Source organism: Thermaerobacter composti, assembly GCF_033582035.1.
GTDB classification, from domain to species: domain Bacteria; phylum Bacillota; class Sulfobacillia; order Thermaerobacterales; family Thermaerobacteraceae; genus Thermaerobacter; species Thermaerobacter composti.
In genome coordinates this window covers 2,939,573-2,997,243 of the sequence record NZ_CP132508.1, presented here as the reverse complement: position 1 = coordinate 2,997,243, position 57,671 = coordinate 2,939,573, and the positions used below count along the sequence as shown (strand labels likewise).

Sequence of the window (57,671 nt, the reverse complement as noted above, 5' to 3'; positions counted from 1 at the left end):
CGTGGAAGTGGTCAAGGAGCGCCCGACCCCGGAGGCCTATCCGCGGCGCCCGGGCGTGCCGGCGCGGCGGCCCCTGGGTGGAGGGCCGGCGGCGGGCGGGAGGTTCGGCATGACCGCGTCGCGCCCAGGGGGAGAGGGGCTTGGCCGCGCCGGGGGAGGGGCGGCGGGCGGCGGCGTCCGGGCCCCGGGATGGGCCGGCCGGGCCGCCGGCGCCGGGCGCGGGACCCGGTAAGGGCCAGGGCGAGGGTGCGACCGGGGGCGGGCGAGAGACGGAGGTCCCGGGAGGGGCCCGGGTCGGCAGCGGCGGGCTGGGGATTCCAGAGGAGGACGCGTATGCGAGCGGGGCGATGGCTTGCCTGGGTGGGTGGACGTCGCGAGGGGGAGGGGGCGGCATCGCCGGAGGCGGGGGCGGCCGGCGGCGGGGGCGCCCAGGACCTGCGCCGGCTTCCCGTGGCGGCGATCCGGCCCAACCCCTTCCAGCCGCGCACCCAACTGGACGATGCCTCGCTGGAGGAGCTGGCGGAATCCATCCGGCGGGTGGGGCTTCTGCAGCCGCTGCTGGTTCGTCCCGGCCCGGCGGGCGGCTACGAGCTGGTGGCGGGCGAACGGCGGTGGCGGGCCGCGCTCCGGGCCGGCCTGGAGGAGGTGCCGGCCGTCGTCCGCCCGTTGTCGGATCGCGATGCGGCGGTGTTGGCGCTGGTCGAGAACCTGCAGCGGGAGGAGCTGGGCTTCTTCGAGGAGGCCCTGGCCTATCAGGACGTGATCCAGCGGTTCGGCCTCACCCAGGAGGAACTGGCGAGCCTGCTGGGACGGCAGCAGTCCACCATCGCCAACAAGCTGCGGCTGTTGCGCTTGCCGCCCGCCGTGCGGGACCGGATCGTGGCCGCAGGGCTGAGCGAGCGGCATGCGCGGGCGCTGCTGCGGCTGCCCTCGGCGGCGCTGCAGGTGGCGGTGTTGGAGGAGGCCGTGGCGGGCGGGTGGAGTGTGCGGCAGCTGGAGGAGCGGATCGCGGCGATCCTGAAGGAGGAACGGAGTCACGAGCCGCCGGCCGGGGGCTCGGAGCGCGGTGGGGCGCGGCGGCGGCGCCGGCTGGAGGGGTTGCGGGCCATCAAGGACGTGCGCATCCTGCTCAACACCGTCCGCGCAGGGGTGGAGACCCTGCGGCGCGCCGGGCTGGACGCCAGGGTGGAGGAGCGCGAGGACGAGGGGTTCGTCGAGGTCCGGATTCGCATCCCCAAGGCGGGGCGCGGCACGGCGGCGCGAGGGCGAGACGAGCCGGGCCACCGCGGCGGGGGGGCCGGGGCCGAGGGCGGGGCGGATGGGAGCCGCCAGGTGGCGGCGCCATCGCCGTGAGGGGGAGCCGCCGGCCGCCCGCGGGCTGGCCCCGCGGCACGGGGTGGGGTCGGGCGGCAGGAGCCGCGGGTGTTCCACGTGGAACATTAGCGCGCCCGGGGCCCCGGGCCGGGAGGAGGCCGCATCGGCCATGGGACGGGTCATCGCCATCGCCAACCAGAAGGGTGGCGTCGGCAAGACCACGACGACGGTGAACCTGGGAGCCTGTCTGGCCGCGCTGGGTCGGCGGGTGCTGGTGGTCGACATCGATCCCCAGGCGAACACCACCAGCGGCTTCGGCCTGGACAAGGGGCGCGTGGGCCGCAGCATCTACGACGTGCTGATCGACGAGCGCAGCCTGCGGGAGGTCATCCGGTCCACCGCCATCCAGGGCCTGTGGTTGGTCCCGGCCAACATCGAACTGGCCGGGGCGGAGCTGGAGCTCGTCGGCATGATCGGGCGGGAGACCCGGTTGCGCCGGGCGCTGGAGGGGGTGCGCGAGACGTTCGACTTCGTCCTCATCGACTGCCCGCCCTCCCTCGGGCTGCTCACCCTCAACGCCATGGCGGCGGCCGACGGGCTCTTGGTGCCGATCCAGTGCGAGTACTACGCCCTCGAGGGCCTGAGCCAGCTCCTCAACACGCTCCGGGCGGTCCAGGCCCACCTGAATCCGGACCTGGTCCTCGACGGCGTGGTCCTGACCATGTTCGACGGGCGCACGAACCTCTCCATCCAGGTCGCCGAGGAGGTCAAGCGCTTCTTCCGCGACAAGGTGTTCCGCACCATCATCCCGCGCAACGTGCGCCTGTCGGAGGCGCCCAGCCATGGTCAGCCGGTGATCGTCTACGACGCCCGCTCCCGCGGGGCCGAGGTGTACATGGAGCTGGCCAAGGAAGTGGTGGAGTATGTCGAGGAGCAAGCGCGGGCTGGCTAGGGGGATCGACGTCAAGGGCCTGGAGGCGCTGTTGCCCGGCGTGCGCCCCGATCCGGCGGCAGGCGAGCAGGTGGAGCAGATCCCCGTCGAGCGCATCCGGCCCAATCCCTACCAGCCGCGCCGCCAGTTCGACCCCGACGCCCTGGCCGAGCTGGTGGAGTCGGTCCGGCAGCACGGCATCGTCCAACCGCTGCTGGTCCGGCCGGAGGGCGACGGGTACCGCCTGGTGGCCGGGGAGCGCCGGTGGCGCGCCGCCCAGGCCGCGGGCCTCGCCACGGTCCCGGCGGTGGTCCGCGAGTTCTCGGACGTCGAGATGATGGAGATCGCCCTGGTCGAAAACCTGCAACGGGAGGACCTGAACCCCATCGAGGAGGCCCAGGGCTACCGCACGCTGAGCGAGGAGCTCGGCCTCACCCAGGAGCAGATCAGCCAGCGGGTGGGCAAGAGCCGGTCCCACATCGCCAATCTCATGCGCCTGCTCTCCCTCCCGGACGATCTCCGCCGCCTGGTCGCCGAGGGCAAGCTCAGCACGGGCCACGCCAAGGTCCTGCTCGGCGTGGGCTCGGCGGCGGAGATGCGGCGCCTGGCCGCCCAGGTCCTCGCCGAGGGCTTGACGGTGCGCCAGCTGGAGGACCGCATCGCCCAGCGGCCGGCGCGGCCCCGTCGCTCCCGGCGGGTGACCGGGCCGCCGGCCCCGGAGGTCGAGGATCTGGTCAACCGTCTGCAGCGGGCCCTCAACACGCGGGTTGCCATCCGGGGTCGCGGGGCGCGGGGGCAGATCGTCATCGAGTACTACAGCTGGGATGACCTGGAGCGCATCCTGGCCCGGCTCGAGGCCTCGGCCGCCCCGCTGTGACGGCGAGGCCGCGGCGCCATCGGGCCTTGCTCGCCGGCCCGTCGCGCGATGCGGGCCTCTGAACCGGCTCCGAACCGGGCCCGCCGCCGGCAGGGGCGAGGCGCCGTTGGCGACGCAGCCGCGGGCGAAGGGCGGGGGGAGACCCATGGACTCGTTCTGGTCGGCGATACCCTGGGATCAGGCATGGGAGATGGTGGGGCGGGCCGGGACGGCCGTCGTGGCCCACTCCGCCGCGATGGCCGTCATCTCGCTGGGGGTGGCGATGCTCGCCGTCTGGCAGGCGGTGGCGGCGCATCGCCGTCTGCGACGGCTGGAACGGTGGTTGCGGGCACCGGGGTGGGACAGCGCGGCGGCATCGCGACAGCCCGACGACGCGGAGACGGGGGCGATCCTCGGTCGCCTGCACCGGCTCGAGATGGCCCAGGACGAGGTGGCCCGCCGGGTGACCCAGCTGGCCGAGGAACTGGCCCGGTGCGTCCGGCATGTGGCCGTGGTCCGCTTCAACGCCTTCCCCCACACGGGGGGCGAGCAGAGCTTCGCCCTGGCGCTGTTGGACGCCCAGGGCAACGGGGCGGTGATCACCACCCTCGCCGGCCGGGAGGAGTGCCGGACCTACGCCAAGCCGATCACCGCGGGGAGTTCACCGTATCTGCTGAGCGACGAGGAGCGGGAGGCCATCCGCAGGGCGATGGGGGGCGGGGCGCCCGAACCGGCCGTGGGCGCCACCGCATCCGGGCCGGCGCGTCCGCGGGAGCCGGCCGCCCGGCCTTGAGGGGGCGGGTCCGGGACCGTGATCGGGCAGGGGGAAGGGGCGGGCGCGGTGTCGACCGATGGCGCGGCGCACCCCCATCGGCCCCTTCCCCGACCGCGGCCGGCGCGGCCGGCGGCGCGTCCCCAGAGAGGAGACGGTGGCATTGCCAGGCATCGTGGCCATAGTCAACCCCGTGGCCGGCCGCGGGCGGGCGGGTCGGGCCTGGCCGGCCTTCGAAGCCGCCTTGCGGGACCGCGGCTTCGAGCTGGAGGTCTGGTTCACCTCGGGTCCCGGCGACGCCCGGGACATGGCGCGCCGAGCCCGCGACCGCAAGGTCGATCTCTTGCTGGTCACCGGGGGCGACGGCACGGTCCACGAGGCGGTCAACGGCACGGGACCGGACGGCCCCCCGCTGGCCGTGGTGCCGCTCGGGACCGGCAACGACCTGGCCCGCGGGCTCGAGATCGTGGCCAGCCCGGGGGCGGTGGCCGACCTCCTCGCCCGGGGGCGGCGGCGTCGTCTGGACCTCGGCTACCTCGAGACCGGTGCGGGCGGCCGCTACTTCGTGAACGTCAGCGGGGTCGGCTTCGACGCGGAGGTGGCGCGGCGCGTGGCGCAGTCCGGCGGCCCCGGGCGGGGCGCCGTCCCCTACGTGCTGGCGATGTTGCAAACGCTGCGGGCATACCGGAACGTGCCGATGGAGATCGACATCGACGGACGCACCCATCGTCACGTCGCCCTGATGACCGTCGTGGGGAACTCGCCCTATTACGGCGGCGGGATGCACATCCTGCCCGGCGCCTGCCCCGACGACGGGCGCTTCGACGTCCTCCTCATCGGCGACCTGGGCAAGCTGGAGACGCTCCTGGTGTTTCCACGGGTGTTCCGCGGCACCCACGTCCGCCACCCCAGGGTGAGGAGCCTGCGCGGCCGCACCGTGGCGATCCGCAGCCCGGAGCCCGTGGCGGTGCACGCCGACGGCGAACCGGTGGGCCACCTCCCCGTCCGCTACTGCAACTTCCCCGGCGGCATGGTGGTCCTGGTACCGGCGAGGGACGGGCGGCAGCGCTCCCTCTGCCCAGGCGAGGCGGAGGAACCGGCGCGGCCGGCCATGCCGGGCGAGGCCGTGCCGTGCCCCGCCCGGCTGGCCGTCGAGCCGGACGACGGCCCGGACCAGGGCCGCGTCGGCGCGGGACCGTCGATGCGGCCGGGCGCCCCCGAGGCCACCCCGGCGCCGACGCCGGGCGACCGCGAAGGGTGGTGAGGCGCCTCACCGCCACAGCCGGCCCAGGCGCAACCGGCAGGATTCCGGCAGCCACGGCGCTCCCCGTCCCGCCGGATCGTCGTCCACGGCGTAGCCCGTGCGGCTGCCCAGGGCAGGCGGCGCCCCCGGCGCGGTCGGCGCCGACCCGGTGCGGCGAGCCCCGATGCCGCCTGGATCGTCCTCCTCGCCGGATCCCCGGTGCCAGCGGCCGGCTTCGGTCCTGCTGGGCGAGGCCGCAGCCACGGTGGCCGCCGCCGCGCCGGCCAGGGCACGCGGCCGCGGCCCGGCCGGCAGAGCGTCCATCCCCCGAGCACCCGCGGGGCGACGACCCTCCCGCGCCGCCCACTCCTTGAGGGGGCCCCGATCACCCTCATCACCCACGGCCGGCGCTCCGTCGGGCGGGAGACCCCCGGGATGGCCGGCCGTCCCGCGATCGCCGTCGCTCTCGGGGCTCTGCCCGAGGTACAGCCGCAGCCCCCAGGCGACGCCGGCGGCGATGGCCTCGGCCATGCGCAGGACCAGGCCGAGGCGGGTGTTCTGCAGGACGAAGTACTCCATGAAGCCGCCCACGTTGACCGTGCCCGTGACGAAGAGGTGGCCCACCGCGGGCAGACTCTTGTTGACCCCGGCGCCCGGTTGCAATGCCCCGCGCCCCGCGCTGATGGTCCCCACGTTCTCGCTCCGGCCGAGGCAGGCGTCGATGGCCAAGACCGTCGTTCCGGGACCGAGGGCGGCCAACCGGGCCAGTGCCTGGTCGAGGTTGCCGGCGTGGACCGGTTCGTCCAGGGTCCCGAGCAGCTCCACCGCCTCCCGCGGCAGTGGGCGATGCCTGTCCAGGAGGGTGCCCACCAGGGGTCCCAGGGCATCGCCGGTGGAACGGTCGGTGCCGATGCAGACCACGGCTACGCGTCGACCACCCCGCTGGGCAAGCCAGCGGGCCAGGGTGTCGCCAAGGCGACGCCACCCGTCCGGGTCGTCGGCTCGCACCCGCAGCTCCGCCCGGAACGGGGGCGGCGCCGGCCCCGGGCGAGCCGGCCGGGCATCAGGTCGGGACACGCCGGCTTCCCTCCCGCCAGCCGCCGGCATCCCCCGAGGGGAAGACCGGGACGACGCCGATCCCGCGGGTCCGCCTTCCCGGTGAGGGACGCCGCTGAAGTATATGGCTGCGGGCGCGAAAGGTATTCAGCGACGCCCGTCGACGGAATTCAGCAGCATCCAGCCGGTCCCCTGCGAATAACCCCGCGCATCGGGAGGAGTCGTCCCCTTTCCGTTGAATCACCCGTTTAAACTCCATCGCAGGGGGGATTGTTGGGTGGGTGCACGGCACGTGCCATGGGCCCGCCGGACGGCGCTGGCCGCGCTGACCGCGGCATCGCTGGTTCTGGCGGCATGCGGCGGGGGCGGGGGAACCCCCAGCTCCGGCGACGGCGGGGGCGCCGGGGGCGGTGGCGGCGGGACCATCAAGGTCGGGCTGCTGATGCCGCTTACGGGGCAGATCAGCCAGTTCGGCGAACAGACCCGCAACGGCGCCATGCTCGCCTTCAAGCAGAAGAACAACCAGGTGGGGAACTACACCATCGACGTGGTCACCGAGGACGACAAGAACGACGAGGCCGAGGCGGTCGCCCGGGTCCAGAAGCTGGTGACGGAGGACCAGGTGGTGGTCGTGATCGGTTCCGTCTCCTCCCGCATCTCCATCCCGGTGTCCGAGGTGCTGGAGGAGCAGGGCGTGGTCATGATCTCCCCCACCTCCACGGCGGACCAGCTCACGCCCGGCAAGCAATGGATCTTCCGGGCCTGCTTCTACGACTCGTTCCAGGGCGAGGTCATGGCCAAGTTCGCCCGCGAGCAGCTCCAGGCGGACACGGCCGCCATCCTCTACGACCTCGCGAACCCGTACAGCGAGGGGCTGTACAAGTCGTTCGAGGCCGCCTTCAAGGAGTTGGGCGGCAACGTGGTCAAGGTCGAGAGCTACAAGACCGGCGACCAGGACTTCCGGGCGCAGCTGACCAGCATCGCCTCGGCCAATCCGGACGTGCTCTTCCTGCCCGACTACTACAACCCGGTGGGCCTCATCGCCCAGCAGGCGCGGGAGGTCGGGGTGAAGGCGACCCTGCTGGGCCCCGACGGCTGGGATGACAGCCAGCTGTACGAACTGGGCGGCGACGCGATCCTCGGCGGCTACTTCTCGAACCACTACTCCATCGAGCAGGAGAACCCGGAGTCGAAGGCCTTCGTCGAGGCCTATCGCCAGGAGTACGGCAGCGATCCCAGCGCCCTGGCGGCCCTCGGCTACGACGCCGCGAATCTCCTGCTGGACGCGATCCAGCGGGTGATCGACAGCGGCGGCGATCCCACGGATCCGCAGCAGATCCGCGACGCCCTCGAGCAGACCCAGGGCTTCAAGGGGGTCACGGGGACCATCACCTTCGACGAGAACCACAACCCCGTGAAGGACGCGGTGGTGCTGCAGACCACGGAGGACGGCCACAAGTACGTCACCACCGTGTCCCCCCAGTGAGGGGGCGCGGCTTCACCCGGCCCGCGCCAGCGCGGGCCGCGTCGGCCGAGGCAACGCGAGACCGCCCAGGGAGGTGGGCGCCGCCCGGGTTCGGGCGGCGCCCACCTTCCGGGGGTCGGGAGGGTTGGCGACGGTGGAGATCGCGATCCAACAGCTGATCAACGGCATCCAGCTCGGGGCCGTCTACGCCCTCATCGCCGTCGGCTACACGATGGTCTACGGCGTGGTGAAGATGATCAACTTCGCCCACGGCGACGTCTACATGGTGGGCGCCTACCTGGCCTTCGCGGTCACCGCCGCGGTGGCCGGCGGGCGGCTCGGCACGGGTCAGGGGCTGCTCCTCTTCGTCGTCGGGCTCCTGGCCGCGATGGTCGGGTGCGCCTTGTTGGGGGGGCTCATCGAGCGGGTCGCCTACCGGCCGCTGCGGAACCAGCCACGGCTGGTGGCCCTGACCACCGCCATCGGCGTCTCGCTGCTCCTGGAGAACCTGATGCAGATCATCGCGGGGCCCAACCCACGCCCCTTCCCGGCCCTGATCCCCGCGTACCAGGTCGACCTGGGCGGCGTCTTCCTGAACGTCCGCTTCCTGGTGGCGCTGGCCGTGGCCCTGGGGATGATGGCCTTCCTCCACTACCTGGTGATGCGCACCCGCATCGGCAAGGCGATGCGGGCGGTGGCCTTCGACCTGGACGCCGCGCGGCTGATGGGGATCGATGTGAACCGCGTCATCGCCGCCACGTTCATGCTCGGATCCGCCCTGGCCGCCGCCGCCGGCGTGCTGGTCGGCGTCACCTACTCCCGCATCGATCCCTTCATGGGCATCTTGCCGGGCCTCAAGGCCTTCGTGGCGGCGGTGCTCGGCGGCATCGGCAACATCCCCGGGGCCATGGTGGGCGGCCTGATCATGGGCCTGGCCGAGGTCGCCGTCGCCTCGGTCCGGTCGGAGCTGACGCACGCCGTGGCCTTCCTCATCCTGATCGCGGTGCTGCTGTTCAAGCCCACGGGGCTCCTGGGGGAGCGGGTCTACGACAAGGTCTGACGCCGTGTGCCCACCGTGGCGGGCGGCGCTGCAAGGGGGCTCCGGGATGGGCCCCGGCCGCCGGTCCGGAGGTGGACCGCGGCGCCGCCGACGATGTCGTGGTGGCGTCGGGATCGCGGCGGTGGCTTCCGGACCTCGGATCGGCACGGCCCGTTGGCGTCAAGGCCGGGCGCCCGTCCGACCCCGCGACGGTGCGGTCCGTCGGCCCGTCGCGTCGCCGCCGGCGGACGTCCGACCCGGGAGGGGCGCTGCGGACCGCGCGCGGCGGACCGTCGGGTCGCGGCCCCGGGGGGCGGGACCTGCGAGCCGGGGTGCGGCGCCGGGGAGCGTCGGGCCCGCGCCACGGCGGCGCGGAGCGGCCCATCCCGTACGGCGTCGCGGCGGGCGCGAGGGACACGGACCCAAAGGAGGTCAAGCGGTGAGCGAGTTGGCACCGGCAACCGCGGCGGCAACCCTGCGGACGACGCCCTGGCCCGTGGTCGTCGGCCGGTGGCTGCTGCAGCTGGTGGTCATCGTCGGCCTGTACCAGCTGTTGCTCACCTGGGCGGCGGGGAACCGTTACCTGCAGGTGGTCCTGATCCAGGCGGGCATCTACGTGATCATGGCCGTGGGACTCAACCTCATCCTCGGCTACACCGGCCAGCTGTCCATCGGCCACGCGGGGTTCATGGCGGTGGGGGGCTACGCCGCGGCGATCCTGACCAAGTTCTTCGACATCCCCTTCCCCGTGGCGCTGGCGGCCGGCGGCTTGGCCGGGGGCATCGCCGGCTTGCTGGTCGGCATCCCGAGCCTGCGCCTGCGGGGCGACTACCTGGCCATCGCCACCCTCGGCTTCGGGGAGATCATCAGCGTGCTGCTGTCCCTGATCGACGAGGTGCCCGTCGGCTCCCGCGTGATCGAAGTCGGCGGCGCCCAGGGCCTGATCGGCATCCCGCGCCACACCACCTTTGCCTGGACCTACGCGCTGGCCGTGCTGGCGATCAAGGTGGTGTGGCACTTCGTCCACTCCACCCACGGCCGCGCCTGCATCGCCATCCGGGACGACGAGGTGGCCGCCGAGGCGATGGGCATCCCGACCACCCGCTACAAGGTCTTGGCCTTCACCATCGGCGCCGCCTTGGCGGGGATCGCCGGCGGCCTGCACGCCCACCAGTACCTGTACCTCAACCCGGCCCTGGCGGGCTTCATGAACTCGGTGTTCATCCTGGTGATCGTCGTCATCGGGGGCATGGGGAGCACCACCGGGGCGGTGGCCGCCGCCCTGTTCTTCACCTACGTCAACCAGGCCCTGCCCAACTGGATGCAGGCCCTGCACCTGCCCGCCACCATCGACCCGCCGGCGGTGCGCATGGTGCTGTTCTCGCTGCTCCTCATCCTCACCATGCTGGTGCGCCCCCGGGGACTGTTCGGCGGCGTCGAGCTGACGTGGGAGCAGATCGGCCGCGTGGGGCGGGCGCTCTATGGCGCCGCCCGCCGCCCCGGCGTCCCGAGGGGGGGAGCGGCCTGATGGAGAGGCCGGCCATCGGCGCCACGAACCAGGGTTCGACCAGCGCGGCCGCCGAGGCCCTGCCCGTGGTCCTGGAGTGTGCGGGGCTCACCATCCGCTTCGGCGGCCTGGTGGCGCTGGCGGACTTCAACCTCACCCTCCGGCAGGGGGAGCTGGTGGGGCTGATCGGTCCGAATGGCGCGGGGAAGACCACGGTCTTCAACCTGATCACCGGGATCTATCGGCCCACGGCGGGGGATGTCCGCCTGTTCCACCGCTCCATCGTCGGCATGCGTCCCCACCGCATCACCCAGCTGGGGATCGCGCGCACGTTCCAGAACATCCGTCTATTTGCCAACATGACCGTGCTGGACAACGTGCGCACCGCCTTCCACGCGCGAACCCGCACGGGGGTGCTGTCCGCGATCCTGCGCACCCGCGGGTTCCACGCGGAGGAGCAAGCGGTGACCCGCCGCGCCCTGGAGCTGCTGGAGACCCTCCGGCTCAGCCACCGGGCGGGGGAGCTGGCTCGCAATCTGCCGTACGGCGAGCAGCGCCGCCTGGAGATCGCCCGGGCCCTGGCCACGGGGCCCCGCGTCCTGCTGCTGGACGAACCGGCGGCCGGCATGAACCCCAGCGAGTCCCGCGAGCTCCGGGACCTGATCGAGGACGTGCACCGGCGGTTCGGCCTGACCACCCTGCTCATCGAGCACCACATGGACGTGGTGATGACCGTCTGCGAACGGGTCGTCGTCCTCGACCACGGGCGGACCATCGCCGAGGGCACGCCCGACGAGGTCCGCCGCAACCCGGCCGTCATCGCCGCATACCTGGGCGAGGAGGCGGTCTGATGCTGCTGCACGTCGAACGGCTCAGCGTCGCCTACGGGGCCATCAAGGCCGTCCAGGACCTGTCCCTCGAGGTGGCCGAGGGGGAGATCGTCGCCCTGCTGGGCGCCAACGGCGCCGGGAAGACCACCACCCTGCGCACCATCAGCGGCCTGATTCGGCCGCGCGCGGGCAAGGTGGTCTACGACGGACGCGCCATCACCCAGTGGCCCGCCCACCGCATCGTCGAGGCGGGGCTGGTCCACGTGCCCGAGGGGCGACGCGTGTTCGCCCCCCTGACGGTCCGCGAGAACCTGGAGCTCGGGGCCTACACGGTGCGGGCGGCCGCCGACGTGGAGGCGCGGATGAAGGAGGTCTTCGCCAAGTTCCCGCGCCTGGAGGAACGCCAGCACCAGTTGGCGGGCACCCTCTCCGGGGGCGAGCAGCAGATGCTGGCCATCGGCCGGGCGCTGATGGCGAGGCCCCGGCTGCTCTTGCTGGACGAACCGTCGCTGGGCCTGGCGCCTTTGTTGGTCCGCGAGATCTTCGCTACGATCAAGGAGATCAACCAGCGCGACGGGGTCACGATCCTGCTGGTCGAACAGAATGCCCACCAGGCGCTGCAGATCGCCAGCCGCGCCTACGTGCTGGAGAGCGGACGCCTGGTGCTCTCCGGACCCGCCGCCCGTCTGATCGACGACCCGAAGGTGCGCGAGGCCTACCTGGGTGCCTGATGCCGCGGGGACGCGTCCGCCGTGGCGGGGCGGAAGGGAAGGGCGACGGCATGGAGGGTCGATCCCCTGTCGCCACGCCACCGGGATCCTGGGTGGTCGATGGCGCGCTGGTCGCGGTCCTGCTCGCCTCTGCATGGCGCGGTGCGCGCCGCGGCGGCCTGGCGACGCTGGCCGGCTTGGCGGCCATGGTCGCCTCCGCCGCGTGGCTGGCCGGTCGCGCGGACGACGTCATCGCCTGGGCAGCGGCCCGCGGCCTGGTGACGGGACTCGCCCGGCTCGTCGAGCCGTGGCTCGCCGCGTGGCTACCGGCCGACCTGCTGCGGGCGCCGGTGCAGCCGGCCACCCTGCTAAGGGCGCTGGACCTCCTCGCCCGCGGCGCCGGAGCCCCGTCGGTCGAGGACGGATGGGGGCGGCTGGTCCGGGAGGCGGCGCGCACCATCCCCCCGGGGGCCACGGTGGGAGAGCTCCTGGCGACGGCGCTGGCGGGCGCGGTGATCGCCGACCTCTGCCTCTACGCCGTCCCGCTGGCCCTCGGCCTCGTCCTGGGCGCCGTGGCGCGACGCATTGTAGCTTCGCTCCCCGCCCTCCGGCGGACGCCGTGGGAGCGATGGCTGGGCCTCCTGCTCGGCGGCTGCGAGGGCGCCATCGTGGCGGGCGGGGTGCTGGTGCTGGTGCACCAGCTGCGAGGGCACGTACCGACCCCGTTCGGCGCCTCCGGGTGGGACGCGCTGGAGCAGGCGCGGCTCGCAACCTGGTTGGTCGCGGGCTGGCAAGCGCTGTGGTCACGCCTGACCGCGGCCGCCGGCTCGTCATGGGAGGGGGCGGGGTGACGCCGTGAGCGGTCCCAAGAAGTTCTACCTGGGCGACATCGTCCGCATGCGCAAGACCCACCCGTGTGGATCCGACCGCTGGGAGGTCCTGCGGGTGGGCATAGACTTTCGCATCCGCTGCCTGGGATGCGGCCACCTGGTCCTCATGCCGCGACGCAAGTTCGAGCGTGCGGTGCGCCAGGTGTTGGGCGGCCCGAACCGTCCGCCGGCCGGTACCGACGGCACGGGGTCCGACGCGCCATCCCAGCCGTGACGGCCGACATCCGAACCAGCCCGGCCATCGCCGGGTCAACACCGGTCCATTGCCCGGGAAATAGGGGGGCGTCGTCGGCCCTTGCGTTGACACCCGCCACCCCCGGCGTTAAGGTAGGGCGTGTGGCCCGGCGAACGGCCGGGTCGTCCCGTCTCGTTGCCTTCCTGCTCCCGCCGGCGCCCGCCCGGGCGCCCTGGCGGGGGCCGCACGCCCAGAGGAAGGAGGTGCCGCCGTGCGCGCCTACGAGATGATGTACATCACCCGCCCGGATCTGGACGACGACGCCCAGAAGGCGATCCTCGACCGACTGCAGAAGGTCGTCGCCGACGGCGGCGGGGCCGTGGAGCAGGTCGACGTGTGGGGGCGCCGCCGCCTGGCCTACGAGATCGCCGGCTACCAGGAGGGGCACTACACCGTGGTGCGCTTCCAGGCCCCGCCCGGCGTCACCCAGGAGCTGGAGCGGGTGATCCGCCTGACCGACGGCATCATCCGCCACATGATCATCCTGCGGGAGAAGGTGGCCTGACGGGCGCCCGAGCAGGCTGGTCCGGCTTGCAGCCGTGGGGCGGGGCGCGGCCGACCCGCCGGGCGGTCCACCCGCGGGCTGCGACCCGGGAGGGGGTCCCACCGGTGTTGAACGTGGTCGTGTTGATCGGCCGGCTGGTGCGCGATCCGGAGCTGCGCTACACGCCCAGCGGCGTGGCCGTCGGCGGCTTCACCCTGGCCGTGGATCGCCCCTTCACCAACCAGCAGGGTGAGCGGGAGGCCGACTTCATCGACGTCGTCGTCTGGCGGAAGCTGGCGGAGACGTGCGCCAACCACCTCAGCAAGGGGCGGCTGGTGGCGGTGCGGGGCCGCCTCCAGGTGCGCTCCTATGAGACCCAAGACGGGCAGCGCCGCCGCGTCGCGGAGGTGGTGGCCGACGACGTCCGGTTCCTGGACCGGGCGCCCGGGGCCGACCGCGGGACGACAGCCGACACCCAGGCGGGGGAAGAGCTGGCCGACTTCGGGGACGTGACCGGCTTGCCCGACGACGACATCCCCTTCTGAGCCGAGGAGGTTGCGACGCGACATGGGGCGCCGTGATCGGCGCAAGCGCCGCAAGGTCTGCGAGTTCTGCGTCAACCGCATCGCGGTGGTGGACTACAAGGACAGCGGCCGCCTGCGCAAGTTCCTGACGGAGCGGGGCAAGATCCTCCCGCGCCGCATCACCGGCAACTGCGCGCGTCACCAGCGCCAGCTGACCCGTGCCATCAAGCGGGCGCGGATCATGGCCCTGCTGCCGTTCACCATCGACTGAGACCGGGACGGGGAAGCCTACCCCGTTCGTGGACGGCGCGACGCATCCGCCGGGGCGGCGCGAGGACGACCGCGCTTCCGGTGGCTGCTGAAGGCCCGCCGCTGCGGCGGGCCTTGCGCGTCCCCGGCGCGGCCCTGGCGAGGTGGGCCGTGCCGGAGGGAAGGCCGCCCGTCCTGGAGAACGTCTGGCCGTGGGGCCGCGCCGTGCCCCCCTCGCGGGCGGGTCCGCACCGGCCGCTGGAGGGGCGGCGCGCAAGGAAGGAGCCGGCGCCGTGGACGATCCCGTACCGGGCCTGGACATCACGGAGAGCCTTCAGGTCCTGGACTGGCTCAAGGCCGAGCTGGTCAGCGGAGCCGGCGCGGTCTTGCGGGCGGGACTCCAGCGGGATCCGGCCCGGCTGCTGGAGGCGCTGGCCGCGCTCCAGATCACCGTCTACGCCCTGGCCCGGCGTTCCGGCATCCCCGTGGAGCGCCTGGAGGCCGAGGTGGTGCGTCGTCTGGCGGCCGAGGCGCTCTCCGGCCACTACCTGGAAGAGCGCTTCGGCGATCTGAGCGCCATCCGCCAGCACCTGGAGCGGCGCACCCGACCGGCGGCGGGGGCATAGGCGCCGCGGCGGGAGGAGGAGATGGGCCGTGAAGGTCGTGCTCTTGCAGGACGTCAAGGGCCTGGGCCGCAAGGGGGAGGTCAAGGAGGTCGCCGACGGATACGCCCGCAACTTCCTGCTTCCCCGCGGCCTGGCCCGGGAGGCCACGCCCGCGGTGCTCCGCCAGCTCCAGCAACAGGAGGCGGCCCGCCAGCGCCGCGCTCAGCAGGAGCTGGCGCAGGCCCGCGCCGTGGCGCAGCGCCTCGAGGGCCAGACCGTCGAGGTGCGGGCGCGGGCCGGCGAGAACGGCCGCCTGTTCGGCTCCGTCACCAGCCAGGACGTGGCCGAGGCGCTGCAGCGCGCCTTCGGGGTCAAGGTCGACCGGAAACGGGTCGAGCTGCCCGAGCCCTTGCGCCAGGTGGGCTCCTATGGGGTGGCGCTGCGCCTGCACCCCGAGGTGACGTGCCACATCACGGTGACGGTGCGCCCGGAGGCGTGAAGCCGTGACCAGCCTGCCACCGGCCGAGCGGGTTCCTCCCCAGAGCGTCGAGGCCGAGCAGTCCGTCCTCGGCGCCATCCTGATCGACCGCGAGGCGTTGGCTCGGGTCGTCGAGATCCTCGAGCCCTCCCACTTCTACCGTGAGGCGCATCAGCGCATCTTCGAGGTGGCGGCCGAGCTGTTCGAGCGGGGCGAGGCCGTCGACACCATCACGCTGAGCGAGGCCCTGCGCCAGCGGGGCCTGTTGGAACGGGTCGGCGGCCTGGCCTATCTGACCTCGCTGGCCAACGCGGTGCCGACGGCCGCCAATGCGGAGCACTATGCGCGGATCGTCGAGGAGAAGGCGCTGCTGCGGCGCCTGGTGGCCGCGGCGACGGACATCGCGCGGCGGGCGTACGAGGGGCAGGACCCGGCCGAGGTCCAGATCGACCAGGCCGAGCAGGCGATCTTCGCCATCGCCCAGGACCGCCGGCGGCAGAGCTACGCCTCCATCCGCGACGTCCTGGTGGACACCTTCGAACACATCGAGCGCCTGTACCTACACCAGGGCGAGACCATCGGCGTGCCCACGGGCTTTCGCGACCTGGACAGCATGCTGGCGGGCCTGCACCCCTCGGAGTTGATCATTCTGGCGGCCCGGCCGTCCCAGGGCAAGACCACCCTGGCGATGAACATCGTCGTCCACGCCGCCGCCCATGGCTACCCGGTGGGCGTCTTCAGCCTGGAGATGTCCCGGGACCAGCTGGCCATGCGGCTGCTGGCCGCCGAGGCACGCCTCAACCAGCAGCGCCTGCGGACCGGCATGCTGGCGGAGGACGACTGGCCTCGCCTCACCGACGCCATCGGCCGCCTCAGCGAGCTGCCGGTGTTCATCGACGACACCCCCAATCTGTCCATCATGGAGGTGCGGGCGCGGGCGCGGCGCATGAAGGCGGAGCACGACATCGGCCTGCTGGTGCTGGACTACCTGCAGCTCATGCACACGCGCGGCCGAGTGGAGAGCCGCCAGCAGGAGATCTCGGAGATCTCGCGCTCGCTGAAGGCGCTGGCCCGCGAGCTGAAGATCCCGGTACTCGCCCTCTCCCAGCTGAGCCGGGCGGTCGAGCAGCGACAGGACCGGCGGCCACAACTCTCCGACCTGCGCGAGTCGGGCGCCATCGAGCAGGACGCCGATGTGGTGCTCTTCATCTATCACAACCCCGAGGAGGCGGCCGAGAACGTGGTGGAGATCATCGTGGCCAAGCAGCGCAACGGCCCCACGGGCTCGGTGAAGCTATACTTCCTGAAGGAGTTCGGCCGCTTCGGCAACCTGGACACCCGGCACGCCCTCGCGTGACCGCGGGCGCGGGGCCGCGCGCCCGTGCCCGGCGAGGCCGCGGAGGGGCTCATGTCGTCGGGAAAGGGGACCCAGCATGTCCACGGTGGTCATCGTCGGCGCCCAGTGGGGCGACGAGGGCAAGGGCAAGATCACCGACTACCTGGCGGAACGAGCCGATGTGGTCGTGCGCTACCAGGGGGGGGCCAACGCGGGCCACACCGTGGTGGTGGGCGACACCGAGTACCGGCTCCACCTGATCCCCTCCGGCATCCTCCACGGCAAGCGCTGCGTGATCGGCAACGGCGTGGTGCTGGATCCGGCCGTGTTCCTCCGCGAGGTCGAGTATCTGGAAGAACGCGGCCACGCCGTGGACGCCATCGCGGTCAGCGGCGCGGCGCACGTCATCATGCCCTACCACAAGCGCCTGGACGAGCTGGAGGAAGCGGGTCGGGGCGAGGATCGCATCGGCACCACCCGCCAGGGCATCGGCCCGGCCTACCGGGACAAGGCCGCGCGCACGGGGATCCGGGTGGAGGACCTGCTGGACGAGGCCCAGTTCCGTCGCCTGCTGCGCCGTAACCTCGATCAGGTGAACCGCGTGCTCGAGCGCGTCTACGGCGTCGAGGGCTACGACTACGAGCAGGTGTTGGAGGAGTACCTCGGCTACGCCGAGCGCCTGCGGCCCTTCGTGACGGACACCTGGAAGCTGATCAACGACGCCATCGACGCCGGGCAGCGGGTGCTGTTCGAGGGCGCGCAGGGCACGATGCTGGACCTGGACCACGGGACCTACCCGTACGTCACCTCCTCGTACCCGACGGCCGCCGGCGCGTGCATCGGCTCCGGCGTCGGTCCCACGCGCATCGACCAGGTGATCGGCGTCGCCAAGGCGTACACCTCCCGGGTGGGCGATGGCCCCTTTCCCACCGAGCTGCTGGACGAGACGGGCGAGTGGATCCGCCGGCGCGGCCACGAATACGGCACCACCACCGGACGGCCCCGCCGCTGCGGGTGGCTGGACGCCGTCGTGTTGCGGTACGCCGCCCGGGTCTCGGGGATGACGGGCCTCGCCATCACGCGGCTGGATACCCTGGGCGGCCTGGAGAGGGTACGGATCTGCGTCGCGTACGAGCTGGACGGCCGGCGCGTGGAGGACATGCCCACCGGCGCCCTGAAGCTCGCCCGGTGTCGTCCGGTCTACGAGGAGTTGCCCGGATGGCCCGCCGACCTCTCCGGCCTGACCCGGTGGGAGGACCTGCCGGCCGAGGCGCGCCGGTACCTGGAACGCATCGCGGAGCTGGTGGGCGTGCCGGTGGTGCTGGTCTCCGTCGGGCGCGAGCGGGCTCAGACCATGGGCCTGCGCGAGGTCTTCGTACCGCGGCCCCGTTGACACCCGCGTCGGCCGGGTGCTAGAATGACCAGCGCGTCCGGCCCCGCCGGAACGCGACGGTTGGAGGCGTGGTGTAGTGGTTAACACACCGGCCTGTCACGCCGGAGATCGCGGGTTCGATCCCCGTCGCCTCCGCCACGACAGCTGAATTGGCCGTGGTGCGCTGGTTTCGGTCACGATGCGACCGCCTTCGAGCCCGGGTGGCGGGAACCCGGGCTCACTGCTTTTCCGGGCGGCGCGCCGTGGCGGCCCCGGCGGGATCAACCGGGAGCGCCCAAATCGAGCGCCCCCAGCCCCCGGGGCAGGGGACCGTCGGCGGCGGGGGGCAGGAACCGCGACCGCCGGCGGCGAAGGCCCGCCAACGCGGCGGGGCCACGGGGCCTGTGGCCGGAACCGGCGAAGCGAGGGCGACGGCTGGCCCCACAGCCGGGGATCGCGCCAGGCCGGGCCGGGCGACCGACGGGAGGTCGGTGTCACCCGCAACGCGGCAGTGCATGGGGATCGCCCGGAGGCGCGCGCGGCCGGTTCCGCGCCGGCGCGGGAGCGGCCAGGGCGGGGGCGGGCCGTGGACCACCAGGGCGGCGGTGTCCGCTGGCGTACCGGGTCGCACCGGCCGGATCGCCGGAGCCTGGGGCCGCCACGCTGGGCGACGACGACCCGGTGGTCCGCCGCCGGAGGGCGGACGGGAGAGGGACGGTCCGTGGCGAGGGTCGTGGTGGTGCTCTGCCTGGTCGCTGCCGGCGTCCTCTGGCCGACACCGGCGGCCGCCCAGGGACTTCCACGGGCGATGGCGGCCATCCCGGTCGGCGGCGTGATCCCCGCGCCCACCGCCGGCTCGGGCCACGCCCCAGTGTCCGTGCAGCGGCTGGTGGTGGCGGTCGAGGTGCACGCCGAGCGCCCCCGCCTCGCCCTCATGCCGGCGCGCGTGACGGCGGTGCTGGACGCGCGGTACACGCTGCGCCTCCCCGAGGGGCAGGCGCGGCCGCAGCACCTGACGCTGCGGGTCCTCGCCACCCCGGACGTCGCGGTGCGGTGGGACGGGCGGCCCGTCGACCTCTACGCAGCACCCGACCGCCCAGGGGACGCCGTGGCCACCCCGGAGGGGGCGGGCGGCGAACCCGCCCAGCGTCCCAGCCCAGCCGCGGGCGCCGCCGCCGGGGGCGTGCCGGACGAGCCCAGCGCCGAGAGCCAGGACATGGTGCACTGGCTGGATCCGCTGACCGGGCGCTTCTATCCGGTTCCCCAGGCGATGGCGTCGTCGGGCGCACCCCAGGCCCTCGCCCTCGACGTGGCATTGCGACCCGAGCGGGATCACCACCTGCAGCTCCACTACCCGCGGGTGCCGTTGGGCTGGGACGGTGGCCGCTACATCGCGCCGGTGCACCAGCTGATCGTGCCCCTCCACCCGGAGGCGTGGGCCGGCTTCGGTCCGGTGGACGTCCACGTGGCGGTCCCGAGGGGGTATGTGGCCGATCTGGCGGGCGCACCCCCGGCCGCCGAACCCTCCCCGCCGCTGGGCGACGACGGAGCCGAGTCCGAGCGCGCTGCCCTCGGCCCGGCCGGTGAACGCCGTTGGGCGCGGGCGCCGGCCCAGATCCACGTCGCCGCCGTCGACACCGCCGGGATGTGGGGCCGCTGGGTGACCCGCCGCCGCGACGTGCTGTGGCTGCTGGCCACCACGTGGCTCGTCTTCGTGGGCCTGCGCGCGGGGCTCTGGCGCCTGGGGCGGCGACGGGATGCGTGGGCATGGACCGCGCTGCTCCCGCTGCTGGCCCTTCCCGTGGTGGCGGGATGGGTGTCCTGGCGCAGCTTGCGCGTGCCGCTGTGGGGCTATCCCCTATCCCTGTTGCAGTACGCCCTCTGGGGCGCTCTCGCCCTCTACGTGGCCGGTCGCCTGCTGGGTGACCTGGTGGGCTTCCTCACGTTGCGCTGGCGATACCGTCGGGCGGCGCGCCCCCCGCGCGGACCGGGAGTCGCCACCGACGCCGAGGGGCTGGGGGAGGGCTCCCATCCCGCCATGGCTGCGGACACCGACGCCGGTGGCTTGACGGCGCCTTCGGGCGGGGCCTAGAATGGGCTTGGTCTGCGCGCCAGCGCAGGCAGTGTCGCCGCGGCGCGGCCTGCCGACCGTCGGGCCACGGGGCCGGTGGCGCGGCGCTCGGCGGCGCAGGCCGGGTCCGTCGCAGCAGCGGGCTGGTGTAGCTCAGCAGGCAGAGCAGCGCACTCGTAATGCGCAGGCCGGGGGTTCGAATCCCCCCACCAGCTCAAGGTCTCTCGCCTTTGGTCCGCCATCCGTTATCCTCTGACGCATTCCCGCGAAGTCGCCGCCCTCCGCTCCGCCCGCCCTGCGGAGGGCGGCTTGCTCTTCCGGCGCAACCCGCCGGCGCCCCGAGGTCCCATCCGATCCGATGCCTCGTCGCGCAGCCTCGCCAGCACGTGGTCGTAGGGCCGCGTCCGCCCCGGTGGGGCGCGGGAGATGACCATCGGCCTCGTCGCCCGCGCCTGCCCGGGCTGTAGGAGCTCACGAACCCGCCGGCGGCATGGCCCCGCACCGCTGCGGCGACGCGCGGTCCGTGCCGGCAGCCACCGGCAGCGTGGCGGCGGGGCGCCGATCGTCGAAGCGCACGCCCGGCCGCCCTGTCGCCGCGCGCCGTCGGCGGGAGGCCGGAGGCCGGTTCGTCCCGGCGGGCGATGGCGGCAGGAAAACGCCCCGCCGGTGCGAATTCCCTCTGTCGGGTTCCGCATTCTCCGGGGAGGGAGCATCCGTCGGTGTACAAGCGAGTCCTCGCGTGGATCGGCTCCCATGCGCCTCCGGGGAGCCGGCGATGGTGGGCTGCGCTCGTCCCTGCCGCCATCGTTGTCTACCTATTTGGGACCACCGTCTACGTCCAGTCCCAATCCACCTACTATCGGGTGGTCATGGACGGCAGGCCGCTGGGCTACGTGGCCGGCCAGGAGACGGTCGGCGACGCCGTCGCGCTCGCCGAGCGGAACGCCAGCCGCGAGTACGGCTTCCCGGTACGCCTCGCCAACCCACCCGCGGTCGAACAGATCATCACCCATGAACGATACGAGACCTTGTCGCTCCAGGCGCTCGCGGAACGGCTGCAGGCAGCGGGCGACTTCCTGACGCGCGCCACCGTGCTGGTGGTCGACGGCCAGGAAGTGGCGGCGCTGCCGTCCAAGGAGGCCGCCCAATCGGTCCTCGACGAGCTGAAGGCGCGGTACGCACGGAGGCTGGAGGCCAGCGTCGAGGGCGGGAGGCTTGATGTCCGCCGCGTCACCATCCAGCAGTCGATCCGCCTGGAGGAGCGGGACGACGTGCCCGCCGACCGGGTGCGCGACGCGGTGGACGTCCTCGCCCAGTTGATGGGCGGCAAGCAGGCGCAGCGGGTCCACGTGGTCCGCGCCGGCGAGTCGCCCTGGACCATCGCGTCCGCCCACGGGATGACGGTCGCGGAGCTCCTCGGCGCCAACCCCGGCGTGGATCCCCAGCGGCTCCAACCGGGGGAGGAGCTGCGGTTGAACGTGCCCGAGCCCTGGATCAGCTTCGAGTCGGAAGAGGTGCTCACGGTCACGGAGCGGATTCCCTTCGCGACAAGGCGCGAGTACGACGCGAACCTCGATGCGGGGAAGCAACGGGTCAAGCAGGAGGGCGAGTACGGCGAGAAGCAGATCACCTACGCCCTGCGACGCCGGGACGGTCGGATCGTCGAGCAGCGCAAGGTCGAGGAACAGGTGACGCGCCAGCCGGTGGACCGCATCCTGGTCATCGGGACGAAGCCGGTGGCGGGTGTCAGCACCGGCCGGCTGATCTGGCCGCTGCGGGGACGCATCACCTCCGGCTACGGTCCCCGGTGGGGGGCGATGCACACCGGCATCGACATCGACGGCGCCACAGGCCAGGCGGTCCGCGCCGCCGACGGCGGGACGGTGGTCAGTGCGGGCTGGGACGGCGGGTACGGCTACGCCGTCCAGATCCGGCACGACAGCGGTCTGTACACCTTCTACGCCCACATGAGCCGCATCGCGGTGGACGTGGGGGACGCCGTCGCCCAGGGGCAGGTGATCGGCTACGTGGGGAGCACCGGCCGCAGCACCGGTTCCCACCTGCACTTCGAGGTCCGGCGCTGCACCAGTCCCGGCTGCGCCGTCCCGCCCCTGGGCTTCCTCCCCTAAGGCGGCCATCCGCGCCGGCGCGGGCGGCACCATGGCGGCCTCTGCCACCGAGCATCCCCTGCGCATCCTCGATGGGACGAACGGCCCGGTGCTGCCGGGCCGTTCTGCATGCCGTTGAACCAGGCCACGCGGATCGCCCCAGGGGCACGGCGCGGCGTCCGGCCGCTCCTCCTCCCCCACCGGGCTTCGTCCCACCCCCGAAGAAACGCCACTGCCGAGGGGACGTCGCGCCCGGCAAGCTCTGGCGAGAGCTTGGCATTTCCTTCGTGGTGCCCGCTTCGGTCCCGCTGTACAAAGGAAGCCGGGAGCAACCGGAGGAGGAGCCACGATGATTCCTCGCCATGCCACGTCGGGGCCCGTGTTGCCGACGGTGCCACGGTGGCCTTCCTGGCGCCGCCTGGCGGCGCTCGGGTGCCTGGCGCTCCTGCTGACTGCGCTCGGGGTGGCGCCTGGTGGGGCCTCGCCCGTGGTGCGGGCTGGGCAGCTGGCCTGGGTCGGGCGGCTCACCGCGGCCCGGGTGGTCGCCCAGTGGCCGCGGCCGGGTTGGGAGCGCCTCGACGCCGGGCGCGTCCGCGTCGTCTACCGGACCGGGCACCGCCAGGGTGCGGAGTGGGTGCGCGACTACGCGCTGGAGTCCCTGCCGCGGGTGGCCCGCATGACGGGCTTGCCCATCCCGGCCCAGCCCGTCGTGTTCGTCGTCCACGCATCGCCGGAAGAACTGGCGCGTACCTTCGGATGGGACCCCCGGGACCCGCCCCTCGGGTTGTACGCGGCGGGCGTGATCCACGTGGCCGACCCCCGGACGTGGGCGTCCAACCGGGACACCTTCGCACGCTTGGGCCCGGTGCCCCATGAGTTGGCGCACTGGCTGTTGGATTGGAACACGTTGGGCAACTACCCCGCTTGGTTCACGGAAGGGTTGGCCCAGGCGGTCGACCGCGCGGTGACCGGCTTCACCTTTGGGTGGGCCGGGACCTGCCCGCGGGTGGCGTGGTCCGACCTGAACGGGGCCTTCGCCTCCTTGCCGACCGACCAGGCCTACGGGGCCGCCCTCTGCCTCTACGATCGCCTGACGGAGCGGGGCGGCGGCGGTGCGCTGCCGCGCCTGGCCGAGGCGCTGGCCGCGGGGGAGCCCTTCGCCGTGGCCGCCGCCCGCATCTACGGGGTCGATCCGGCCCGCCTGCTGCCCGGGGGATCCGGGCGCTGAGCGAGGAGGCAGGTCCGTGAACGGCTTCGAGGACGCCCTGCGCGGCGCCGCCCGCCGGCTGGCCCGCGGATGGGTACTGGCCGTGGCGGCCGGCGCCGTGGGCGGGTTGGTCGGTGCAGCGCTGGTGCTCGGGTTGAAGCCCGACCTCCCCGGGCCTTGGTCCTGGCGGCTGGCCGCGTCGCCGACCCCGTCACCCGCGGAGATCGTCCACCGCATCGCCGGCCCCTCCGTGGTGGGCGTGATCAGCACCTACCTGCGGCCGGACCCGATCACGGGCAAGCCGGTGGTCGCGGCCCGCGCCACGGGATCGGGGGTGGTGTTCGACGCCCGCGGCTTCATCGTGACCAACCACCACGTGGTCGCCATGCCCCGCGTCGCGGAGCCGGGCGTCGCCGGCGCCGGCCGCCAGCGAGGGCACCCGACGCCCCCCCGCGGGACCGGCCCGTCGGGGGACGAAGGGGGACGGCGCGCGGACCACCGGCACCCCGACCGCATCGAGGTGCTGTTGCCCGACGGCCGCCGCGTCCCGGCCCGACTGGTGGCGGAAGACTACCCGTTCTCGGACCTGGCGGTGCTCTGGGTGGACCCCGGCACGACCGGCCCGCTGAAGCCCGCGACCTTCGCCGACTCCGACCAGGTGCGCGTGGGCCAGTGGGTGGCCGCCATCGGTAGTCCGGCCGGGCTCTTCCGCTCCGTCAGCCTCGGGATCGTCAGCGGGGTGCGGGAAGAGCTGTTCCAGCCGGTGCCGCCCCCCACGGCGGTGCCCGTGGTCGGGGAGCGCATCTTCCGCCTGATCCAGACCGATGCCGCCATCAACCCCGGCAACAGCGGCGGTGCGCTGGTGGATGCCCACGGCCGGGTGGTCGGCCTCAACACGGTCAAGATCGCCGGGGCCGGAGGGCGCCAGGACCGTTTCGAGGGCCTCGGCTTCGCCATCCCGGCCAACGACGTCCGCCGCATCGCCAGCGATCTGATCCGCCACGGCCGCGTGCGTCGGGCGGCCCTGGGCGTGCACGTGGTCGACGTGGTCCAGGTCGCCGCGCTGGCCCGGTCCGAACCGGACCGGGCGATCGAGTTCGCCACGGCCCTGGCCCAGGGACGCGGTGCCGTGATCTGGCGGGTGGAACCCGGCTCCCCGGCCGCCCGGGCCGGCCTGCGCCGGGGGCAGGTGGTGATCGCCTGCGACGGTGAGTCGGTGCATGACACGGTGGACCTCTTGCGCATCGTCGACGGCAAGGCTGCGGGTCAGCGGGTGGTCCTCGAGGTGGCGGGGGACGGGGCCACCCGCCGGGTCACCGTGCAGCTGGCAGAGCTGGGCCGCTGAAGCGTAGGCCGTGTTCGGGATCCGGCGGGGGCCAGCCCGCGGCCATCCACACGTAGGGCCCCATTCAGGTCATCCCTGTGACCCAGCCGGTGCCAGGGGTGTGGTACGATGGGGACGACCGGCTCGGCGTCAAGGAGGTGGGGGGGTTGGTGCGGGTCTGCTCCTTCTGCGGCAAGACCGCGGATCAAGTGGAGCACATCGTCGCCGGCGAAACCGCGGCCATCTGCAACGAGTGCGTGGCGCTGTGCCAGCAGATCATCCACGCCGAGCGGGAGCGCTCGGTACACCCCGGCGAGGCGCTCCCACCGCACGGCTCGGCGCCGCGTGGGACTCCCTGGTGGCGGCGCCTGTTCCGTCTCTGGCGGTCCGTTCCCGCGGCCGCAACGCCGGGCTGGGGAGGCGAGGCGGGCGTCGGCGCGAGGTGATGGGTGGGTCGGCTTGGCTGCTCCGGCCTGTGGGGCATGATGGGGCCGGGGGTGAAGGGCGTTGCCGTTGCACATCGAACTGCTGGCCGTCGGCGAGCTGGACCAGCCTGCATTGCGGCGGGCGGCGGACGAATATGCCCGCCGCCTCGGGCGCTATGCGCGGGTCAGCCAGCGGCGGGTTCCCGGCGAACCCCTGCCGTCCCGCCTCACCCCGGCAGAGGTGAGCCGTGTGCTGGAGGTCGAGGCGCAGCGGTTGCTGAACGCGCTGGCGCCCGGCGCCTACGTGGTCGCCCTCGACCGGCGCGGTCGAACCCTGAGCTCGGAGGACGTGGCCGAATGGCTCAACCAGCGCATGGTGGGCGGTGACAGCCGGTTGGTCTTCGTGATCGGCGGTCCCCTGGGGTTGGCACAGGCGGTGCTCGACCGCGCGCGGGAGCGCTGGTCGCTCTCCCATCTCACCTTTCCCCACCAGATGGTGCCGGTGATCCTCCTCGAGCAGCTGTACCGCGCCTTCCGTATCCTGCGGGGGGAGCCCTACCACTACTGAATGAGGCGACCCACTCCTTGAACCGCTGGACCGTGGCGAGCCCCGCGCCGGACGGAGCCGCGGGGATCGCGCACCCCTGCTAGGGAACGTGGCCGCCGCGGTCCGGGACGGGCGGCTCGCCGGGCCTTCCACCGTCCGCGGGGGCTTCTGCGCCCCGATCGCTGCCGGGGCCCGCCCCGTCCTGGCCACCGGGATCGGGATGGGCTCCCGTGGGATCGCCGCCCTCCGGCGGCACCCCGGAGTCCGGGGGTCGGCGCGCACCATGGCCCGCCGCGGGAGGTTGGCCCGGGGTGGGGTCGGGCTCCGCTTCGGTCGCCCGGGGGCCGCCCTCTTCCCCGCCGGTGCCGCGGTCGTCCCGTCCGGGCTCGGGGCCGGGTCGTTCCTCGGGGGGGACGGCCCCTCCTGCCCGGTCGCCGCCGGTGGCGCCGCCTCCCTGGGCGGGACCACCGCGCGGCAGGTTGCCCTCTGGCAGCAGGCCGGGGCCGTCGGGGAGGGAGGGCAGCGGCAGCGGAACCAGGCCCCGGGGTGCCTGCCCGGCGGCCGCCAGATCCTCGCGCACGTGGGGGTCCTGGAGGAGGGCGAGGCAGTTGGGGGCCGGGACGTGACCCGCCAGGAACCACTCCTCCCGCCACTGGAAGCGAGGGGCGTCCAGGGATCCCGTCAAGGTGCAGGCGCTGGCCCGCACCACGCCTTCGGGGCGGGGCCAGTCGCGGGCGGGCAGCCCGTCCAGCGCCGCTCGCATGAACGCCTGCCAGATGCGGCCGGCGGTGCTGGACCCGGTGGCGCCCGCCCCGCCGGGCAGCAGGACGCGCTGCGCGAAGTCGTCGCTGCCGATCCAGACGGCGGCCACCAGGTCCGGGGTGTAGCCGACGAACCAGACGTCGCGGGAGGCGTCGGTGGTGCCCGTCTTGCCCGCCGCCGGGCGCCCGATGCCCAGGGCCCGCGCGGTGCCGTCGTAGGCGGGATCGAAGACGCTCTTGAGCACGTCGGTCACGAGCCAGGCGACCTCGGGGGCGATCACCCGCTCCGCCCGCGGCTCCCGGCGGAAGAGCACGTGCCCGTCGCGGTCCTCGATCCGGAGGATGGCGAAGGGCTCCACCCGCAGGCCCAGGTTGGCCAGGGTCGCGTAGGCCCGCGCCAGTTCCAGGGGCGTGACCGCGGACTCGCCCAGGGCCAGGGTCAGGTGCTGGGTGGTCAAGGGGGAGGTGATCCCCATCCGCCGGGCCAGGGCCGCCACGCGGCGCGGCTTCACCCGGTCCATCCACTCCACCGCCACCACGTTGTCGGAGACGGCCACCGCCCTGCGGATGTCGAGAAAGGCGTCGTGGTACCCCGGGTCCCCGTAGTCGCGGGGGGTGTAGGGCTCGCCGCCCGCGCCGCCCGGGTACTGGCGCACCCGGCAGGCCACCGGCGTCGTGATCGGCTCCCCCGACGCCAGGACGGCCGTGTAGAGGAACGGCTTGAAGGCGGAGCCCGGCTGCCGTCGGGCGTGCACCGCCCGGTTCAGGGGCGTGGTCGCGAAGTCGCGTCCCCCGACCATGGCCCGGATCCCGCCCGAGGCCGGGTCCAAGGCCACCAGGGCGACCTGCGGCTGGGGAACCCCCTGGTGCTCTCCCAGCGGCGCCACCACCTGGTCCAGCCGGGCCACGGCCGCCTCGGCCGCCGTCTGCATGTCCAGGTCCAACGTGGTGTAGATGCGAAAGCCGCCCGTGTACAGCCGCGCGGCCACCTCGGGTGCGGTGGCCGCGAGGCGGTCCCGCACGTAGTCCACGAAGTAGGGCGCGCGGACCTCGCCCTCGTCGGGCGGTCGCAGCACCAGCGGCTCCGCCTGCGCCCGGCGCGCCTCGGCGGGCGAGATCATGCCCAGCTCCGCCATGCGGGAAAGGACCCAGTCGCGCCGCGCCTTGGCCCGATCCGGCTGGCGCCAGTAGAGCTCCGGTCCCCGGATGAACGCGGCCAGCGTCGCCGACTCCGCCAGGGTGAGGCGCGGCAGCGGCTTGCCGAAGTACTCCTGGGCCGCCACCTTGGCCCCGTAGGCCCCTCGCCCGAAGTAGACCTGGTTGAGGTACATCGTCAGGATCTCGTCCTTGCTGTACCGCATCTCCAGCTTGACGGTCAGCAGCGCCTCGCGAAACTTGCGGTCGAAGGTGCGCTCGAGGGACAGGTCGTAGAGGGTCCGGGCCAGCTGCTGGGTGATGGACGAACCGCCCTCCACGATGCGGCCGGCCTGGAGGTTGCGGAGGGCGGCCCGGCCGATGGCCACCAGGTCGAAGCCGTGGTGCCGGTAGAAGCGGGCGTCCTCCGCCGCCACCACCGCCTGGCGCAGGGAGGCGGGGATCTCGTCGGGGCGGGCCAGCTGGCGGTTCTGCCGGTACAGGCTGGCCACGACGCGGCCGTCCACGTCGTAGATGAGCGTGGCCTGCGGGACCTCCGGCTTCGGCAGGGGCGTCACGGCAGCGAAGGCGACGACGCCCGCGCCCATCAGGGCGAGGGCGATGACCGCCAGGGCCGCCCAGCGAGCCACGCGGCGGGCGAGGGAAGGCCGGCCCATCCCCCGCGGGCCGCCGCGCCGGCGACGGGGACGCCAATCCCCCTGGGGGGCGCCGGACGCCTCGGCGCCGCGGGGTGCTGCCCACGGCCCGTCGTCCCCGGGGCGCCCCGCCGGAGCGCCGCCCGGGGCCGCGTGGGCGCCGTCGGGCCGGTTCGTCCCGTCGTGCCGGCTGCCGCCCCGGCGGACCATGGGCAACCCCCCGCCGGTAGTATGGCCGCCCAGGTCGTCCTTGCATGGCCGGGAGGGTTTCGATACATTACACCATGGTTTTCGGCCGGGTGGAGGCGCGGGCGGGTGGCGTGCCAAGGCGTCCACGGCGCGGCGGCCGCCGGTCAAGGAGGCGACGGGGTTGCTTCCCACACCGAAGAAGGTCACGGTCGTGGCGGGCAGCGGCGAGGGCGACCACAAGCTGACCGCGTTCGACAACGCCTTGTTGGCCGCCGGCATCGGCAACCTCAACCTGATCAAGGTCTCCAGCATCCTGCCACCGGAGTGCGAGCTGGTCGAGCGGCTGGACATCCCGCCGGGGTCCCTGACCCCCACGGCCTACGGCAGCCTGGTCAGCGACGTCAAGGGCGACCGCATCGCCGCGGCGGTGGCGGTGGGCTTCTCCGATCGCGACTACGGGACGATCATGGAGTATTCCGGGCACTGCTCGCGCGAAGAGGCGGAGCGTGCGGTTCGCGCCATGGTGGAAGAGGCCTTCCGGCGGCGGGGCATGGCCCTGCGGGACGTGCGGGTGGCGGCGACGGAGATGGTGGTCGGCGACCGCCCGGGCGCGGTGGTGGCCGCCGCCGTCCTGTGGTACTGAGAGCGGGTCCACCGGCGGGCCGACGAGGGCGCGGGGGAACCCGACGACGGCGCGGCGGAGCGGGGTGGCCGGTGTGCAGGTCTGGTTCACGGAGGATCAAACGGCGAATCTGCGCATCTCGGTGCGCGTGCGGCAGGTCCTGCACTGCGAGCGCAGCCCGTTCCAGGAGGTCATGGTCCTGGACACGGTGGAGTTCGGCCGCATGCTGGTCCTGGACGACGTGATCCAGACCTCGCAGCGGGACGAGTTCGCCTACCACGAGATGATGGCCCACGTGCCGCTCTTCGCCCACCCCGACCCGCGCCGGGTGCTGGTGATCGGCGGAGGCGACGGGGGCGTCCTGCGGGAGGTCCTGCGCCACCCGACGGTGGAGGAGGCCCACCTGGCCGAGATCGACCGGCGGGTGGTGGAGGTGGCCCGGCGGTACCTGCCCGAGCTCAACGCCTTCGACGATCCCCGGGCGCGCGTCTTCTTCGCCGACGGCATCCGCCACGTGGAGGAGCGCCCCGACACCTACGACGTGATCATCGTGGACTCCACCGATCCCGTGGGGCCCGCGGTGGCCCTCTTCGGCACCGACTTCCATCGGGCGGTGTTCCGCGCCCTGCGGCCGGGCGGCATCTTCGTCCAGCAGTCGGAGTCGCCCTTCTTCAACCGCGACCTGATCCGCCGCGTCCAGGCATCGCTCCGGACGGTGTTCCCCGTCACGGCCCTCTACTGGGGCGTGGTCCCCACGTATCCCGGGGGTCTGTGGACCTACAGCGTGGCCACCCGCGGTCCCGACCCGCGGGCGCCTCGGGCTGGCGCCTGGGAGGCCCTGCGACTGGCGACGCGGTACTACACGCCGGAGGTCCATCGCGCTGCCTTCGTGCTGCCTCCCTTCGTGGCCGACCTGCTGCCGTCCGGCGCGCCGGCGGACGAGGCGGCGGACCGCCTCCCCGACCGGCCGGGGCGGGTGGGCCAGGCGGGCGCGACGGGTGCCGAGGGATCCCCGGTCGCGCCGCCCGGGCGCCCCGCCGCCGAGGGGCGTTGAGGGGTGCAGGTCGGCCAGCCTGCGCCTCCGTCGCGGTGGAGGCGCCCATCGCCGCGCGGGGGCATCCCGCTGCCGAGGTGAGGAGCATGGACGATGAGCCGGCCACCGGCCCCTGGGAGCGGCCAGGGCGCTTCGTGGCGGCGGAGGCCGACTACGACGCTGCCACCTGGGTGATCGCCGGGGCTCCCCTGGAGCTGACCGTCAGCTACCGGCCCGGGACCCGGTGGGGTCCGACCCGCATCCGCGAGGCGTCGCACAGCCTGGAGACCTACAGCCCGGAGCTGGACCGCGACCTGGAGGACCTGGCCATCCACGACGCGGGCGACGTGGTCCTGCCCCTGGGCAACCTGGGGCAGAGCCTGGCCCGCATCGAGGCGGCGCTGCGCCGACCCGTCGCCGACGGGAAGAGGGTGCTCCTGCTGGGCGGCGAGCACCTGGTGACCCTGGCGGCGGTGAACGCGGTCCTGGATCGCTACCCGGACCTGGTGGTGGTCCAGTTCGACGCCCACGCCGACCTGCGTAACCGGTACCTGGGCGAGCCCTACTCCCACGCGACCGTGATGCGGCGGGTCCTGGACCTGGTGGGGACGGGCCGCCTTTGGCAGCTGGGGCCGCGGTCGGGCCTGCGCGAGGAGTTCCAGCTGGCGCGGCAGGAGGGGCGGCTCTTCCACGACGTCGGCGAGGGGGCGGAGGCGCTGGCGCGGGAGCTGGCCGGCCCGCTGCGGGGGGTGCCGGTCTACCTGACGGTGGACATCGACGTGCTGGACCCGGCGGTGGCGCCCGGCACGGGCACGCCGGAGCCTGGGGGGCCGGACTTCGGCGTGCTGCAGCGGGCCCTCTACCGGCTGGCGCACGCCGGGGCGTGGGTGGTGGCAGCCGATCTGGTCGAAGCGGCGCCGCCCCTGGATCCCAGCGGGCGCACGGAGGTCGTCGCGGCGAAGCTGGCCCGGGAGCTCCTGTTGGCGTTCTCGCGGGAGGTGGCGCGGTGATGGCGGTCGATCCCGTAGCCTCGGCACGGCAGCAGGTGCGCCAGGCGCTGGAGGCGGCGGCTGCCGCGGCGGTGGCCGCAGGGGAGCTGCCCCAGGAGGTGGCCCCGGGGAGCCCGAGCTGGCGCGGCGTCCAGGTGGAGGTGCCGCGGGATCCGCGCCATGGCGACTTCGCCAGCAACGCCGCGCTGGTCCTGGCAAGCCGTGCCGGGCGCCCGCCCCGGGAGGTGGCGGAGGTCGTGCGGCGCCACCTCCCGGGCGGCGCCTGGTTGCGCGAGGTCGCGGTGGCCGGCCCGGGCTTCTTGAACTTCCGGCTGGCCGAGGACTGGTGGCGAGAGGGGCTGCGGGCGATCCTCCAGGCCGGCGACGCCTTCGGCACCACCGGCGTCGGCGGTGGCCAGCGGGTCCAGGTGGAGTTCGTCAGCGCCAACCCGACGGGACCGCTGGGTGTGGTCAACGCGCGGGCGGCGGCGCTGGGCGACGCCCTGGCGCGGGTGCTGGAGGCGGCGGGGTACCGGGTCGAGAGGGAGTTCTACCTCAACGACGCCGGCAACCAGATCCGCAAGCTGGCCCAGTCGGTAGAGGCGCGCATGCGCCAGGAGCTGGGCCAGGACGCGGCAATCCCGGAGGGCGGCTATCCCGGCGAGTACGTGATCGACATCGCCCGCGACCTGCTGGCCGCCGAGGGACCCGGGCTGCTGGATCGCCCGGAGGAGGAGCGCTGGGCGCGCATGGCCCGCTTCGCCGTGGAGGCGATCGTGGCCCAGATGCGGGTGCAGCTGGCGCGCTTCGGCGTGGAGTTCGACGTCTGGTATCCCGAGACGCGGGTGCGGGCCGAGGGCTACCCCGAGCGGGTCCTGGAGCGGTTGCGGCAGCGGGACATGGTCTACGAGCGGGACGGCGCCGTCTGGCTGCGTTCGACCGCCGTGGGCGACGACAAGGACCGGGTGCTGGTCCGCCGGGACGGCGAGTACACCTACACCCTGGTGGACATCGCCTACCACCTGACCAAGTGGGAGCGGGGGTTCGACCGCGCCATCGACATCTGGGGGCAGGACCACCACGGCCATGTGGTGCCGATGCAGGCGGCCCTGCGCGCCCTGGGCCTGCCCGACGGCTGGTTCGAGGTGCTGCTGACCCAGATGGTCCACCTGGTGCGCGGGGGCCAGGCGGTGCGCATGTCCAAGCGCCGCGGCGAGCTGGTGACCATGGCGGAGTTCCTGGACGAGGTGGACGTCGACGCGGCCCGGTACTTCTTCCTGATGCGCTCGCCCGACACGCACCTGGACTTCGACCTGGACCTGGCCAACCTCCGCTCCAACGAGAACCCGGTGTACTACGTCCAGTACGCCCATGCCCGGGCCTGCGGCATCCTGCGCCAGGCCGCGGCCGAGGCGGGCCTGCGGCCCGACCCGGCCACCGACCTGAGCCCCCTGGGCGACCCGTCGGAGCGCGACCTGGCGCGGCGGCTGCTGGACCTGCCCGGCGAGGTGGCGCAGGCGGCGACCGCGCGCGAGCCCCACCGGCTGACGTACTACCTGAAGGACGTGGCCACCCTCTTCCACCAGTTCTACACCCGCTGCCGGGTGCTGGGCGAGGAGGAGCCCGTGGCCCGGGCGCGGCTGGTCCTGGTGGACGCCACCCGCCGGGTCCTGGCGCGGACGCTGGGCCTGTTGGGGGTGTCGGCACCCGAGCGCATGTGATCGGCGCCCTGGCCGGCGCGCCTATCCGGAGGGGGATCGATGGCCAAGTTCATCTTCGTGACGGGAGGCGTGGTCTCGGCCCTGGGCAAGGGCATCACCGCGGCCTCCCTGGGCCGCCTGCTCAAGGCCCGCGGGCTGCGGGTGGCCATCCAGAAGATCGACCCGTACATCAACGTGGATGCGGGGACGATGAGCCCGCTGCAGCACGGGGAGGTCTTCGTCACCGAGGACGGCGCCGAGACGGACCTGGACCTGGGGCACTACGAGCGGTTCATCGACGAGAACGTCTCCCGGGCCCACACGGTGACCACCGGACAGGTGTACCAGGCGGTGATCGAGAAGGAGCGGCGCGGGGACTTCCTGGGAGGCACCGTCCAGGTCATCCCCCACATCACCAACGAGATCAAGGGGCGCATCCTCTCGGTGGCGGAGACCAGCGGCGCCGACGTGGTGATCGTCGAGATCGGCGGCACGGTGGGCGACATCGAGGGCCTCCCCTATCTGGAGGCGATCCGTCAGCTGCGCCGCGACATCGGCCGCGACGAGGTGATGTACATCCACGTCACCCTGGTGCCGTACGTGGGGGCGGCGGGCGAGCTCAAGACCAAGCCCACCCAGCACAGCGTCAAGGAGCTGCGCAGCATCGGCATCCAGCCGGACGCCATCGTCTGTCGGTGCGAGCGGCCGCTGCCGCGGGACGTGCGGGAGAAGATCGCCCTCTTTTGCGACGTGGAACCTCAGGCCGTCATCAGCAACCCGGACGTGGACACCATCTACGAGGTGCCCCTGCGCCTGGAGGAGGAGGGGCTGGGCGAGATCGTGGTCCGCCGGCTGGGCCTGCCCGAGCGGGAGCCCGACCTGCGCCAGTGGCGCGAGATGGTGGACCACATCAAGCATCCGGACGGCCAGGTGCGCATCGCCGTGGTGGGCAAATACGTGGACCTGACGGACGCCTACATCAGCGTGGCCGAGGCGCTGGGCCACGGCGGCATCGCCCACCGGGTGGGGGTCGACATCCGCTGGATCCACAGCGAGGCGGTGGAGGAACAGGGGGCCGAGCGGCTGCTGCGGGACATGCACGGCATCCTGGTCCCGGGCGGCTTCGGCCATCGCGGCGTCGAGGGCAAGATCGCCGCGGTGCGCTACGCCCGGGAGCACAGGGTGCCGTTCCTGGGCATCTGCCTGGGCCTCCAGTGCGCGGTCATCGAGTTCGCCCGGCACGTGCTGGGACTCGCGGGGGCCCACAGCACGGAGTTCGACCCGGCGACGCCGCACCCCGTCATCGACCTGATGGAGGAACAGAAGCAGGTCACCAACCTGGGGGGCACCATGCGCCTCGGGCGCTACCCGTGCCGCCTGGAGCCGGGCTCGCTGGTCTGGGAGCTCTACGGTCGCCAGGAGCTGATCTACGAGCGCCACCGCCACCGGTACGAGGTCAACAACGCCTACCGCGACCGGCTCAACGCCGCCGGCCTGCGCACCACGGGGGTGTGGCCCGAAGGAGACCTGGTGGAGGTCATCGAATTGCCAGGGCATCCCTGGTTCGTCGGGACCCAGTACCACCCCGAGCTGAAGTCCCGCCCCACCCGTCCCCACCCGCTGTTCGCCGGGTTCATCCGCGCGGCGGCGGAGCGGGCGGGGCTGCGGCCCGTCGGGGCTGGCGCCCGCTCGTAGGGGAGCGTCGCCATGCCCTCGCCCGCGGGCGGCGGCGGGGCGGGGGCGCCGGTGCGTGAAGTCCGAGCCGAGGAGCGCCGAGGATGGCCAACCAGCGTTTGCAGTGGGCGGTCGTCATCCTGCTCGCCCTCCTCGTGGTGGCCTCGGTGGTCTCGCTGCTGTGGCCCGCGGGGGCGCCGCCCCGCGGGGGACGGAGCGGCGGGCAGATCGCCGTGGTCGCCATCGACGGGCCCATCGCGGCCGGGAACGGCTCCAGCGCCCTGCTGGGCACGGTGGTGGGCGCGGAGCAGGTCACCGGCCAGCTGCGCCAGGTCCGCGAGGACCCGGCGGTGCGAGCCGTGGTCATCCGGATGAACACGCCGGGCGGGAGCGCCGCGGCGGCCCAGGAGATCGGGGAGGCCGTGCAGCGGGTGCGCCAGGCGGGGAAGCCGGTGGTGGTCTCCATCGCCGACCTGGGCGCCTCGGGCGGCTACTGGATCGCCGCCACGGCGGACCGGATCGTGGCCAATCCGGCCTCGCTGACGGGCAGCATCGGGGTGATCATGGAGGTCACCCACTACGAGGACCTCTACGAGAAGCTGGGGATCGACGTGGAGACCATCAAGAGCGGGCCGTACAAGGACATCGGCTCGCCCACGCGACCGCCCACCGACGAGGAACGCCGGTTGCTGCAAGGCCTGGTCGGCGACATCTACCAGCAGTTCGTCGACGTGGTGGCGAAGGGGCGCGGCCTCAGCCGGGAGCGCGTCCTGGAGCTGGCCGACGGTCGCATCTTCACCGGCCGGCAGGCCAAGGCCGCCGGCCTGGTGGACGAGCTCGGCACCTTCGAAGACGCCGTCGAGCTGGCGGCGGAGCTGGCGGGACTGGAGCACTACGAACTCGTGGAGTTCGGGCCGCGCCGCTCCTTGATCGACCTGCTGCTGCGGCTGGGCGGCGAGGGGCGCTGGGGCCTGGCCCAAGGGGTCGGCCTGGTGCCGGAGCTGGTGCGGTGGGAGCTCTACCGGGCGGTGCCGCGCTAGGGTTGCGGAGGGGAGGAGACAGCGTGACCGAGCGCCCGCACGGCAGGCCGGACGAGGCTGCCGGCGCGCCGCCTGGCGACGGGGCCGCGGCGCGGGACGAACCGGCGACACGCGCCGGGGGGCCGACGCCGGGGCGGCCGGCCGACGCGCCCCTCGCGGCGCCCGGCGACGAGGCGCCGCCGCGGCCCGAGGCGCCCGGGATGCCCGCGGCCCCCGCGACCCCCGTCCAGGGACCGGGACGTGCCACCGAACCGGAAGGGGAAGGCGCCACGACGGGAGACCGGCAGCCGCAGGGGGACGGGCAGCCGGCCGTCGACGGCGGCGCGCCACCGACCGCGCCGAGCCGATGGGTGGACGAGGGGCACGAGGGACGGGCCCATCCCGGGGACGACGACGGTGCCGATGGCGACGGCCCGGCCGCCGAGCCGAGGCCGGACGCCGACCCCGGCCGTCGCCCGGAGCCGGTCGATGCGCCGCGGCTCGGCCTGGTCGACTGGGTCTACGGCGTGATCTTCGCCCCGCGGGCGACCTTCGCCCGGCTGGCGGCCATGGAGCGACCGCCCCTGGGCCTGTTGGTGGGGGTGGCCCTCGTCGTCATCGTGGCCAGCGGGCTGGTGCAGGGGGCGGCGGTCGCCCGCGACCTGGCCGTGCCGGGGGTGCCAGGGCAGGACCCCATCCTCCCCGCCGACGGGGTGCAAGGTCCCCGGCTGGCCCTGGCGATGGGCGTCGGCCTGGCCGGGCTCGGCGTCGCCACCCTCTTCCTCGGTGCGGGGCTGCTCCACCTGGTGGCCGACCTGGTCGGCGGCCGCGGGAGCGGGGCCAACCTGCTGGCCGCCCTGGCGCTGGCGCTGTTGCCCCCGAACCTGATCGGCATCCCCCTCGAGGCCTTGACGTCCCGGCTGGACGGCGCGGGCGGCGCCCTGCGGGACCTGGGCGCGGTGGCCATGGTCGTCTGGTCCGGGGTGCTGCTCTACCACGCCCTGCGGGCGACGAAGCGCCTCAGCCGGACCGATGCGCTGATCGTCCTCTTCGCGCCCTGGCTGGCCGTGACGGCCCTGGCGGCGGTGCTGGCCCTTGCCGTGGCGGGGCTGGCCTTCGCGGTGGGCGGCTGAGCCGGGGGGGGCCGCCCTATGCCCCTCCATCCCGGTGCCCCCCGGGGCCCCGGCCGTCGGGGCCGGCGGGTGGCGGACCGTCGTCCCGACCGAGGCGATGGGCCAAGGCCTCCCAGCGGGCCGCGATGGCCCGCGGGTCCCCCGCGTCGGGGCGCGCCATCGCCTCCCGATAGAGGGCGGCTGCGCGCGCCGGATCGCGGCGACGCAAGCCGTCCGCGATGGCCAACAGCAAGCGGGTCGGCAGGGCGCCCCGCCAGGCAGGGTCGTCCAAGCGCGCGGCCAGCTCGTCCCACGCGCCCTGTCGCCGGAGGAACTCGGCCAGCAACGGAGCATCGCCCAGGGCCTCCAGGTGCTGGGCGACCTCGGGGGCCAGCTGGTCCCACTGCCCGGCGGCGCGGGCGGCCGCTTCGACGGCCGCGAGCCGCTCCGCGTCGGGCTGCGCCGTGAAGTTGGCCGCCAGATAGGGCAGCGCCCGCTCGGGCTGCCCGCGGGCCAGCCAGACCTGGGCCAGACGGGCTCGGGCGTCGGCCACCTCGGCGGGGGTCCGGGCGCGTTCCAGGGCGCACCGGGCCAGCCCCAGGGCCATGCCCTCATGCCCCCCTTCCAGGAGGAACCGGCTCGCCGCCAGCAGGGCCGGGACGCCCAGGGCCTGGGCCGTCAGGACGACCGAGGCCAAGCCGCGCTCGGCCCCGGCGGCGGAAGCCGGCCCACGGTGGGCGCGGCCTAGCAGGACCGCGGTCCGAGCCAGGTCCTGCCAGCGCTGCTCCAGCCACCGGGCGGCGGCCGCCTCGCCGCGGGCCCTGGCCGCCACCGCCAAGCCGGCCTGCCGCCAGAGGGCTCCCTGGAGCAGGAGGCTGAGGGCCGACCGCAGCCCGGCGGCTTCCCCGCCATCCCCGGCACCGGGGGAGGCGCCGACGGGGTTCGGGTCCGCTCCGGCCGGCCCCTCCGCCGGTGGACCCGCGGCACCCGTCGGCGCACCATCGCCGCCCCCTCGCCCCGGAGACCGGGCCTCCGCACGGCGCGGTGCCAGGGTCGCCAGCCAGCGTCGGACCTCCTCGGGTTCGGGATCGGGCTGCCGCTCCAGCTGCAGCACCCACCGGGCTAGGGACGGCGCGTCCGTGGAGCCCTCGTCCCTTTCCGCCTCCCCTTCTCGCTCCCCTTCCCCGGCGCCACCGGCTGCGTCAGGGGTGTCGGCGTGCGGGCCGGCGCCGGCGGCGTCCAGGGTGGCCAGCAGCGCCGGTTCCTCCTCCACCAGACGGCGGATCAGCTCCAGCAACTGCCCCCGGGGGCGCTCTTCGAGGCGCCGCAGCCGATCGTCCAGGGAGGCAAAGGTGCCCGGTTCGTGGATCCAGGCGTACAGCAGGGCGACGGCGTGCTTGCAGAGGCCGGCGCGGGCGCGGCGAGGGCACTCGCACTGGGCCGCGGCATCCGGCCCTTCGGGGCCGCGGAGGACGTGGACCACGGTGCGGTACACGCCCCGGCTGCCGCGGACCTCGCCGAGGAGCCGCGTCCCCGAGACCAGGCGGGATTCCACCCGGCCCAGGAGGAACAGGTCCAGGGCACGGATGCGCACGGGTTCTGGAACCAGGCGCTGCAGCATGGCCTCGTCGACGGCCGCCATCAGGGCGGACGCCGTCGGCCGGACGCCGGGACGCACCGAATCCATGACCGCCTCATCCTTTCCGGGACGTCCGGGACGACCTGCGCCTCCGGGACGACCTGCGCCGACCCCTCCCACCGTGAGCATAGCGGATCCCCGAACGGGCGCGCCCCGCCCCCTCCCGCCCGCGCCGAGTCCGCCCCGGCGAGAGGGGCGGGCGCGGCGCGACGAGGCGACCCCCGGGTCCCCGCAGTGCGCCGCCCGCCAAGCCGATCGGCGTACCAGGGACCGGGACGGCCGCCGTGACCAGGGCGGGCGGCCACCTGCGGTCGGGCAGCCGGAGGGGCGGGGATGGCCGCATCGGCTACGGACGGGGAGAGTGGGGACCAAGAGGCTATGGAAATCGCGGAACTTGTTTCCTGGTGAACACCGGCCGAGCCGGGTCCCGGCTTATAATGGGATTCCCAGGCAACGCACCGGTGCGAGCAGGGGCTGCCATGAGGACCGTCGACGGCTCGCCGGCCCGGTGGCGCGGGCGCCGCCCGGGACCGGACGCGGACGGCTGCGGTGCGCCCACGGTCCCGGGCCGGGTGCCCGCGTTGTCGCGGCTGGGGCCCACGGGGAGCGGAAGGGTGTCCCCGCGCGGCCCATCGACGGCGAGGCGCGGCGGATCGCGTTGGCTGAGGTTCGCGTCGACGACGTTGGCCTCGATGCTGGAACCACGGGGGAGGACCCGACGCAGACACCACGGGGGGAGTTCTCTGGGATGGGTGGACAGCCGACAGCGTCGCGAGGGGACACCCTGCCGCAAATCCCGGCAGGCCGGGGCACGTCGACCCGCCGCGGCTGGGGGAGGGTGCCCGCGTACGCCGAACTCGCCCACTGCACCCGGCGGCTGGCGGCCGGGGACCTGGAGCGGCGCTACGTGTACATCCTGTGCCGGGAGCGCACGCCCCATGGCGCCGTGTTCTTCTACATGAAGAGTCGTGTTGAGACGTGGCGGGAAGGGCAGCTCGCCGGTGAAGACTTCGCGGTGCAGCGGCTCGCGGTCCGGGACGACGAGGATGCGGCCCGCGCCACCTTCCGACGGGTGACGGCGAGCCGGGCACCGATCTCACCGATCCACCTGACCGACATCCTGCGCGACTTGGCCGTGTTGGCGGCCGAACGGCCCGCCCGCTGGCCGCGGACCCCGAAGGTGGAGGCGCCCGCCGGGGCCGGTGCCGGCGAGGGACGGCGGGCGCCCCGATCCTCGCCGCGACGGCCGCGACCGGCGGACGGTGCGTCCGCCCGGCGGCGCGCTTCCCTTCCCGGCGGGTGGCCTCCGGCCCGCGCGACCGGGCGGGCCGGGAAGCAGCCCGAGGGGCAGCGGCTCCCGGGGGCTCCCGGACGGACGCCGGGTTAGGCGCCGGATCCAGCGCCGCCGCCGGCTTGGGGCCGGCGACCGGGGCGGTGCCCATGGCCGCGGGGCGAAGGCCGGCGCGGGGCCAGGGGCCGGCCGGGCTAGGGGAGGGGACCTGCCGGCGGGTGGCGCCGGAGTCCCGCCGGCACGTCGGCGGAGACGAGCCATCGCCCCGGTCGGGGATGCGGAGGGGGCCGTGGGGCCGGCAGCGCTGCCGGCCCCACGGCCCCCTGCCTTGGCCGGTCCCCACCCTGGGCCTGGCCCCACGCCGGGCTGAGACCCGCCGCGGGCCGGTCTCCACCCTGGGCCTTGCCCCACGCCCGGCCGGGCGCCGCCGCGGATCGGCCCGCCCTGGGTCTCCCCTGGTGTCCGCCGGTGGGGCCCGGTCCCAGGGACGGCGGGGCGCGCCCTGCTTCAGCCCAGATCCGCCCCCTCCGGGGACACCGCCGCCTCCTCGCACAGCAGCGCCTGCAGCCGCTCCGGCGACCGGATGAACAGCGGCCGCGTGCGACCCACGATCCCGCGCCGTCGGAGGTCGGCCAGGACGCGGTTGACCGTCACGCGGCCGGCGTTGGCCGCGAGCCCGATGGCCTGCTGCGTCAGGGCGGCCGGGAGCCGGCTCCCTGAACCGTCGGGAAGGGGAAAGGCCCGCGCCAGCAGGACCAGGACGTGGAGAACCCGGAGGCGCGCGTGGGGCGAGAGGAGGCCCGCGATCCGCTGGGTCGCCTGATGGAAGGCCTCCATCCCCTGATAGGCGAGGAGCACGGCCAGTTCGGGGCGCTGGGTCATCATCGCCCGGAACCGCGGATACGGCCAGTACGCCGCGTCACAGGCGGTGATGCAGGTGGCGGTCAGGGGGACGCTGGCGCGGCCGAACAGGGGGCCGGGATCCCCCGTGAGGGCAGGAGCGGCCACCACCGCCACCAGCACCGGCTCCCCGCCGGCGCCGGGTGCCGCGAGGCGGACGACACCGCGGCGCAACCAGAAGAGACCGCCACCGCGCCGGGGACCGGCGAAGAGGGTGGCACCCGCCGGCCAGCGGCGCACCTCCGCCTGCCGCAGCGCCCACGCCGCGTGGGCGGCCGCTTCCGCCGGCCAGCCGGGCGGCAGGTCGCACCGGGCGGGGGGCGCGACCCGACGCGGGTAGCCCTGGGGGCCCGGGGCTCCGCTCGGCGCTGCCGGCGCGAACAGCGCCGGAGGCAACCCGGCGACGCGGGCGGAGCGGGAGCCGGTCGGCGCCGGGAGTCGTCCGCGCTTCGTCTCGTGGGCGGTGGCGGCGCCACCGCCGCTCCGCGTCCAGGGCCGATCCTCTCCCACCTGTCCCACCTGCCGGTCACCCCCCTCTCGATGCATCCCCCCGGCCTCGGCACCGCCCGAAGGGAGCCCATCGGAGGATTACCATGGATGAAGTTGCCATCCCTGCCGCCGGGCCGCGGCGCGGGTCGAACCGCGTCGAATCCGCGGCCGCGGGGGCCCGCCGTGGCCAGGGCCGGCACGGCAGAGGTGGCGCACCGCCCAGCCGGGCCGGGTCGGGTCCGCGCTCCCGACGGGCTGCGGCGGCCGGCGCCGGCCGCTTCCACCGGCGCGGATCCAGGGACATGCCGGCAAAGGGCGGCGGGGCGTCGCGGGAGCCCGGAGGGCCCCTTAGACGGTTCGTCCAGCCCCGGGGGCCTCCGCGACGGTCCGTCGAGCACCCCGCCCCGGATCCCCGGGGTGCCGTGGCCCGCGCGACGGGGGGCACCGCCTGCGGAGGGTGCGGCGTCCAACCGTGGCAGGGACTTGGGGCGGCGGGATGAATAATATAGAGGTTTGCTTGCGCCATCGCGGTGGCGCTTTCTTCGTTGCGGTGGCGCTTTCTTCATGGCTGGCCCGACCAGACCGAGGTGGCCGAGGAGGGGATCGGGGTGGCAGGCTCCATCGTACGCCGGACGGAGATTCCCGGGCCGCGCTCACGCCAGCTGATGGCGCTGAAGCAGCAGTACGTCGCCAACGCCAAGTCGGTGCTGGCGCCCGTCTTCATCGAGCGGGCCGAGGGCGCCTTGATCACCGACGTCGACGGCAACACCTACATCGACCTGGCGGGCGGCTTCGGCGTGATGAACGTGGGCTACTCCCAGCCGGCGGTGGTAGAGGCCATCTGCCGCCAGGTCCGCCTCTACACCCACACCGACTTCACCGTGGTGCCCTACGAGCCCTACGTGCGGCTGGCGGAGCGCCTGGCGGAGATCGCGCCCATCAGCGGGCCGGTGAAGGCGGCGTTCTTCAACTCCGGGGCGGAGGCGGTGGAGAACGCGGTCAAGATCGCCAAGCACTACACCGGTCGACGGGCGGTGATCGCCTTCGAGGGCGCCTTCCACGGCCGCACGTGGATGGCCCTGACGCTGACCCACAAGGCCAAGCCCTACAAGGTGGGGCTGGGCCCCTTCGTCCCCGAGGTCTACCGGGCACCCTACCCCTATCCGTATCGCGGCCCCGAGGGCATGACGCCCGAGGAGGTCGGGCTGTGGGCTTACCGGCAGCTGGAGCGCCTGCTGGAGGTGACGGTGGCGCCCGAAGACGTGGCGGCCATCGTGATCGAACCGGTCCAGGGCGAGGGCGGCTTCGTGGTGCCGCCGGCCAACTTCCTGCCCAGGGTGCGGGAGCTGTGCACGCGGCACGGCATCGTGCTGATCTTGGACGAGGTGCAGACGGGCTTCGGCCGGACCGCGCGGATGTTCGCCTGCGAGCACTTCGGCGTGGAACCCGACCTGATGACGGTGGCCAAGTCCATCGCCGCCGGCATGGTCCTCTCCGGCGTCATCGGGCGTGCGGAGATCATGGATGCCGCCCGCGACACCGCCATCGGCGGCACCTACGTGGGCAACCCCGTGGCCTGCGCCGCGGCCCTGGCGGTGCTGGACGTGTTCCGCGAGCAGAACCTGCTGGCGCGGGCCGACGAGGTGGGGCGCCGCTTCCGCCGGCGGTTCGAGGCGATGCAGCGCCGGTTCGTCCAGGTCGGCGAGGTGCGCGGCCTCGGCGCCATGGTGGCCATGGAGCTGGTCAAGGACCGCGCCACCAAGGAGCCGGCCACCGAGGAGGTCGGCCAGGTGATCCAGGAGGCGCTCCAACGCGGTGTGATCACCGCCCGCGCGGGCCTGTACGGCAACGTGATCCGGGTGCTCGCCCCGCTGGTGATCACCCCCGAGCAGATCGACGAAGCGTGCGACGTGCTGGAAGAGGCTCTGGCGGCCGTGTTCCGCTGACGCGCATCCCCGGCCGGTGATGCGCGGGTGGCCGGGGGACGCGGCGGGGGCAGACGGAGGGGCAGACCATGGTGGTGCTGGACAAGACGGAGAGGGAGATCATCAAGCTCCTGCAGAAGGACGGGCGCATGTCCTTCGTGGACATGGCGGAGCAGATCGGGGTCACGGAGGGGACCATCCGGCGCAAGTTCTACCGGCTGCTGGAAGAGGGCGTGATCAAGATCGCCGCGGTCACGGACCCCTTCGAGGTGGGGTTCAACGCGCCCGCCATCATCGGCCTGAACGTGGACCAGAGCCGCATCCGCGAGATCGTGGAGCAGCTGACCCGCCTGCCCCGGGTCCACTACGTGGCCATGACCACGGGGATCTACGACATCATCGTCTACGCCTTCTTCTCGGACAACAAGGAGATGGCGTCCTTCCTGCTGGAGGACCTGTCCAAGATCGACGGCATCACCAACACCCAGACCTCCCTGGTGCTGGACATCTACAAGCAAGACTTCGCCATCGGGCTGCCCCAGCGCCAGGAGGAGGGCCGTCGTCGCCGGCGCCGCAGCGCCGCGCCCCGCTGAGCCCGGAGGCGGGCGCCGGAGGGGGATGCGTCCGGTGCGGACCGCCGCCGCGGCGCCGGGCGCTGGCCACCGGGACGGGCGGCGGGGTGCTGCACGGGCGGCGGCCCACGGGGGCGAGGAGGCGCGGTTCCGTCAGCCCGGGCCGCGGCAGGGGGCCGTACGGCCCGGGGGGCGAGGTGCGGAGGTGACGAGGGACATGGGAAGCACCAAGGCCACGAACAGCGGGCTGCCGTCCCCGGTCGCCGGGTCCTCGGCGGACGAACCGGCGCGGGCGAGCCGGGCCGCCGCGGCACCCGCCGGGGCACCCGCGGCGGCTGCGGCGGCTGCGAGCGAGGCGGGCCAAGGGGGGGCGACCGGTGGCGGGGAGGCCGTGCTGGTTTACGTCACCGCCGCCAACGCCGGGGAGGCCCGGCGCATCGGCCGCCAGGCGGTGGAGCAGCGGCTGGCCGCCTGCGCCAACGTGTACCCGCACATCGACTCCTTCTACTGGTGGCAGGGCGAGCTGGTGGAGGACCACGAGGCGGTGGTGATCCTGAAGACCCGGCGGGCCCGGGTGCCGGAGCTCATCGCCGCGGTGCGCAGCTGGCACAGCTACTCGGTGCCGGCGATCCTGGTCCTCGAGGTGCGCGACGGCAACCCGGACTACCTGCGCTGGCTCGCGGAGGAGACGGCCGGCGAAAGGCCCGGGGCAAGCGGCTGAGGGTGCCGGCACCGGGGGCCCCTTCGCCATGGCTGGCCTCCGCGGGGCGTCGGCATGCCACCTGGTGCCTGGCCCGCAGCGGCGGAGGGCGGCATACCGGCTGTCGTGGCGGGATCCCGGTGCGCCAGCCGTCCCGACGCAGGGTGGCGTGCGGGCTATCGTGGCGGGACCCCGGTGCGCCAGCCGTCCCGACGCAGGGCGGCGTGCGGGCCACCGCCGCGGCTCCCCGGTGCGCGGGCCGGTCGCGGGGCCGGGCGCGCGGCCCATCCTGGGCGGGTCCCCGGTGGGCGGGCCCGTCAGCGGCGGCCCACCAGGGCGTCGCGGCCACCCCGCAGCACCCGGCCCGCCAGGACGCCGTCGACCCGCCGCCCGTCCTCGACGGCCACCTGTCCGTTGACGACGACCCAGCGGATGCCCTCGGGCGGGAGCGCCGGATCCGACCACGTCGCCCGGTCCGCCACGGTCGCGGGGTCGAAGACCACCAGGTCGGCGTACATCCCCGCCCGCACCAGCCCGCGGTCGCGCAGCCCGAAGAACGCCGCCGGCTGACCGGTCATCTTGTGGATGGCCTCCTCCAGGGTCAGCACCCCCTGCTCCCGCACGTAGCGGGCCAGCACGCGGGGATAGGCGCCGAAGACGCGGGGGTGCAGCAGCGCGTCGCCCGTCGCCGTCGTCAGGGGGCGCGCCCCCCCGTCGCTGGCGATGATGGTGAAGGGCTGGCGCAGGAGCTGCCGCAGGTTGTCCTCGCTGACCACCAGGGCCGTGACCCGGGTCGCGGGATCCTGCCGGAGCAGCCACCGGGCGGCCGCCCTCCCCTCCATGCCCCGGGCCCGCGCCACCTGCGCCAACGAGAGGCCCTCGACGCCGCGCACCCGGGTGCGGCGGATCAGCAGGCCCGAGGGCGGGTAGCGGTCCCAGGCCGTCGCCAGGGGCAGGGCGCTGGCGTAGTCGGGCGACGGGTAGGGGTAGACGTCGGCCACCACCTGGATTCCCTGGTCCCGGGCGCGCCGAATCCGGGCGATCAGCCGCCCCTGGAGCGCCCAGTTGGACCGGCCCACCACCTTGAAGTGGGAGACGTTCACCGCCACCCCCGCCTCCCGTCCCACGGCCAGGGCCTCGTCCAGGGCGGCGGCGACGGCGTCCCCCTCGCTGCGCAGGTGGGTGGAGTAGATCCCCCCGAAGGGGGCGATGACCCGGGCCAGGGCGACCAGCTCCTCGGTGCGGGCGTAGCGGCCGGGGACGTACTCCAGACCCGTGGAGAGGCCGAGGGCCCCGTCTTGCATGGCCCGCTCGAGGATGCGGGCCATCGCCCGCAGCTCGGCGGCCGTCGGCGCGCGGGCGGCGGTGCCCATCACCGCCGCCCGGATGCTGCCGTGACCGGCGAAGAGGGCGTGGTTGGTGCCGAGCCGGCGTCGTTCGAGGCGGTCCAGGAAGGGACCGAGGGGCGTGGGGGCGCGCCCGTCGACGCCGCCGACGACGGTGGTCATGCCCTGGAGCAGGTCCGCGTCGCCGCCGGGCGCGACGTCCAGGTACTCGTAGGTGTGGGAGTGGGCGTTGATGAAGCCGGGCGCGACCACCAGGCCCGTGGCGTCCAGGACGCGGCGCGCCCGGCCGGCCGGCAGGCGGCCCACGGCGACGATGCGGTCGCCCCGCACCGCCACGTCGGCCCGGTAGGCCGGCCGGCCCGTCCCGTCGACCACCACCCCGCCCCGGATGAGGAGGTCGAAGGCGGGGGCGGCGCGGCCGGGGGCCGGTTCGTCCGGCGGGAAGGCGCCGGCCGAGAGAGAGGCCGGCGGCTGGCGGTGGGCCTCCGTCGCAGGGTGCGGGCCCCCGGCGGCGGGCCGGCGGGCGACCGCGTCGCCGGCGTCCTCCGTCCCGGACGAACCGGTCTGCCCCTCGGCCGGAGAGGGCCTCGGCCCCTCGGCCGTCCGGGCGGCGGCCGGCGTCCGGTGCGACGCGGCCCACGTCCAGTAGGCCGTTCCTCCCAGGAGGACGCCCAAGAGGAGGATCAGCGTCAGCCTGGTGAGGCGACGCGCCGGGAGGTGGCGCGATCCCGTCGGGGCCGGGCGTCGGGTGGGGGGTGACGGCGGGACCACGCGGATCCTCCCTTCCACCGCCGGTCGGGCATCGAAGCCGTCCGCCGTGGGGTTTCGGGGCGGGGGCCGCGGGTCCCTGCCGGACCGCCCGCCATGGTTCCGCGCCGGGCGACGGGCCGGGACCGGCCCGCGCACCGGGCCGGTCCCGGCCGGTGCGCCGGGCTTGCCCCCTTGTCGGCCGGCCAGGGGGCTCCTATAATAGGGGCGAAAAGTCAAAGATGGTCAAAAGGCCCGGGCGCTCGCCGGCGGCCGCGACCCGGGCCGGGAGGATGGCCATGGCGTCGCTGTCTTCCCTGATCGAACGGTATCTCAAGCGGGAGCTGGAACGGGCGGGCGGGGTGCTGGAGCTGCAGCGCAGCGAGCTGGCAGCGCGCTTCGCCTGCGCCCCGTCCCAGATCAACTACGTGCTGGAGACGCGCTTCACCCCGGCGGCCGGCTACGTCATCGAGAGCCGCCGGGGTGGCCGGGGGTTCATCCGCATCGTGCGCCTGCCCCTGCGCCAGCGGGGCCAGCTGCTGGCCCTGCTGGACCGCTGGGTGGGCGACGCCATCGACCAGGACGGCGCGGAGGCCCTGATCGCGCGGCTGGAGGAGGAGGGCATCGCCGGCCGCCGCGAAGCCGCGTTGATGCGGGCGGCCGTGGACCGGAACACCCTGGCCGTCGACCTGCCCTGGCGGGACGTGGTCCGGGCCCGGCTGCTGAAGGCCATGGTGCTGGAGCTGCTCAAGGGCGGGGAGCCTAAGCGGGAGGACGGAGGCGGTGGCGATGCTCTGCGAGGAGTGCGGCCAGCGCACGGCCACGGTGCACCTGACCCAGATCGTTAACGGGAAGAAGACCGAGCGGCACCTGTGCGCCCAGTGCGCGCAGCGGCACGAGCACGAGTTCTTCTTCGAGCCGCAGTTCTCCATCCACAACCTCCTGGCGGGGCTTTTGGAGGGGTGGCAGCCGCCCGCGGGGACGGTGCAGGACCTGCGCTGTTCCCGGTGTGGGCTGCGGTACCGGGAGTTCGCCCGGACGGGCCTCTTGGGCTGCAGCCACTGCTACCGCGAGTTCCGGCAGCAGCTGGAGCCCGTGCTGCGCCGGATCCAGGGGCAGGTTCGCCACACCGGGAAGGTGCCCTCCCGCGCCGGCGCCCACGCCCAGCTGGGACGGCAGCTGGACCAGCTGCGGGCGCGGCTGCGGGAGGCGGTGGCCCGGGAGCACTACGAGGAGGCGGCGCGGCTGCGCGACCAGATCCGCGCCCTGGAACAGCGCCTGCGGAGCGGGGAGGGCGGGGCGGCTGCGGGCGGCCCGTCCGGCACCGCTCCCGGACGCTAGGGAGGGACCGGCCATGGCGGTGAACCCTGGCGCCCAGCGGGTACGGTGGATGGAGGGCGGCGGGCCCGCCGCGGATCTGGTCCTCTCCAGCCGGGTCCGCCTGGCCCGCAACCTGGAGGACTATCCCTTCCCCACCCTGCTCAGCCCCGAGCAGGGGCGGGAGATCGTCGAGCAGATGGAGCGGGTGACCGAGCACCTGTCGGCGGCGGGACTGGGGCGGTTCACCCTGCTGCGCATGGCGGACCTGACGCCCCTGGACCGGCGCGTGCTGGTGGAGCAGCACCTGATCAGCCCGCAGCACGCCCGCAACGCCGCCACGGGCGCGGTGATCCTCAACGAGGACCGCTCGATCAGCATCATGGTCAACGAGGAGGATCACCTGCGCATCCAGTGCCTGCTGGGGGGGCTGCAGCTCCACGAGGCGTGGGCCATCGCCACGCGGGTCGACGACGTCATCGAGGCCCACGTGCGCTACGCCTTCGACGAGGAGCGCGGCTACCTGACCACCTGCCCGACCAACCTGGGCACCGGGATCCGGGCGTCGGTCATGGTCCACCTGCCCGGGCTGGTGCTGGCCCAGCAGGCGGGGCGGCTGCTGAGCCAGCTGGGCAAGGTCGGCATGGTGGTGCGGGGGCTCTACGGCGAGGGCACCGAGGCCCTGGGCAACGTCTTCCAGGTGTCCAACCAGATCACCCTCGGGCCCTCGGAGGAGGAGCTGATCGAGAACCTGATGGGCTTCACCCGCCAGCTTTTGGACCAGGAGCGCAGCGCCCGGGAGCGGCTCTACCGCGAGGACGAGGACGGGCTCAAGGACCGGGTCATGCGGGCCTATGGCCTTTTGACCAACGCCTGGACCATCTCGTCCGAGGAGGCGATCCGGCTGCTCTCGGACCTGCGCCTGGGCATCGACCTCAACGTCCTCTCCCACGTGCGGCCGGAGGTGTTCAACGAGCTGATCGTCCTGACCCGGCCGGCCTGTCTGCAGAAGCTGGCGGGGCAGGAGCTCAACGCGCGGGAGCGGGACCTGCTCCGCGCCCGGCTGATCCGGGAGCGGATCGCCGCGTCGCTACGGAAGACTAGCCAGTGACCGGAGGAGGGGGGGCCGCCTGATGTTCGGCCGGTATTCGGAGCGGGCCCAGCGGGTGATCCTGCTGGCCCAGGAAGAGGCGCGCCGCTTGAACTACAACTACGTGGGCACCGAGCACCTGCTGCTCGGCCTGATCCGGGAGGGCACGGGCATCGCCGCCAAGGCGCTGCAGAGCCTGGGGATCAACCTGGAGCAGGTCCGGGCGGAGGTCGAGAAGATCATCGGGCGCGGCAACGGGCCCATCCAGGGGGAGATCGGCTACACGCCGCGGGCCAAGAAGGTGGTCATGGAGCTCGCCCCCGAGGAGGCCCGCCTGCTGGGCCACAACTACGTGGGCACCGAGCACATCCTGCTGGGCCTGATCCGCGAGGGCGAGGGCGTGGCCGCCAAGGTGCTGGAGAACATGGGCGCCGACCTGGACCGCGTGCGCCAGACGGTGATCAAGCTCCTGGGCGGCAGCGCGGCGCCGGCGCCCGCGGCGCGCCAGCGTCGGCAGAAGAGCACCACCCCGGTGCTGGACAACTTCGGTCGTGACCTGACCCAGATGGCCGAGGAGGGCAAGCTGGATCCCGTCATCGGTCGCGACAAGGAGATCGAGCGGGTGATCCAGATCCTCTCCCGGCGCACCAAGAACAACCCGGTGCTGATCGGCGAGCCGGGCGTCGGCAAGACGGCCATCGTCGAGGGCCTGGCCCAGCGCATCGCCGAGGGCAAGGTGCCGGAGATCCTCAAGGACCGGCGGGTGGTGGCCCTGGACCTGGGAGCGCTGGTGGCCGGCTCCAAGTACCGCGGCGAGTTCGAGGAGCGCCTCAAGAAGGTCATGGATGAGATCCGCCGCGCCGGGAACATCATCCTGTTCATCGACGAGATGCACACCATCATCGGCGCAGGCGCCGCGGAGGGCGCCATCGACGCGGCCAGCATCCTCAAGCCGGCCCTGGCCCGGGGCGAGCTGCAGACCATCGGCGCCACCACCCTGGACGAGTACCGCAAGCACGTGGAGAAGGACGCCGCCCTGGAGCGCCGCTTCCAGCCCATCATGGTGGAGGAGCCCAGCGTGGAGGACGCCATCCAGATCCTCCGCGGCCTGCGCGACCGCTACGAGGCGCACCACCGGGTGGAGATCACCGACGACGCCATCGTGGCGGCGGTCAAGCTGGCGGACCGCTACATCTCCGACCGGTTCCTCCCCGACAAGGCCATCGACCTGATCGACGAGGCGGCCTCGCGGGCGCGGCTGCAGGCCTTCGTGGCGCCGCCCGAGCTCAAGGAGATCGAGCAGCGCCTGGAGGAGATCCGCAAGGAGAAGGAGGCGGCGGTCCAGTCCCAGGAGTTCGAGAAGGCCGCCAACCTGCGCGACCAGGAGCAGAAGCTGGTGGAGGAGCTGGAGCGCAAGAAGGCCGAGTGGCAGCAGCAGCAGCTCAACGAGAAGATCGTGGTGACCGCCGACGACATCGCCCAGATCGTCTCCAACTGGACGGGCATCCCCGTCCGGCGCCTGGAGCAGGCCGAGAGCGAGCGGCTGCTCAAGCTGGAGGAGATCCTCCACGAGCGCATCGTCGGCCAGGACGAGGCGGTCAAGGCGGTGGCGCGGGCCATCCGGCGCGCCCGGGCCGGCCTCAAGGACCCGCGGCGGCCCATCGGCTCGTTCATCTTCCTCGGGCCGACGGGCGTCGGCAAGACCGAGCTGGCCAAGGCCCTGGCCGAGGCGCTGTTCGGCGACGAGGACGCCATGATCGTCCTCGACATGTCGGAGTACATGGAGCGGCACACGGTCTCGCGGCTGGTGGGCTCGCCGCCGGGTTACGTGGGGTATGAGGAGGGCGGCCAGCTGACCGAGCAGGTGCGGCGCCGGCCCTACTCGGTGGTGGTGTTCGACGAGATCGAGAAGGCCCACCCCGAGGTCTTCAACGTGCTCCTGCAGATCCTCGAGGAGGGCCGCCTGACCGAGGCGAAGGGCCGGACGGTGGACTTCCGCAACACGGTGATCATCATGACCTCCAACGTCGGCGCCGACCTGATCCGGCGGCAGAGCCGCGTGGGCTTCCAGGCCGCCGACCAGGAGACGCCGGACTACGAGGACATGAAGCGGAAGATCATGGACGAGGTCAAGCGCACCTTCCGGCCCGAGTTCCTGAACCGCATCGACGAGCTGATCGTCTTCCACGCGCTGACCGAGGAGCACCTGATGAAGATCGTCGACCTGATGCTCAAGCGCGTGGCCGAGCGGCTCAAGGAGCACGGGCTGGGGCTCGAGGTCACCGAGGCGGCCAAGCGCAAGCTGGTCAAGGAAGGCTCGGACGTGGTCTACGGCGCGCGGCCGCTGCGGCGCACCATCACGCGGCTGATCGAGGACCCGCTCTCCGAGGAGATGCTGGCCGGCCGCTTCAAGGAGGGCGACACCGTGGTGGTCGACGTGGACGCCGAGGGCCGCATCGTGTTCCGCCACGGGGAGCGGGTGGCCGCGGGCGCCCCGTCCGGGTCGGGTACGAAGGGCGAGCCGTCGGCTGCGGACGAACCGGCGGCCCGGTAAGCGGGCCGCCGGCCCGCTTACCGGGCCCCCTGGCCGCCGGGCGGGGCGCCGCGCCGCCGGGCCATGGCCCGGTACCGGGCCATGGCCCGGCGGCCGTCGCGGGGGCGGTCCCGCCGGGCCGCGCCCCGCGGCATGGCCGCCCCGACCGCTGCGGCGGGCGGCGCGACCTCTACGGTGGTCGGCCCGTCCGGCGCGATGTCCGGCCTGCCCGGTGCGCTGGCCGCCCCGGCCGGCACGGCCGCCGGCCCGCCCGGCGCGATGGCTGACCGGCCCGCCCGGCGCGCTGGCTGACCGGCCCGCCGCTGGCCCCAGCAAGGGGCGGGGGGCCGGCCGCGGCGGGTCCCCGGGGAAGGAGGCAGGCCCTTGCCCCCTCGCACCGTCTTCGCGTGCCAGGCGTGCGGCCACCTGAGCCCCAAGTGGATGGGCCGCTGCCCCGAGTGCGGGGCGTGGAACACCTTCGTCGAGGAACGCGCCGCGGCGCCCGCCGCCCCCGGCGGGCGCCGCGGCCGGGGCGGGCTCGCGGGCGCCCTGGCCGGCGCCCGCGAGCCCGCCGAGCCCATCGCCCTCCGGGACGTGGGCGCCGGCGAACCGCCGCGGCTGGGGACGGGCATGGCCGAGCTCGATCGGGTGCTGGGGGGCGGGTTCGTCCCGGGATCGGTGGTCCTGGTGGGCGGCGACCCTGGGGTGGGCAAGTCGACCCTGCTCCTCCAGGTCTCCCAGAACCTGGCGTCCCAGGGGCTTCCCGTCCTCTACGTCACCGGCGAGGAGTCGGCCGCCCAGGTGCGGCTGCGCGCCCAGCGGCTGGGGGCGCTGGCGCCGTCCCTCCTGGTGCTGCCCACCACCGACGCCCTGGCGGCGGCGGAGGCCATCGGCCGGTACCAGCCGGCGCTGGCGGTCATCGACTCGATCCAGACCCTGGCCCACCCCGAGGTGGGGTCGGCCCCGGGCAGCGTCAGCCAGGTGCGGGAGAGCGCGGCCCTCCTGCTGGCGGTGGCCAAGCGGCTGCCGGTGGTCCTGGTCCTGGTCGGGCACGTGACCCGGGCGGGGACCATCGCCGGGCCGCGGGTGGTCGAGCACATGGTGGACGCCGTCCTCTACTTCGAGTCGCCGGCCCACCATGCCTACCGCCTGCTGCGGGCGATCAAGAACCGCTTCGGCGCCACCCACGAGATCGCCCTCTTCGAGATGCAGGACCGCGGCCTGGCGGAGGTGGCCAATCCCTCGGCGCGGCTCCTCTCGGAGCGTCCGCGGGGGGCGGCGGGCTCGGCGGTGGTGGCGGCGGTGGAGGGCACGCGCCCCCTGCTGGTGGAGATCCAGGCGCTGGTGGCGCCGGCGCCCTACGGGCAGCCGCGCCGGGTGGCCACCGGGCTGGACCTGGGGCGGGCGGCCCTGGTGATGGCCGTGCTGGACAAGCGCGCGGGCCTGCACCTGGGCGGCTGCGACGTGTACCTCAAGGTGGCCGGCGGGGTGCGGGTGGACGAACCGGCCCTCGACCTGGGGCTGGCCGTGGCCCTGGCCTCCAGCCATCGCGATCGACCGGCGGACTCCGAGGCGGTGATCTTCGGCGAGCTCGGCCTGGCGGGCGAGGTCCGCTCGGTCCAGCGGGTCGACGAGCGGGTCCGGGAGGCGCAGCGCCTGGGGTTCCAGCGGGTGATCCTGCCGCGGGGCAACGTGACCCCGGCGCTGGCGGCCGCGGCGGGCGGCCTCGAGCTGGTGCCCGTCGGGCGCGTCGAGGAGGCGATCGCGGCCGCCGTGGGCTGACCGCCGAGGAGACGGCCCGCGCCCCGCCCCCGTGCGGTCCCGGCGCCGGCCGCCAGATCATCGCCCCCGCCGCGCCCCAGGAGCCAGGGCGGGTCGGCGCGCCGGCCCGGCGGCGGGCCACCCGTGGGGCGCGCCAGCCCTGCGGCACGCCAGTCCTGGGGCGCGCGGCGGGACGGCCGTCGAAGGAGGCTGCCATGACCGCCGAGGAACGCCCGGACGCCCTGCTGGCGGCCCTGCGGCGCCTGGCCCCGGGGACCCGCCTGCGGGAGGGGCTGGACCAGATCCTGCGCGCCCGTACCGGCGCCCTGATCGTCGTCGGGGACGGACCCGAGGTGATGGAGCTCTGCTCGGGCGGGTTCGAGCTGGACGTGGAGCTCACGCCGGCCCATCTCTACGAGCTGGCCAAGATGGACGGCGCCATCATCCTCTCCAGCGACGCCCGCCGCATCGTCCGCGCCAACGTGCACCTGATCCCCGACCCGCGGGTCCTCTCCTTCGAGACGGGCATCCGCCACCGCACCGCCGAGCGGATGGCCCGGCAGACCGGCGCCCTGGTCATCGCCATCTCGCAGCGCCGCAACGTGATCACCGTCTACCGCGGGGAGCTGCGCTACGTGCTGCGCGACCCCGCGCTCATGCTGGCCAAGGCCAACCAGGCCCTGGGCACGCTGGAGCGCTACCGGGCCGTGTTCCTCCAGGCCCTGGGCCACCTGACGGTCCTGGAGTTCGAGGACCTGGTGACGGCGGGGGATGTCGCTTCCGTCCTGGGGAGGGCCGAGCAGGTGCGGCGCATCGGCCGGGAGATCGAGGGCGACGCGGTGGAGCTGGGCACCGAGGGCCGCCTGGTGCGCCTGCAGCTGGACGAGCTGCGCAGCGGCGTGGACGAGGAGTACCGGCTGGTGATCCGGGACTACGTGGCCGACCCCGACGGCGAGGGCGAGGCGATGCTCGCCCTGCGGCGGCTGTCGCCCGAGGAGCTCACCGACCGCCGCGCGGTGGTCCGCTGCCTGGGCTATGCCGCCCCGCCGGACGACGAGACGCCGCTGACGCCGCGGGGCTACCGCATCCTCCACAAGGTGCCGCGGTTGCCGGCGGCGGTGATCGAGAACCTGGTGCGCCGCTTCGGCAACCTGCCGCGCATCCTGGCGGCCACCGTCGACCAGCTGGACGCGGTGGAGGGCATCGGCAGCGTCCGCGCCCGCACCATCAAGGACGGCCTGCGCCGTCTGCAAGACCAGGCCTTCCTGGAGCGACGCCCTTGACCCGCACGGGGCGCCCGGGCCCCTGCGTCCGGGGGCCCCGCCGTGTCGGGTCCCGGCCCGGGCGGGACGCGGGCGACCGGGGGATCCTTCCGCCCTGCGGTGGTCCGCCCCCGGCCGGGGGCGGACCACCGCAGCCGCCAGGGACGCCGAATCCTCGCGGGCGCTCCGTCTGCGCCCCCACGCTCCCGGGCGCTCCGTCCGCGCCCCACGTCCGCCCGCCACGTTGACGTCCGTCCTGCACGCTCCACGTCGGTCGACAGCCCGTCCGCACCCCCGGGAACGCACGCCGGCGAGCGGGAACCCCGTGGACCCCTCGATGCCATGGCCTACGGCGCCCGGATCAGGGCGGGAACGCACGCCAGCGAGCGGGAACCCCGTGGACTCCCTGCACCCTTGCCCCGGTGCGGCACTAGGCTAATGCGGGTGGGTGCGGGCCGGTTGCCCAGCCTGCTGCGCAACCGTCCCGGCCTCGCCCGGGCTGCCCTCACCCGGCCCTTCCGGCCCCGGTCGCCGGCCGCCGTCGCCCCCGGCCCCGTCCCTCCCCATGGACGGGGATCGAACGGGGCGGCCGGGAGCACCGGCGCCCCGATCCGGGCCCGGGACCTTGGGAGGTGGCGACGATGGACGACGCGCGGACGGAACGCCCCCTGGCGCTCTCCGAGCAGGAGATCGCGACCTTGGCTCGGTCGCTGGAGGAGGCCGCGCCCCAGGCGATCCTGGCCTGGGCCCTGGACCGCTTCGCCGGCCGCGTAGCCCTGGCGTGCAGCTTCCAGGCGGAAGATGTGGCCCTGATCGACATGGCGGCCGCCGCGGGCAGGCTGACGGCGGTGACGGTGTTCTACCTGGACACCGGCCTCCACTTCCCCGAGACCTACGCCACCTGCCGGCGCGTGGCCGAGTACTACGGCATCGAGCCGGTGGCGGTCAAGCCGGCGCTGACGGTGGACGAACAGGCCGCCCGCTACGGGCCGGACCTCTGGGCCCGTGACCCCGACCTGTGCTGCCGGCTGCGCAAGGTGGAACCCCTCCGCCGCTTCCTGCGCGGCTTCGACGCCTGGATCACCGGCATCCGCCGCGAGCAGACGCCGCAGCGGGCCCGCACGGCGGTGATCGAGGCCGACCGCCGGTTCGGCCTCGTGAAGGTCAACCCCCTGGCTCGCTGGACGCGCAACCAGCTCTGGGACTACGTCCTGCGGCGCGGGGTCCCCTACAACCCCCTCCACGACCGCGGCTATCCCAGCATCGGGTGTGCCCCCTGCACCCGTCCCGTGGGGCCGGACGAGGACCCGCGGGCCGGGCGCTGGGCGGGCTTCACCAAGACAGAGTGCGGCCTCCACGCGTGAAGAAGGCGGCGGGCCTCCGCGAAGGAAGAGGGCGACAAGCGTCCACGCGGTGAGGCGACGGCGGGCATCGGCAGGGGGGTGACGGAGCCCGGCTTCCACGCCTGGGCTCGGCCGACACGCCCTCTGGCCCTCTGGACGGAGCGGGGGTTCGGTCCCGCGAGCGGTGGCGGGGGCCTCCCCTTGGCGCCTTGGAGCCATGGCGGAGGGCCCGATCCCTCGCCGGCACGTCCCTCGCCGGCATGGCAGAGGGCGCGGGCCCTCCGCCATGCCGGCCGGGGGGCGAACCCGCGGGGCGGCACCCGGCCGGTGCCGCCCCGCGGGTGTATTCCCCGTGGGCACGGCGTGCGCCGACCCTCCCGCCATGGCCCCCGCCACCGCCCCCGTGCCGCCGCGACCGCGCGGGCGCGCATCCGCGGGCGCCCCGCCCCACGGCTCGCCTCTCGCCGCCGGGCCACGCAGGCGTGCGTCCGCGGGGCCCCGCCCCACGGCTCGCCGATCGCCGCCGGGCCACGGGGGCGTGCCCGCTGCGCAGGGGCATGCCTGCGCCGGAGACGTCCCACCCCCGGCGCGCCTCTCGCCGCCGTCTCCACCCGGCCATGCGTCCGCGGGCGCCCTGCGCCGCGGCGCGCGTCTCGGCGCCGCCCACACCGGGCGCGTCGCGGCCGGCGCCCACGCCACGGCCTGCCTGCCGCCGGCGTGCCCACCGAGGCACCCCCGGCCGGCCACGGTCACGAGATGTGGTACATCCCCAGCGTGGACAGCTTCCGGTTCTCCTTGATGATCAGATCGAAGGTGTTGATGTCGAACAGGTTGCACAGGGCGACCAAATAAAAAAGCTGCTTGCCCAGCTCCTCTTCCAGCGCTTCGCGGCAGCTCTCGCAGAGCTCGCCGTCGATGTGGTCGTCCATGAGGGTCTTGAGGTCGCGCAGGGTGCTGTGGGCGGGGATCTGTGGACGCCGGGCGTGGATGCTGATGCAGCCGCAACCGGTGACGGCCTTGGCCACGGCACGGTGTACGCGGGCGTTGGCCTCCTGGAACTTGGAGAGGACGTCCAACACGCTGCGGTGCCGGATCAAGCAGTCCGCCACGGCGTGTTGGAACTCATCCACCAACAGGTCCTTCAACCGCGTCACCCCTCTTGCACGGGCATCCCCACGGCCTGCGGCTATTATAGGCGGGCCGCGGAGAGCCCGTCAACGCGATCCCGGAAGGGTCTGGCAGCCGGGCGGCGGGCTGCGCCGGTCCGTTGACGGTCCAAGGAGCCGGTGATAGATTTGAAAATTTGCTCATAGGATGGCTGCTGGTGTACACTCGAGGCAGCGGCGCCGCCGCCAGGGGCGGACCGCGGTGGGAGGTGAGCCGTTGTTCGAGGTCGGGGACCGCGTCGTCTACCCGTTGCACGGCGCAGGGGTGATCGAAGCCATCGAGGAGCGGGAGGTCCTGGGTGAGCGACACCGTTACTACATCCTTCGCTTGCCCGTGGGGGACATGCGGGTCATGATCCCCATCGCCGCCGCCCGCCAGTGCGGACTCCGCCCCGTGATCCCGGCGGAGCGCGTCCCTGCGGTCCTCGACCGCCTCGGCGATCCCGTCCCGCCCATGGACCCCAACTGGAACCACCGCTACCGGGAGCACGCCGACAAGCTGCGGACGGGGGACGTCCTCGAGGTGGCCGCCGTGGTCCGCAACCTCAGCGCGCGCCTGCGCGAGCGCGGGTTGTCGGGCGGGGAGCGCCGATTGCTGGATCAGGCGCGCCAGATCCTGGTCAGCGAGCTGGCCCTGGCCAGCGGCGTCGACCGCGAGGCGATGGACGCGCTGGTCGAGCGGCGGTTGCAGGGGGAGCCATCGGCGACGCCCCCGGCCGATCGGGCCGGCGGGGCCGACGCCCGGGCCGGTTCGTCCGACGGGGGCGACGCGGTCCGACCCTGAGAGGCGGCGGGTGACCGGTTCATACCGGTTTATAATCGGGTCGGGGTGGCCGGCGCCGTCCACCGCGGGTGGCGCCGCCCGTGGGCGCCACCGGAAGGTGGGGCACCACCCGCCGAAAGGGCGGGGCGGTCGGCGAACCCCCTGTGGAGGGGGCGATGCGGGTCCGCCCACAGGTAGGGCGATCGCACCCCCAGGCGATGGCGCCGCGGACCGCGCGGGGCGGCTGCCGGCGGCGGCACGCCCTGGATCCGGGACGGGTGGGGCGACGGGACCGGGTGCGGAGAGAGGAGGCGGGATGCGTGCGCTTGCGATCCATCCGGCTGGCCTTCGCCGCCCTGG

General features: G+C 74.2%; 52 protein-coding genes and 2 tRNA genes (2 of these 54 running past the window's edge). 48 read left to right on the top strand and 6 right to left on the bottom strand.

Annotated elements, in window-relative coordinates; genetic code table 11:
• The 6 genes from rsmG to Q5761_RS12290 all read left to right on the top strand — a co-directional run.
• Positions 1-232, top strand: the end of a protein-coding gene (gene rsmG, locus Q5761_RS12315) for a 16S rRNA (guanine(527)-N(7))-methyltransferase RsmG (protein ID WP_135224603.1). Its footprint begins 656 nt before the window's first position; 232 of the gene's 888 nt are visible here — the last part of the coding sequence; the start codon falls outside the window, past its left edge; the stop codon is at positions 230-232.
• A gap of 101 nt (positions 233-333) precedes the next feature.
• On the top strand, positions 334-1,353 hold the full coding sequence (locus Q5761_RS12310; RefSeq protein ID WP_135224602.1) for a ParB/RepB/Spo0J family partition protein: 1,020 nt from the start codon (positions 334-336) through the stop codon (positions 1,351-1,353).
• 130 nt (positions 1,354-1,483) lie between these two features.
• Positions 1,484-2,266, top strand: coding sequence for a ParA family protein (locus Q5761_RS12305; protein WP_135224601.1), 783 nt, complete (start codon positions 1,484-1,486; stop codon positions 2,264-2,266).
• Positions 2,238-3,122 (top strand): ParB/RepB/Spo0J family partition protein, encoded by an 885-nt coding sequence (locus Q5761_RS12300; RefSeq protein ID WP_135224600.1) that lies wholly within the window; start codon positions 2,238-2,240, stop codon positions 3,120-3,122. Before Q5761_RS12305 ends, Q5761_RS12300 begins: the two co-directional genes overlap by 29 nt.
• Before the next feature lie 145 nt (positions 3,123-3,267).
• Complete coding sequence (locus Q5761_RS12295; protein ID WP_318750728.1) at positions 3,268-3,894, top strand: DUF4446 family protein; 627 nt, start codon at positions 3,268-3,270, stop codon at positions 3,892-3,894.
• A gap of 142 nt (positions 3,895-4,036) precedes the next feature.
• On the top strand, positions 4,037-5,137 hold the full coding sequence (locus Q5761_RS12290; protein ID WP_318750727.1) for a diacylglycerol kinase family lipid kinase: 1,101 nt from the start codon (positions 4,037-4,039) through the stop codon (positions 5,135-5,137).
• Between the two features lie 6 nt (positions 5,138-5,143).
• Here Q5761_RS12290 and yyaC read toward each other — a convergent pair whose 3' ends face one another.
• Complete coding sequence (yyaC, locus tag Q5761_RS12285) at positions 5,144-6,193, bottom strand: spore protease YyaC (protein WP_167758840.1); 1,050 nt, start codon at positions 6,191-6,193, stop codon at positions 5,144-5,146.
• A 256-nt stretch (positions 6,194-6,449) separates the two neighbouring features.
• Between yyaC and Q5761_RS12280 the strand changes: the two genes are divergently transcribed.
• The 22 genes from Q5761_RS12280 (at position 6,450) to Q5761_RS12175 (ending at position 25,599) form a co-directional block, all read left to right on the top strand.
• Positions 6,450-7,658, top strand: coding sequence for an ABC transporter substrate-binding protein (locus Q5761_RS12280; RefSeq protein WP_135224597.1), 1,209 nt, complete (start codon positions 6,450-6,452; stop codon positions 7,656-7,658).
• A 133-nt stretch (positions 7,659-7,791) separates the two neighbouring features.
• On the top strand, positions 7,792-8,697 hold the full coding sequence (locus tag Q5761_RS12275; protein WP_135224596.1) for a branched-chain amino acid ABC transporter permease: 906 nt from the start codon (positions 7,792-7,794) through the stop codon (positions 8,695-8,697).
• 418 nt (positions 8,698-9,115) lie between these two features.
• Positions 9,116-10,204 carry a branched-chain amino acid ABC transporter permease gene (locus Q5761_RS12270; protein WP_135224595.1) on the top strand — a complete coding sequence of 363 codons (1,089 nt, stop codon included), beginning with the start codon at positions 9,116-9,118 and terminating at the stop codon, positions 10,202-10,204.
• Positions 10,204-11,034, top strand: coding sequence for an ABC transporter ATP-binding protein (locus Q5761_RS12265; RefSeq protein WP_371413484.1), 831 nt, complete (start codon positions 10,204-10,206; stop codon positions 11,032-11,034). The genes Q5761_RS12270 and Q5761_RS12265 overlap by 1 nt, the downstream gene beginning before the upstream one ends.
• Positions 11,034-11,744, top strand: coding sequence for an ABC transporter ATP-binding protein (locus Q5761_RS12260; protein ID WP_135224594.1), 711 nt, complete (start codon positions 11,034-11,036; stop codon positions 11,742-11,744). The genes Q5761_RS12265 and Q5761_RS12260 overlap by 1 nt, the downstream gene beginning before the upstream one ends.
• Before the next feature lie 50 nt (positions 11,745-11,794).
• Positions 11,795-12,574: a CvpA family protein gene (locus tag Q5761_RS12255; protein WP_135224593.1), complete on the top strand. Its 780-nt coding sequence runs from the start codon at positions 11,795-11,797 to the stop codon at positions 12,572-12,574.
• Positions 12,575-12,578: 4 nt separating this feature from the next.
• Positions 12,579-12,827: a DUF951 domain-containing protein gene (locus Q5761_RS12250; protein ID WP_318750726.1), complete on the top strand. Its 249-nt coding sequence runs from the start codon at positions 12,579-12,581 to the stop codon at positions 12,825-12,827.
• A gap of 232 nt (positions 12,828-13,059) precedes the next feature.
• The gene (gene rpsF, locus Q5761_RS12245; RefSeq protein ID WP_135224591.1) at positions 13,060-13,353 is read left to right on the top strand and encodes a 30S ribosomal protein S6; all 294 of its coding nucleotides are present in this window, start codon (positions 13,060-13,062) and stop codon (positions 13,351-13,353) included.
• 104 nt (positions 13,354-13,457) lie between these two features.
• On the top strand, positions 13,458-13,877 hold the full coding sequence (locus tag Q5761_RS12240; protein WP_135224590.1) for a single-stranded DNA-binding protein: 420 nt from the start codon (positions 13,458-13,460) through the stop codon (positions 13,875-13,877).
• Positions 13,878-13,899: 22 nt separating this feature from the next.
• Positions 13,900-14,127: a 30S ribosomal protein S18 gene (gene rpsR, locus Q5761_RS12235; protein WP_135224589.1), complete on the top strand. Its 228-nt coding sequence runs from the start codon at positions 13,900-13,902 to the stop codon at positions 14,125-14,127.
• A gap of 271 nt (positions 14,128-14,398) precedes the next feature.
• Complete coding sequence (locus tag Q5761_RS12230) at positions 14,399-14,731, top strand: MazG-like family protein (RefSeq protein WP_135224588.1); 333 nt, start codon at positions 14,399-14,401, stop codon at positions 14,729-14,731.
• A gap of 28 nt (positions 14,732-14,759) precedes the next feature.
• Positions 14,760-15,209 carry a 50S ribosomal protein L9 gene (gene rplI / locus Q5761_RS12225; protein ID WP_318750725.1) on the top strand — a complete coding sequence of 150 codons (450 nt, stop codon included), beginning with the start codon at positions 14,760-14,762 and terminating at the stop codon, positions 15,207-15,209.
• Between the two features lie 4 nt (positions 15,210-15,213).
• On the top strand, positions 15,214-16,545 hold the full coding sequence (gene dnaB, locus Q5761_RS12220; RefSeq protein ID WP_135224586.1) for a replicative DNA helicase: 1,332 nt from the start codon (positions 15,214-15,216) through the stop codon (positions 16,543-16,545).
• A 76-nt stretch (positions 16,546-16,621) separates the two neighbouring features.
• Entirely contained in the window at positions 16,622-17,917 is a 1,296-nt protein-coding gene (locus Q5761_RS12215; RefSeq protein ID WP_135224585.1) for an adenylosuccinate synthase, read from the top strand.
• 62 nt (positions 17,918-17,979) lie between these two features.
• A tRNA-Asp gene (locus tag Q5761_RS12210) sits at positions 17,980-18,055 on the top strand.
• Positions 18,056-18,617: 562 nt separating this feature from the next.
• Positions 18,618-19,988, top strand: a complete 1,371-nt coding sequence (locus Q5761_RS12205; RefSeq protein WP_318750724.1) for a hypothetical protein — start codon at positions 18,618-18,620, stop codon at positions 19,986-19,988.
• 121 nt (positions 19,989-20,109) lie between these two features.
• A tRNA-Thr gene (locus tag Q5761_RS12200) sits at positions 20,110-20,182 on the top strand.
• A 504-nt stretch (positions 20,183-20,686) separates the two neighbouring features.
• The gene (locus tag Q5761_RS12195; protein WP_318750723.1) at positions 20,687-22,096 is read left to right on the top strand and encodes a peptidoglycan DD-metalloendopeptidase family protein; all 1,410 of its coding nucleotides are present in this window, start codon (positions 20,687-20,689) and stop codon (positions 22,094-22,096) included.
• A gap of 328 nt (positions 22,097-22,424) precedes the next feature.
• The gene (locus Q5761_RS12190; protein WP_243123691.1) at positions 22,425-23,303 is read left to right on the top strand and encodes a hypothetical protein; all 879 of its coding nucleotides are present in this window, start codon (positions 22,425-22,427) and stop codon (positions 23,301-23,303) included.
• A gap of 16 nt (positions 23,304-23,319) precedes the next feature.
• Complete coding sequence (locus tag Q5761_RS12185; protein WP_318750722.1) at positions 23,320-24,627, top strand: S1C family serine protease; 1,308 nt, start codon at positions 23,320-23,322, stop codon at positions 24,625-24,627.
• A gap of 77 nt (positions 24,628-24,704) precedes the next feature.
• The gene (locus Q5761_RS12180; RefSeq protein WP_318750721.1) at positions 24,705-25,052 is read left to right on the top strand and encodes a ClpX C4-type zinc finger protein; all 348 of its coding nucleotides are present in this window, start codon (positions 24,705-24,707) and stop codon (positions 25,050-25,052) included.
• Between the two features lie 61 nt (positions 25,053-25,113).
• Positions 25,114-25,599, top strand: coding sequence for a 23S rRNA (pseudouridine(1915)-N(3))-methyltransferase RlmH (locus Q5761_RS12175; RefSeq protein ID WP_318750720.1), 486 nt, complete (start codon positions 25,114-25,116; stop codon positions 25,597-25,599).
• A gap of 79 nt (positions 25,600-25,678) precedes the next feature.
• On the opposite strand, the gene Q5761_RS12170 is transcribed toward Q5761_RS12175, so the two are convergent.
• Positions 25,679-28,150, bottom strand: a complete 2,472-nt coding sequence (locus Q5761_RS12170; protein ID WP_318750719.1) for a PBP1A family penicillin-binding protein — start codon at positions 28,148-28,150, stop codon at positions 25,679-25,681.
• Between the two features lie 349 nt (positions 28,151-28,499).
• Between Q5761_RS12170 and Q5761_RS12165 the strand changes: the two genes are divergently transcribed.
• From Q5761_RS12165 to Q5761_RS12135, 7 genes are all read left to right on the top strand, one after another.
• Positions 28,500-28,961: a pyruvoyl-dependent arginine decarboxylase gene (locus Q5761_RS12165; protein ID WP_135224580.1), complete on the top strand. Its 462-nt coding sequence runs from the start codon at positions 28,500-28,502 to the stop codon at positions 28,959-28,961.
• A gap of 73 nt (positions 28,962-29,034) precedes the next feature.
• The gene (gene speE, locus Q5761_RS12160) at positions 29,035-29,994 is read left to right on the top strand and encodes a polyamine aminopropyltransferase (protein ID WP_318750718.1); all 960 of its coding nucleotides are present in this window, start codon (positions 29,035-29,037) and stop codon (positions 29,992-29,994) included.
• Positions 29,995-30,080: 86 nt separating this feature from the next.
• Positions 30,081-30,983, top strand: coding sequence for an agmatinase (gene speB / locus Q5761_RS12155; RefSeq protein ID WP_318750717.1), 903 nt, complete (start codon positions 30,081-30,083; stop codon positions 30,981-30,983).
• Positions 30,983-32,683, top strand: a complete 1,701-nt coding sequence (gene argS / locus Q5761_RS12150) for an arginine--tRNA ligase (RefSeq protein WP_318750716.1) — start codon at positions 30,983-30,985, stop codon at positions 32,681-32,683. The genes speB and argS overlap by 1 nt, the downstream gene beginning before the upstream one ends.
• Before the next feature lie 39 nt (positions 32,684-32,722).
• Positions 32,723-34,357: a CTP synthase gene (locus Q5761_RS12145; RefSeq protein WP_318750715.1), complete on the top strand. Its 1,635-nt coding sequence runs from the start codon at positions 32,723-32,725 to the stop codon at positions 34,355-34,357.
• An 83-nt stretch (positions 34,358-34,440) separates the two neighbouring features.
• On the top strand, positions 34,441-35,376 hold the full coding sequence (gene sppA / locus Q5761_RS12140) for a signal peptide peptidase SppA (RefSeq protein WP_318750714.1): 936 nt from the start codon (positions 34,441-34,443) through the stop codon (positions 35,374-35,376).
• Between the two features lie 23 nt (positions 35,377-35,399).
• Positions 35,400-36,488, top strand: a complete 1,089-nt coding sequence (locus Q5761_RS12135) for a Yip1 family protein (RefSeq protein ID WP_318750713.1) — start codon at positions 35,400-35,402, stop codon at positions 36,486-36,488.
• Between the two features lie 16 nt (positions 36,489-36,504).
• Here the strand turns inward: Q5761_RS12135 and Q5761_RS12130 are convergent, their stop codons facing one another.
• Positions 36,505-38,154 (bottom strand): hypothetical protein, encoded by a 1,650-nt coding sequence (locus tag Q5761_RS12130; protein WP_318750712.1) that lies wholly within the window; start codon positions 38,152-38,154, stop codon positions 36,505-36,507.
• 790 nt (positions 38,155-38,944) lie between these two features.
• Between Q5761_RS12130 and Q5761_RS12125 the strand changes: the two genes are divergently transcribed.
• On the top strand, positions 38,945-39,493 hold the full coding sequence (locus tag Q5761_RS12125; protein WP_318750711.1) for a hypothetical protein: 549 nt from the start codon (positions 38,945-38,947) through the stop codon (positions 39,491-39,493).
• A gap of 411 nt (positions 39,494-39,904) precedes the next feature.
• Here Q5761_RS12125 and Q5761_RS12120 read toward each other — a convergent pair whose 3' ends face one another.
• The gene (locus Q5761_RS12120; RefSeq protein WP_318750710.1) at positions 39,905-40,843 is read right to left on the bottom strand and encodes a Crp/Fnr family transcriptional regulator; all 939 of its coding nucleotides are present in this window, start codon (positions 40,841-40,843) and stop codon (positions 39,905-39,907) included.
• 551 nt (positions 40,844-41,394) lie between these two features.
• On the opposite strand from Q5761_RS12120, the gene gabT reads away from it, so the two are divergent.
• The 3 genes from gabT (at position 41,395) to cutA (ending at position 44,004) form a co-directional block, all read left to right on the top strand.
• Positions 41,395-42,732, top strand: coding sequence for a 4-aminobutyrate--2-oxoglutarate transaminase (gene gabT / locus Q5761_RS12115; protein WP_135224571.1), 1,338 nt, complete (start codon positions 41,395-41,397; stop codon positions 42,730-42,732).
• Positions 42,733-42,800: 68 nt separating this feature from the next.
• Entirely contained in the window at positions 42,801-43,304 is a 504-nt protein-coding gene (locus tag Q5761_RS12110; RefSeq protein ID WP_135224570.1) for an Lrp/AsnC family transcriptional regulator, read from the top strand.
• A 196-nt stretch (positions 43,305-43,500) separates the two neighbouring features.
• Positions 43,501-44,004 (top strand): divalent-cation tolerance protein CutA, encoded by a 504-nt coding sequence (gene cutA, locus Q5761_RS12105; RefSeq protein WP_135224569.1) that lies wholly within the window; start codon positions 43,501-43,503, stop codon positions 44,002-44,004.
• A 296-nt stretch (positions 44,005-44,300) separates the two neighbouring features.
• Here the strand turns inward: cutA and Q5761_RS12100 are convergent, their stop codons facing one another.
• On the bottom strand, positions 44,301-46,118 hold the full coding sequence (locus Q5761_RS12100) for an amidohydrolase family protein (protein WP_318750709.1): 1,818 nt from the start codon (positions 46,116-46,118) through the stop codon (positions 44,301-44,303).
• 257 nt (positions 46,119-46,375) lie between these two features.
• On the opposite strand from Q5761_RS12100, the gene Q5761_RS12095 reads away from it, so the two are divergent.
• From Q5761_RS12095 to Q5761_RS12065, 7 genes are all read left to right on the top strand, one after another.
• Complete coding sequence (locus tag Q5761_RS12095; protein WP_135225926.1) at positions 46,376-46,924, top strand: CtsR family transcriptional regulator; 549 nt, start codon at positions 46,376-46,378, stop codon at positions 46,922-46,924.
• Complete coding sequence (locus Q5761_RS12090; RefSeq protein WP_135225927.1) at positions 46,866-47,417, top strand: UvrB/UvrC motif-containing protein; 552 nt, start codon at positions 46,866-46,868, stop codon at positions 47,415-47,417. The genes Q5761_RS12095 and Q5761_RS12090 overlap by 59 nt, the downstream gene beginning before the upstream one ends.
• A 13-nt stretch (positions 47,418-47,430) precedes the next feature.
• Complete coding sequence (locus Q5761_RS12085) at positions 47,431-48,504, top strand: protein arginine kinase (protein WP_318750708.1); 1,074 nt, start codon at positions 47,431-47,433, stop codon at positions 48,502-48,504.
• 22 nt (positions 48,505-48,526) lie between these two features.
• Positions 48,527-51,037 carry an ATP-dependent Clp protease ATP-binding subunit gene (locus tag Q5761_RS12080; RefSeq protein ID WP_318750707.1) on the top strand — a complete coding sequence of 837 codons (2,511 nt, stop codon included), beginning with the start codon at positions 48,527-48,529 and terminating at the stop codon, positions 51,035-51,037.
• A gap of 363 nt (positions 51,038-51,400) precedes the next feature.
• Positions 51,401-52,798 (top strand): DNA repair protein RadA, encoded by a 1,398-nt coding sequence (radA, locus tag Q5761_RS12075; RefSeq protein WP_135224566.1) that lies wholly within the window; start codon positions 51,401-51,403, stop codon positions 52,796-52,798.
• Between the two features lie 194 nt (positions 52,799-52,992).
• Positions 52,993-54,060 (top strand): DNA integrity scanning diadenylate cyclase DisA, encoded by a 1,068-nt coding sequence (gene disA, locus Q5761_RS12070; RefSeq protein WP_135224565.1) that lies wholly within the window; start codon positions 52,993-52,995, stop codon positions 54,058-54,060.
• Positions 54,061-54,680: 620 nt separating this feature from the next.
• A complete protein-coding gene (locus tag Q5761_RS12065) occupies positions 54,681-55,403 on the top strand; it encodes a phosphoadenylyl-sulfate reductase (protein ID WP_318750706.1) in 723 nt (240 codons plus the stop codon).
• A 728-nt stretch (positions 55,404-56,131) separates the two neighbouring features.
• Here the strand turns inward: Q5761_RS12065 and Q5761_RS12060 are convergent.
• Positions 56,132-56,527, bottom strand: coding sequence for a DUF1573 domain-containing protein (locus Q5761_RS12060; protein WP_135224563.1), 396 nt, complete (start codon positions 56,525-56,527; stop codon positions 56,132-56,134).
• A gap of 238 nt (positions 56,528-56,765) precedes the next feature.
• Between Q5761_RS12060 and Q5761_RS12055 the strand changes: the two genes are divergently transcribed.
• Both Q5761_RS12055 and Q5761_RS12050 read left to right on the top strand, forming a co-directional pair.
• Complete coding sequence (locus tag Q5761_RS12055; protein ID WP_318750705.1) at positions 56,766-57,332, top strand: CarD family transcriptional regulator; 567 nt, start codon at positions 56,766-56,768, stop codon at positions 57,330-57,332.
• Between the two features lie 299 nt (positions 57,333-57,631).
• Positions 57,632-57,671 carry the start of a PIN/TRAM domain-containing protein gene (locus Q5761_RS12050; RefSeq protein WP_318750704.1) on the top strand. Its footprint extends 1,073 nt past the window's final position, so only the first 40 of its 1,113 coding nucleotides appear in the window; the start codon lies at positions 57,632-57,634; its stop codon lies off the right edge, out of view.

Excerpts from the sequence above, each read along its gene's own strand:
- speB (WP_318750717.1), top strand. The coding sequence starts at position 30,081 with ATGGACGATGAGCCGGCCACCGGCCCCTGGGAGCGGCCAGGGCGCTTC.
- Q5761_RS12090 (WP_135225927.1), top strand. The coding sequence starts at position 46,866 with ATGCTCTGCGAGGAGTGCGGCCAGCGCACGGCCACGGTGCACCTGACC.
- Q5761_RS12095 (WP_135225926.1), top strand. The coding sequence starts at position 46,376 with ATGGCGTCGCTGTCTTCCCTGATCGAACGGTATCTCAAGCGGGAGCTG.
- Q5761_RS12215 (WP_135224585.1), top strand. The coding sequence starts at position 16,622 with ATGTCCACGGTGGTCATCGTCGGCGCCCAGTGGGGCGACGAGGGCAAG.
- Q5761_RS12255 (WP_135224593.1), top strand. The coding sequence starts at position 11,795 with ATGGAGGGTCGATCCCCTGTCGCCACGCCACCGGGATCCTGGGTGGTC.
- disA (WP_135224565.1), top strand. The coding sequence starts at position 52,993 with ATGACCGCCGAGGAACGCCCGGACGCCCTGCTGGCGGCCCTGCGGCGC.
- rpsR (WP_135224589.1), top strand. The coding sequence starts at position 13,900 with ATGGGGCGCCGTGATCGGCGCAAGCGCCGCAAGGTCTGCGAGTTCTGC.
- Q5761_RS12120 (WP_318750710.1), bottom strand. The coding sequence starts at position 40,843 with ATGCATCGAGAGGGGGGTGACCGGCAGGTGGGACAGGTGGGAGAGGAT.
- Q5761_RS12065 (WP_318750706.1), top strand. The coding sequence starts at position 54,681 with ATGGACGACGCGCGGACGGAACGCCCCCTGGCGCTCTCCGAGCAGGAG.
- Q5761_RS12260 (WP_135224594.1), top strand. The coding sequence starts at position 11,034 with ATGCTGCTGCACGTCGAACGGCTCAGCGTCGCCTACGGGGCCATCAAG.
- Q5761_RS12130 (WP_318750712.1), bottom strand. The coding sequence starts at position 38,154 with ATGGATTCGGTGCGTCCCGGCGTCCGGCCGACGGCGTCCGCCCTGATG.
- Q5761_RS12265 (WP_371413484.1), top strand. The coding sequence starts at position 10,204 with ATGGAGAGGCCGGCCATCGGCGCCACGAACCAGGGTTCGACCAGCGCG.
- Q5761_RS12300 (WP_135224600.1), top strand. The coding sequence starts at position 2,238 with ATGTCGAGGAGCAAGCGCGGGCTGGCTAGGGGGATCGACGTCAAGGGC.
- sppA (WP_318750714.1), top strand. The coding sequence starts at position 34,441 with ATGGCCAACCAGCGTTTGCAGTGGGCGGTCGTCATCCTGCTCGCCCTC.
- Q5761_RS12305 (WP_135224601.1), top strand. The coding sequence starts at position 1,484 with ATGGGACGGGTCATCGCCATCGCCAACCAGAAGGGTGGCGTCGGCAAG.
- Q5761_RS12295 (WP_318750728.1), top strand. The coding sequence starts at position 3,268 with ATGGACTCGTTCTGGTCGGCGATACCCTGGGATCAGGCATGGGAGATG.
- Q5761_RS12170 (WP_318750719.1), bottom strand. The coding sequence starts at position 28,150 with ATGGGCCGGCCTTCCCTCGCCCGCCGCGTGGCTCGCTGGGCGGCCCTG.
- Q5761_RS12145 (WP_318750715.1), top strand. The coding sequence starts at position 32,723 with ATGGCCAAGTTCATCTTCGTGACGGGAGGCGTGGTCTCGGCCCTGGGC.
- cutA (WP_135224569.1), top strand. The coding sequence starts at position 43,501 with ATGGGAAGCACCAAGGCCACGAACAGCGGGCTGCCGTCCCCGGTCGCC.
- argS (WP_318750716.1), top strand. The coding sequence starts at position 30,983 with ATGGCGGTCGATCCCGTAGCCTCGGCACGGCAGCAGGTGCGCCAGGCG.
- Q5761_RS12310 (WP_135224602.1), top strand. The coding sequence starts at position 334 with ATGCGAGCGGGGCGATGGCTTGCCTGGGTGGGTGGACGTCGCGAGGGG.
- Q5761_RS12110 (WP_135224570.1), top strand. The coding sequence starts at position 42,801 with ATGGTGGTGCTGGACAAGACGGAGAGGGAGATCATCAAGCTCCTGCAG.
- Q5761_RS12085 (WP_318750708.1), top strand. The coding sequence starts at position 47,431 with ATGGCGGTGAACCCTGGCGCCCAGCGGGTACGGTGGATGGAGGGCGGC.
- Q5761_RS12080 (WP_318750707.1), top strand. The coding sequence starts at position 48,527 with ATGTTCGGCCGGTATTCGGAGCGGGCCCAGCGGGTGATCCTGCTGGCC.
- Q5761_RS12190 (WP_243123691.1), top strand. The coding sequence starts at position 22,425 with ATGATTCCTCGCCATGCCACGTCGGGGCCCGTGTTGCCGACGGTGCCA.